Source organism: Streptomyces sp. NPDC002092 (assembly GCF_053593775.1).
On the sequence record NZ_JBSFDG010000027.1, the window covers coordinates 1 to 57171 of the forward strand.

Genomic DNA, 57171 nt, shown 5'->3' on the forward strand with positions numbered 1-57171 from the left:
ACCTCGCGGGCGCCACCGTCTTCCTCGCCTCGGACGCCGCCGCCTACATCCACGGCACCGTCCTTCCCGTCGACGGCGGATGGCTGGGCCGATGAGCGCCGACCTGGCCTCGGTACTGGCCGGAGCCCGTCTCCTGCCGGTGCTGACCGTGCCGTCCGCCGCGACCGCCGGCCCGCTGGCCGAGGCACTCGCGGCGGGCGGCGCCCGCTGCGCGGAGGTCACCTTCCGCACCCCGGACGCGGAGCAGGTCGTGAAGGCGATGGCCGCCCACGGTGGCCTCACCGTCGGCGCCGGTACGGTACTCACCCCCGAACAGGCGGAGCGGGCCGTGGCGGCCGGGGCCCGCTTCGTCGTCTCGCCCGGCTTCGACGACGAGGTCGTCGCCCGGTGCCGTGAGCTGGGCGTGCCCGTGATCCCCGGTGTCGCCACCGCCACCGAGGTGATGCGCGCCCTGAAGGCGGGCCTCGACACCGTCAAGCTCTTCCCCGCCGAACCGCTCGGCGGCCTGCGGACGCTGCGGGCGCTGGCGGCGCCCTTTCCCGGGGTGCGGTTCATGCCGACGGGCGGGATCGACGCGTACCGCATGGCCGCCTACCTGGCCGATCCGGCGGTGCTCGCCGTCGGCGGCAGCTGGATGGCCACCCCCGCCCTCCTCAAGAGCGGCGACTACGCGGAGATCCGCCGGCTGACCGCCGACGCGGTCGAAAGGAGCAGGACGTGACCGACGTGATCGCCCTCGGCGAGGTCATGCTGCGCTTCGACCCCGGAGAGGGCCGGATCAGCACGGCCCGCAGCTTCCAGGTATGGGAGGGCGGCGGCGAGTACAACGTCGTCCGCGGTCTGCGCCGCTGCTTCGGCCTGCGCACTGCCGTCGTGACCGCGCTCGCCGACAACGCGGTGGGCCGGCTGGTCGAGGACCTGATCCTGCAGGGCGGCGTCGACACCTCGCTGATCCGCTGGGTGCCCGACGACGGCATCGGCCGCACCGCCCGCAACGGCCTCAACTTCGTCGAACGCGGCTACGGCATCCGCGGCGCAATGGGCGTCAGCGACCGCGCCCACACCGCCGTCTCCCAGCTGCGCAAGGGCGACGTGGACTGGGACACCGTGTTCTCGGCCGGGGCGCGCTGGTTCCACACCGGCGGCATCTTCGCGGGCCTGTCGGACACCACCGTCGACGTGGCCGACGAGGCGATGGCGGCCGCACGCCGCCACGGCGTCACCGTTTCCTACGACCCCAACTACCGCCCCAGCCTCTGGGCCGGCCGTGGCGGAGCCGAACGGGCCCGGGACATCGATCTGCGGCTCGCCCGGCACGCCGATGTGGTCGTGGGCGCACTGGGCCTGGCGGGCGAGCATCCGGGCGCCGTGCGTTTCCGGGCGCACGAGGTGCCGGACGCGCTCGCCGCCGTGGCCGATCTGCTGCCCGCGGTGAACGTACTGGCGACGACCCTGCGCGAGGTGCCCTCGGCCGGCGTCAACGACTGGTCCTCGGCCGCCTGGTCCGCCGAAACGGGCTTCGTCACCGGCCCGCTGATGCCCGGCCTGCACGTCCTGGACCGCATCGGCTCCGGCGACGCCTTCGCCGCCGGACTGATCCACGGACTGCTCACCGGTGCAGGCCTGGAACGCGCCCTGGCCTACGGCACGGCCCACGGCGCACTCACCATGACCACCCCCGGAGACGTCTCCATGGCCTCGCTCGCCGAGGTCGAGGCGCTCGTCGCGGGCGCATCGGCCCACGTCAGACGCTGACCGGCGTCCCCACCCGTCACTCCAGGAGCACGTCTTGCACCAGCGGATGATCCAGCACACGTCCGTCGCCCTCACCGGCCTCGGCTTCGGGGCCTCCGTGATCGGCAACCTGTACCGCGTCACCCCGGTGGACGAGGCGACAGCCGCCGTGGACGCCGCCTGGGACGCGGGCATCCGCTACTTCGACACCGCACCGCACTACGGCCTCGGCCTCTCCGAACGCCGGCTCGGCGCCGCCCTGCGCGACCGGCCGCGCGAGGAGTACGTCATCTCCTCCAAGGTGGGCCGCCTCCTCGTCCCCAACGAACGGCCGCGGGGCGTCGACGACCAGGGCTTCGTCGTACGCGACGACCTGCGCCGGCAATGGGACTTCAGCCGTGACGGCGTGCTGCGCTCCATCGAGGACACGCTGGAGCGCACCGGCCTGGACCGCCTCGACATCGTCTACCTCCACGACCCCGACGACCACTGGCGCCAGGCCGCCGACGAGGCCATGCCCACCCTCGCGGAACTCCGCGACCAAGGGGTGATCGCAGCGATCGGCGCCGGCATGAACCAGTCCGCCATGCTCGCCCGCTTCCTGCGCGAGACCGCCGCCGACGTGGTGATGCTCGCCGGACGCTACACACTCCTCGACCAGTCCGCACTGGACGACGTCCTGCCCGCCGCACAGGCCCACGGCAAGAGCGTCGTCGCGGTCGGTGTCTTCAACTCCGGCCTGCTCTCCCGCGACCACCCCGCCGAGGGCATGAAGTACGACTACCAGGACGCCCCACCTGCTCTGGTCGCCCGCGCCCGGGCGATCGCCGACGTCTGCGAGGCGCACGGGACCACCCTGCCAGCGGCCGCGATCGCCTTCCCCGACACGCATCCCAGTATCATCAACGTCACCCTCGGCATGCGGACTGCGGAACAGGTCGGACGAAACGTGCAACTCCATGATCAGCGCGTCCCGGACGCCCTCTGGGACGAACTCCGCACTCAGGGGCTGATCAGGTCGGACGTGCTCGCGGGGCGCGATGGCGGGAGGGATGCGCGGTGTCTCTGACGGACAAGGCCATCGAGCAGATCCGGGAACTGATCCGCACCGGCGCGCTGCCGCCGGGCTCGAAGCTCCCGCCGGAGCCGGACCTGGCCGCGCAGTTGGGGCTGTCCCGCAACCTCGCCCGTGAAGCGGTCAAGGCACTGGCCGTCGCCCGCGTCCTGGAGGTCCGGCGCGGCGACGGCACATATGTGACCAGCCTGCAGCCGAGCCTGCTCCTGGAGGGGCTCGGCGGCGCGGTGGAACTGCTGCAGGGCGACTCGGTCGCCCTGCAGGACCTCATGGAGGTACGGCGGCTCCTCGAACCGCTCGCCACGGCCCTTGCCGCAACCCGGATCTCCGACGACCAACTCGCCGAGGTCAAGCGGCACTTGGACGCGATGCGGGATGCGCGCGATGACGTCGAACAGCTCAACGCCCACGACGCAGCCTTCCACCGCGCCGTCGTCTCGGCCACGGGCAACGAGACGCTCCTCACTCTCCTGGAGGGGATCTCCGGCCGCACCCTGCGCGCCCGCATCTGGCGCGGTCTGGTCGACGACAAGGCCGCGGGCCGCACCCTCGCCGAGCACGAGGCGATCTTCAACGCCCTGTCCACTCGCGACGCCGCCCTCAGCCAGGCCGCCGCACTGCTGCACGTGAGCAACACCGAGCAGTGGCTTCGGGAACATCTACGCTCGGGCGAGCCCCTCCGAAAGATCCCCTAGACCCTCTCGACCTTCAGATGAGTGCCACTCATTCAGGGGTCGGCCCCGTCGCACTGTCCATGCCCCGAAGCGGTAACTGAAATTAGTCGCCTTATCGGGTTCAACGTCCAGGGTATGTGCAGCTTTTCTTGTGTCAAAGGGTGGCTTGCGCGCAGTGATCGAGGGTGGTCGCATGCCATTGGTCAGGTTTTGGCAGCTTCTGCGGTAGGTGCAGTTCGGTGGTTCGGTATTGCGCTGCGAAAATGAGTACGACTCATATTGGGCTGCGGTATGATGCCGCTGGCTCGCAGCGACCCGTCGCTGTCTCGGCAGTCACCTTGGAGGCAGAACCGATGAACGACACGCCCGCGACCGAAGCGGCATTGCCGGAGCAGGCCGCTCCCGCCGCTGCCGCCGCGCAACCGGCGGCGAACGGTGCGGGCGAACAGCGCGACTACCGCCCCGGTTACGAGATCGTGGCGGAGCGGATCCTCGAGTTCATCGCCGAAGCGCGCCTGGAGGCGGGCGATCGGCTTCCCACCGAGAACGACCTGGCCCAGACGCTGAACACCAGCCGGGCGGTGGTGCGGGAGGCCGTGAAGATCCTCTCCGCGCTGGGTCGGGTGCGGGCCCACAAGGGGCGCGGGCTTTTCGTCGCGGACGACGAGGGGATGCTCATCACCAGCCGGTGGGGAGGGTTCTTCCGTCCCGTCGACCTTGACCATGTCCTCATGCTGTTCGAGTTCCGCAGGGTCCAGGAGATGTCCGCGAGCAGTCTGGCGGCCACCCGTGCCACGCCGGCCGAACTGCGCACCATCGAGATCGCCATGCAGCAGTGCCGCCACGGGTTCGAGCACGATCAGGTGGACGTCTTCAACCAGGCGGACGAGGACTTCCACGGGGCCGTCGCGGCTGCCTCGCACAATACGTTCCTGGTCAGTGCCGTGCGTGACGCGCGGCGTCTGCAGCGGCAGTCCAGCGCCATCGGTATTCACGACACCTTCGGCACCGGCACCCGGCTGGCGGTCGAGGAGCACGAGGCGATCTACCGGGCCATTCGCGACGGCCGCCCCGACGAGGCGGCCGAGGCCACGGCGGTCCACCTCGACAGAACGCTGGAGGACTACCGGCGGGAGATCCAGCGGCGCCTGTTCGGGTAACCGGCGCGCAGCCTCTGCCGACTCCCGGCCTGCGTACGGCACGCGGCGCCACGGTGGAGGGCCTTGGTTTCGACGACGGCGTCGCGCGGGCGCGGCCGGCCGGGCCCGCGCGAGGGCCGGACGCCCGCAGATGCCCGCGGCTGACGTCGATGCGATGCTCCTGGGGGTGCACCTGCGTGCCGTAACGCCCACCGAGGATGGATCGGCGCCGATTTCACCGGTCGCCCGTTCATCTTCTGGCGAGGCTCCGCGGCCACCGCGTGGCGGGGTCGGTCAGGCGGGGTCGGGCAGGGGGCGCCGGGCGACCTCGTGGGCGTCTTCCTGCGATACGCCCAGCATGCGCAGGACCATCTCGGCCAGGTTCGCCGCCGCCTCGTCGCCGTCCACGTCGGGGCGGGCGAATCGCAGCTCCACCAGGGACAGCAGGGTGCCGCCCACTGCCGTCAGGGCGACCGCCGGGTCCGTGTCGGTGAAGCGGCCGGAGGCCATGCCGACCTGGAGGTCGCGCAGTGCCCGCCGGGTCAGGCCGTTGTCCGTGTGGATGTGGCCGAGGCCGCGGCGGCGCAGGACCTGCAGCAGTTCCGGGTGGGAGTCGGCCATACGGGCGCTGAGCCTGAAGCCCGCCGCGACGAGTTCCGCCGGGTCGTCGATCCCTGCCAGGCGCTCGTCGAAGCTCTGGCCGAACTCCTCCAGGGCGTCCACCACGGCCGCGTCGAACAGCTCGGTCTTCGACTGGAAGTGGTTGTAGAAGGAGCCGAAGCCGACGTCGGCGCGCTCGGCGATCGCCTGGATGCTGGCGCTGGTGTCCCCGGTCTCGGCGAGGATCTGCCGGGCGGCGTGGATGAGCGCGCGCCGGGTCTCGGCGCGGCGCCGCTCGAACCGGTTGCTGGCTGGGGCTGACGTAGGCATGCGCAGAGTCTAACTGCGCGGGCGATGACGATCGCAGCTCTGATGAATCCATCATTTCTCCCTGTGGGCACCTTGACGACGAGTCTGTCAGACCTGATGATTTCCTCACTATGGCGATGTTGCTCGGAGGGCACCATGTCTGAAAGCCGCGTCCACGGGCCTGATGTCAAGACGGCCCACCAGGATCTGCACAGCGAACAGGGAGCCCTGCGCGGCGAACATCCCGGTCGCTCCCGCAATCCTGTGATCAAGGTCGCCGACCTGGCCTGGCTGGAGTTCGAGAAGCCGGACCTGATGCGGGCCGAGGTCTTCGCCCGGGACTTCGGCTTCCAGGTCGCCGCACGTACGGAACGGGAGCTGTGGCTGCGCGGCACCTTCGCCGGTACACCATGCATGGTGATCCGGCGCGGTCGTACGTCCCGGTTCATCGGGCCGGCCTTCCGCGCGGCCGATCGGGCCGACCTGGACCGGCTGGCACGCGCCACCGGGTCCGACGTGCGAGACCTCGAAAAAGCCGCCCTGCCGGGCGGCGGCAAGGTGGTCGACCTGCTCGACCCCTCGGGCTTCCCGGTGCGGATCGTGCACTGCGGCGAGCAGTTGCCGGCCCTGCCCGAGCAGCGGCCGCTGCTGCTCAACTTCGGCACCGCTCACCGTCGTACGAACACCCCGCAGCGCCCGCCGCGCGAGCCGTCCCGTATCCAGCGGCTGGGACATCTGGTCCTGGAGACCAGGGTGTTCGCACGGGCGCTGGACTGGTATCTGGACACCCTGGGCATGATCGTGTCCGACTTCCTGTTCCTGGACGGACAGCGCGAGCGCGGCCCGACCATGGCGTTCATGCGCTGCGATCTCGGCAGCGTGCCGGCCGATCACCACACCCTGGCGATGCACCTCGGGCCCGGCACCGGCTATGTCCACTCCGCCTACCAGGTCACCGACCTGGACTCGATCGCTGTCGGCGGCGAGTACCTCAAGGAGCGTGGCTACCAGCGCAGTTGGGGCATCGGGCGGCACATCCAGGGCAGCCAGCTCTTCGACTACTGGCGCGACCCCGACCGCCTCATGCTGGAGCACTTCGCCGACGGAGACCTGTTCTCCTGCGACGTCGAGCCCGGCTGGGCGCCCTTTTCGGCCGGCGGGCTGGCCCAGTGGGGCCCGCCGGCCACCCGTGACTTCCTCGGCGCGAGCCCGTCTCCGCAACGGGTCCGGGGCGTCATCCAGGCCCTGCGCGGCGACAACGAGATGGACCCGGCCCGCCTCATCGGCCTGCTCAAGGCCGCCAACTCCTGACCCGACCGACCCCTGATGAAGGCACTGACATGAGTACGAACGTCCTGCGCACCGCCGACGGGTGGTGGGTCGTCCGTGGCGACCGGGCCGTCCCCGTCGACACCAAGGCCGTCACCACGGCCGAACTGATCGCCGACCGTGACGCCGTACGAGAGGCCGCAGCTTCGGGCGAGGCGGGCACGCCCGTCGCCGGCCTGGTCGCCCTCTCCCCGGTCACCACCCCCTGCCGGGTGGTCGCCCAGATGGTCAACTACCGCAGCCACGCCCGCGATTCGGGCTTCACCGGCGACATCCCGCCCGCCTTCTTCCGCAAGGCGTCCGGCTCGGTCAGCGGCCCCGGTGACACCGTCGTACGGCCCTCCCACGTGCGGTTCCTCGACTACGAGGTCGAACTCGGCCTGGTCATGGGGGCGCCGCTGCCCGTCGGTACCGTGGTCGAGGAACGGGACCTGCCGTCGTACGTCGCCGGGCTGGTGATCACCAACGACGTCAGCGCGCGTGACGTTCAGCTGACGAAGACGCAGTTCTACGAGAGCAAGTCGTACCCGACCTTCACGCCGACCGGCCCGTACCTCGCGCTGCTGGAGCCGGAGGACTTCGTCCATCTCCTCGACCTGCGGCTGAAGCTGTCCGTCAACGGCGAGCTGCGTCAGGACCGCACCCTCGCCGACATGATCGTCCGCCCGGCCCAGGCCCTGACCCTGCTCGCCCGCTTCCAGGCCCTCGACCCCGGCGACCTGCTGCTGACCGGCACCCCCGGCGGCACCGCTCTCAAGGCTCCGCCGAAGCCGGTCGAGAAGATCGGCGCGCTGCTGCCGCCCGCCGTGAAGTGGAAGACGTTCTTCAAGTCGCAGGCGAAGAACCCGCACTACCTGCATGCCGGCGACGTGATCACGGCGACGATCGCGACCCCGGACGGCCGGATCGACCTCGGCGAGCAGCGCAACCCCGTCACGGACGCGAAACAACACCCGAAGTGAGCCGCACATGACCGTCCAACGCAACGGGGCAGACGCGCCCGTGGTGATCATCGGCGCCGGACCGGTGGGCGTGACCGCCGCCCTCCTTCTGGCCCGGCGCGGAGTTCGCACCCTCGTCCTGGAACGCCACCAGGACGTCTACCCTCTCCCGCGCGCCGCCGCCACCGACGACGAGGTCTGCAGGATCCTCCAGGCCGCGGGCGTGGGGGAGGAGTTCGCCGCCATCACCCGCCCGGCGAACGGGCTGCGGCTGCTGGACGCCCGGCACCGGGTGATGGCCGAGTTCCGCCGGACCGAGCACGGCCACCACGGCTACCCGCAGACCAGCATGTTCGACGACCAGCCCGAGCTGGAACGGCTGCTGCGCGACGCTCTCGCCCGGCGCCCGGAGTGCGAACTGCGCTGCGGCGTGGAGGTCACCGGCGTCAACCCGGACACCGGCGGCGCCGTCCGCGTGACCTACCGCGACGACGACGGCGAGCATCAGCTGTGGGCCGCGGCCGTCCTGGGCTGCGACGGCGCGAACAGCCTCACCCGCGAGGCCATCGGCGCGGTCTGGGAGGACCTGCGCTTCGAGGAGTCCTGGACCGTCATCGACGTCCGCACGACGGCCGACGTCCGCTGCTGGGAGGGCGTCGACCAGGTCTGCGACCCGCACCGCCCGTCGACCTTCATGCGCATCGGCGAGGACCGCTACCGCTGGGAGTTCCGCCTCGGGGGCGCCGAGATACCGGTGCGCGAGCTGATCGCCCCGTGGCTGCCGTCGTCCTACGACGGGGAGTTCGAGGTCGTCCGCGAGGCGCAGTACACCTTCCGGGCGCGGATCGCCGACCGATGGCGCAAAGGCCGGGTCTTCCTCCTCGGTGACGCCGCGCACCTCACCCCGCCGTTCATCGGGCAGGGATTGTGTTCGGGTCTGCGCGATGCCTACAACCTCACCTGGAAGCTCGCCCGCGTCCTCCAACAAGGCGGCGACGAGCGGCTGTTGGACACGTACGAGAGCGAACGCAAGCCGCATGCCCGGCATGTGATCAAGCTCGCCGTCGCCATGGGGTGGGCCATGACCGGCGGCCAGGACGGCGCCGCCGCACTGCGCCGCGGACTCCTCGCCGCGGCCTGCCGTGTCCCCGGCCTGACCGCGATGGCCGGCCGCGACCTCAGCCCGCCCCTGACCGCCGGGCCCCTCATCCGGCGCCGTTCCCGCCGGGGCCTCGCGGGCACCCACTGCCCGCAACCATGGGTACGCGCCGACGACCGGCGCACCCGTCTCGACGAGCTGCTCGGTGACTCCTTCGCCATCCTGACCACCGCGGAGCCCTGGCCCTCGCTGAACGCCCTCGCCCACGGGCTCGGCATCCGAGCGATCCCGGTGACCGACCTCGGCGACGACGGCACCCTCGCTGCCTGGCTGCGCGCCGGCCGGGCCGACGCCGTCCTGCTGCGCCCCGACCGCGTGGTCATGGACGTCGTCCCGGCCCGGGGCCGCGACTTCACCGACACCGCCGGATGGGCGCCCCTCCTGCACACCGCGCGCCGCCCCCACCCACCCCGCCCCATCGTCGACAACGGCCTGCTGAGGAGCGCCACACGATGACCGTGCCCCGACCGTTCACGACGCCCGACCCGCAGGTCGTCGCGGACAGCAACATCATGGATTTCGCCCGCCATGCCGGGATGGCCGGCGCCGAGTACGCCGCCCTGCACCGCTGGTCGGTCACCGACCTGGAGGGCTTCTGGGGCGCGGTGTGGGAGTACTTCGACATCGACGCGGACACCCCGTACGAACAGGTCCTCGCGGAGGAGCGGATGCCCGGCGCCCGCTGGTTCACCGGCGCCACGCTCAACTACGCCCACCACGCCCTGCGCAACCTCGCCGACGACGCCGTGGCGGTCGTCGCCCTCGACGAGACCGGCTCCTGCTACGAGGTGACCGCAGGCCGCCTGCGCGCGCAGGTCGCCTCCGTCGCCGCCACTCTGCGCGACCTGGGCGTCGGCCGGGGCGACCGGGTCGTGGGCTACCTGCCCAACACCCCCCATGCAATCGTCGGGTTCCTGGCCGCCGCGAGTCTGGGCGCCGTGTGGTCGGTGTGCGGCCAGGACTACGCCCCCAAGGCCGCAGCCGACCGCTTCGCCCAGCTCGAACCGACCGTCCTGATCGCCGCGGACGGCTACCTCTTCAACGGCACCGCCCACGACCGCCGGGACGCCACCCTCGAACTCGCCTGTGCGCTACCGGAGTTGAAGGCCACGGTGCTGGTGGACCACCTGGGCCTGCCGTCGCCGCAGCGGGCGTACCCGTGCCCGGTGGTGCCATGGGAGGACGCCGCCACCCGCACCGAGGAACTCACCTGCACGCCGGTGCCGTTCGATCATCCCCTATGGGTGGTGTTCTCCTCCGGCACCACCGGCCTGCCCAAGGGCATCGTCCACGGCCACGGCGGCGTCCTCCTGGAGCACCTCAAGACCCTCGGCCTGCACTCCGACCTCGGCCCCGGCGACCGCCTCCTGTGGTACACCACCACCCACTGGATGATGTGGAACCTGGTCGCCTCGGCCTTGCTGACAGGCGCCGCGACCTGCACGTACGACGGCAGCCCGGCGCCCCTCGCCCGGCCCGACATCCTGTGGAAGCTGGCCGCCCGCCATCAGGTGACCGTCTTCGGCACCAGCCCCCAGTACCTGCTGGGCATGGCCAAGTTCGGTATCGACCCCGCAATCCACGACCTGTCGTCGATCCGCGTGGTCGGCTGCACCGGCTCCGCCCTGCCGGCCTCCGCCTACCCCTGGGTCCGCGACCACGTCGGCGACCGCGTGCTGCTGGCGTCCATCAGCGGCGGCACGGACGTCGTGTCCGGCTTCGCCGGCAGCGCGCCCAACACCCCGGTCTGGGCGGGGGAGCTGTCCGCACCCAACCTGGGCGTGGCGCTGGCGGCGTACGACGCCGAGGGCTTTCCGGTCATCGACCAGGTCGGCGAACTGGTCATCACCCGCCCGATGCCGTCCATGCCGCTGTACTTCTGGAACGACCCCGACGGCAGCCGCTTTCGCGGCGCCTACTTCTCCTCCTATCCCGGGGTGTGGCGGCACGGCGACTGGATCACGGTCACCTCGCACGGCTCGGTGATCGTCCACGGCCGCTCCGACTCCACGCTGAACCGCAACGGCGTACGCCTGGGCAGCGCCGACATCCACGACGTCGTCGAACGCCTCCCCGAGATCACCGAGGCCCTCGTCATCGGCGCGGAGGAGCCCGACGGCGGCTACTGGATGCCGCTGTTCGTGGTCCTCGCGGCCGGAGTCGCACTGGACGACACTCTCCGTGACCGCATCCGTGAGGCCATCCGCGCGGGCGCATCACCCCGCCACGTACCCGACGAGATCCTCGAAGTGCCGGGCATCCCGCACACCCGTACTGGCAAGAAGCTCGAAGTCCCTGTGAAACGCCTCCTGCAGGGCGCCCCCGTCGAACAGGTCGTCAATCCCGGGAGTATGGACGCCCCGGACCTCATCGCCCACTTCGCCCGCCTGGGCGCCGAACGCCGGGACCGATCAGCATGACCACTGCACACACCGTCCTCGCCGTAGCGTTGTCCCTGGTCTTCCTCCCTCTCGGACTGGCCAAGATCACCGCCGTGCCGTTCATGCGCCAGGCAGCCGCGCACCTCGGCATGTCACCCGGCCTCTACCGCGTCATCGGCACGCTGGAGTTCGCCGGTGCCGCCGGGCTGCTGCTCGGCCTGGCTTCGGCCCCGCTGGGTGCCGCCGCCGCGATCGGGTTGGCGCTGCTCATGGCGGGTGCCACGGTGGTCCACCTGCGCCACGGCGACCCTCCGGTACGGGCTCTCCCAGCCGCCGTGCTGGCCCTGACGGCGGTGGCGTACGCCGGGTTGGCGATCGGCACCGGCTGACGGCCCCCGGCGTGGGTGTCTCGGGTGCGGGGCCTTCGACGCCTGAAGGCCTCACAGGTTTCCTGCCCGGCGTACCGCCGACAGTGGTGTGGAGTACTCTGCCGCCCGGCCCGCCGCTGGGCCTGGGCGGCCTGCCGTTCGAGGCGGCGGAGGTCGATCGGTCCGAAGGCAGCCTGCTCGCCCTGCACAACGACGGTCTGATCGAAGCCCGAGACCGCGACATCGAGACAGGTCTCACCCGCCGACGTCACGCCCTCGCCCGGCCGTCCGCTTCCCTGGAGGCAGCCTGCGTCAGCGCGCTCCGAGCCCTGCTGCCAACAGGCCGGCCCGACGATGACGTGGCCCTGCTGCTGGCCCGCACCCGCGCCCTCGGGGAGCATCAGGTCGCCGCCTGGGACGTGGACGCCGACCCGTCAGCCGTCGCGCGGGCCCGTTCGAGTGCGGCCCGGCAGCTGACGGCCTGGGGTCACCTGCGCCGGGCCCGCGCCTTCGACGAGGGCGGACGCAGCCACCTCCTTGTCGCCCAGCTCGCCGAGCGCTGGGACACGGCACGCCGGGTCCACGGAGTCGGCCTCTCTCTGTGGGCGCCGTAACCCTTGACGGTGCATTCCATCAAGGTTGATTATTTCCTCACTATGGTACCGGCGGCGAAGGGATGCCGTCATCACCCACCCACGGGCTCTGCCCTCCTCGCGCGCCCCCCCGCCTCCGCTCTCTCACGGCTCCTTCAGGAGGGCTCCTCATGTCCACGCATACGAAGTTCCCCGTCTACCACCCCGATCTGTACTCGGCCTCGGCCATCCGCGACACGCATCCGCACTACGCCGCGCTGCGTGAGCTCGGCCCCGTGGTCTGGCTGAGCAAGCACAAGGTCTACGCGCTGCCGCGCTACGCCGAGTGCAAGCAGGTGCTGCTGGACGACGAGACCTTCGTCTCCTCGGACGGCGTGGCCTTGAACCCCGTAGCCAACCGCGTGGGCCAGGGCACCACCCTGTTCAGTGACGGCGACGACCACGCCCGCCGCCGCTCCCTCCTCGCGCACCGCCTCACACCCAGGGCGCTGCGCACGATGAAGGACACCGTCGACCAACAGGCCGCCGCCGTGGCCGAGGCCGCCGTCGCCCGGCGGACGGTCGACGCGGTGGAGGTCGCCATGGCCCTGCCGCTGTCCGTCGTCCCCGACCTGGTCGGATGGCCCCAGCAGGGCCGTGAGCACCTTCTGCGCTGGGCCGGCGCCGCCTTCGACGCCATGGGCCCGCTCAACCGCCAGACGGTGCGCACACTCCCCGCGTCCCTCGGCATGCTGCGCTACGCGCGGGCGGTCGTGCGCGACCGGTCCGTCCTGGACGGCAGCATGGGCCACGACCTGCTGCGTGCCGCCGACGACGGTCGGATCATGCCGGCCGAGTGCGCCACGATGATGATCGACTACCTGGCGCCGTCCCTGGACACCACGATCAGCGCCATATCCAGCGCCCTGCACCTGTTCGCCGCCCACCCCGACCAGTGGCGCCTGCTCAAGGCGGACCCCGGCCTCATCCCGAAAGCGGTCAACGAGGTCGTCCGCTACGAATCCCCGATCCGGGCCTTCTCCCGGACCGCCGCCCACGACACGGAACTCGCCGGCGTCCCCCTGCCCAAGGGCTCCCGGGTGCTGGTCCTCTACGGCTCCGCCAACCGCGACCCGCTGGAGTGGGACGACCCGGACACCTTCGACATCCGCCGCGACGCCGCCCGCCAACTCGGCTTCGGGCAGGGCACCCACGGCTGCGCGGGCCAGGGCCTGGCCCGGCTGGAGACCTCCGCGCTACTGAGCGCTCTGGTCGAACGCGTCGACCGCATCGAGGTGGCCGGCCCGCCCGAGTGGGCGCTGAACAACGTCATCCACCGCCTTGAGCGTCTGCCGCTCGAACTGATCCCCGCCTGAACCCGCTGCTCCCCTTGTGAGGATCGCACGATGAAGATCTCCGTCGACAACGCACGCTGCGAAGGCCACGGTCTGTGCGCCGACCAGGCTCCCGGCGTCTTCAGCCTGGACGACGACGCCGAACTCACCTACCACTTCGAGGGCGTTGAGGTCCCCGACCAGCATCAGGCCGCAGCCCGCGCCGCCGTCGACGCCTGCCCCGTCGCCGCCCTGCGAGCCCTGTCGTGAGCGCACCGCGCTCGGTGCTGGTCGTCGGCGAGTCACTCGCCGGCACCACCGCCGCCCGCCACCTGCGCACCCTCGGCCACACCGGGCCGGTCACGGTCATCGGCGCCGAGGAGCACGGCGCCTACTCCCGGCCGCCCCTGTCCAAAGCGGTCCTGAAGGACCCGGCCGCCGACGACGCTCTGGGGCCGACCCTCGACGGGCTCGACGTTGACGTCATCCGCTGGGCCGCCGTCGCGGCCGACACCCGGCGCCGCATCGTGACCACCGCCGGCGGCCGGGAGGTCGACTACGACGTGCTGATCGTCGCCACCGGCGCGGACGCCCGCCGCATTGCCGCCCCCGGCCAGCGGGGCGAACTCGTCCTGCGCACCCTGGACGACGCCCGCCTGCTCCGCGACCGACTGGCGCACGCCGGCTCGGCGATAGTGGTCGGCGCCGGATTCCTGGGCATGGAGGTCGCCAGCGCCTGCGCTGCCCGAGGCATCCCGGTCACCGTCGTGGACGCCGACCGGCCGCTGGAACGCGTCCTCGGCGGCTACCTGTCCGCCGCGCTCATCACACACGCCTCGGCGCACGGCATCCGCTTCGTGCAGGCCACCGGCTTCGCCACCCTGACCGGCGACCCCGTCAACGGAGTGCTGCTCCCCGACGGCTGCGAACTCACCGCGGACCTGGTGGTGACCTGCGCGGGAGAGGTGCCCTGCACCGACTGGCTGGCAGGGACGGGCCTCGCCGACCGCCTGGGCGTCGGGGTCGACCATGCCTGCGCCACCACCGTCCCCGGCGTGTTCGCCGCCGGCGACGTCACCTACCTCCGAAGCGACGGCACCCGGCCCGACCGGCGTAGGCCCTTCTGGTCCAACGCCGTCGCCCAGGGCAGAACTGCGGCGGCCTCCGCCCTCGGTCTCCCTCCTTCCGGACCGTCGCATGATGATTACTTCTGGACCGAGGTGGCCGGTCTCGCCGTCAAGATCGTCGGCCGTCTGCCGCTCATCGGCGAACCCGCCATGGTGCAGGGCAGCGTGGCAGACGGACGCGCGCTGCTGACCTGGAGCCATGCCGACGGAACGGCGACGGCGGTCGCGTACGGACTACGCAAACCGGTAGTCGCGCTGAGGAACTTGGCCGCCACGTCTTCGCCGCCGTCGCCGTGACGGCGGGCGATGAACGACACCAGTGAGGGAGCCACGGGGCGCGGGCGGAGTGCGTTGTCGCGGTGCGCCGCCGGCCGACCCGGCTCCCGCCGCGAACCCCGAGCTGATCAGCTCCGCTCGGAAGCTCCGTGCTCGGCGGCACGGATGTTCTGCCACGTCTACGGCCGCGCGAAGACGGCCTCGCAGTTCATTCCGGGCTGGCCCCACTCCTTTGTCGCAGTGCTGAAGCCGGGGGCGACGTCCTGGACGGCGATCCTGGACGCCGTGCGGCTCGGACCGGTGGACGACGCGACCGCCGTCACTGCCGTCCAGTTGCGGGGTGTCGTGGAGTGGCTCATCGCCGCAGGCCAGTGGCAGGCCGAGGACCGCATATCGTGATCGTCAGCGACGCCGGCTATGACGTCAGCCGCCTGGCGTGGGTCCTTCGCGACCTACCCGTCGAGATGGTCGGCCGGGTCCGTTCCGACCACGTGATGCGTCTGCCGAAGCCGCCGAGGATGCACGGCGTCAATGGCCGGCCGCCCAAGCACGGCCCGGAGTTCCGCTTCACCCAGCCGGAGACCTGGCATCACCGTCGGGGTGGGGGCTGGCCCAGGGTCTCGGCCGCGGCTTCGGCGAAGTCGTGGATGAGGGGGGAGCGGCGGGAAGCCACCCAGGCGAGGGCCACCTCGTCGGGGCCGATGTCTTCGACGGGCAGCGGAACCACGTCCGGCCGGGTGTAGAAGTTCGCGGTGGACAGCGGGATCACACAGATGCCGGCTCCGGAGGCCACCAGCTCCAGCTTCTCCTCCACCTGATGGATCGCCGGAACCTCGGGGCGCTGCCTGCCGCGCAACTCCAGTGCCACGTCCCGCCACTCGGGAACGGCGTCCGGGTCCTGCAGCAGGTGCTCGGAGGCGAGGTCGATGACGGTCACTGACGGTCGGTCGGCCAAGCGGTGCCCCAGAGGCAGCACGACGACCCGGGGCTCCTGGAACAGCGGTCGTACTTCCAGGCCGTGCTGGTCGATGGGCAGCCGTACGACACTCACGTCCGCCCGGCCGTCCAGCAGCACCTTGACCTGGTCGTCCCAGCTCGTGCGCAACAGGCGTACGTTCACGTCGGGCTGACGTGCGGTGAAGGCCGCGGTGGCCGGGGTGAGCATGATGCCGGGCATGAAGCCGATGGTCAGTGTCGGTGTGCCCTGCGCCTCACCGAGCTGGTCGGCATGCCGCCCGGGGCCTTCCGGCGCCAGGCGGCGGATGTGGCGGCCGACCATGCTGATGCTGCGGGAACGGCGCGCGATGCAGGGTCGGCGATCACAGTGGAGGGGATGCCGGCGTGCGTGGCGAAGCAGGTCTCAAGACCGGTCAGGAATCGAGAAGCCCCGGCCGCCCAGCAGCCTCTAGCGTGATGGCCATGGCAACCACCGCTTCCACCGCATCCCCCACGTCCCTCGCGTCCGTCACCCTTGAGGTGGCCGACCCCGAGGCCGCCCGCCGCTTCTACAGCGCCTTCGGTGTGGAAACGTACATACGCCTGCGGGCGTCCGAGGCGCACTCCACCGGATTCCGCGGCTTCACTCTGGCGCTCACGGTTTCCGGGCCGGCCACCGTCGACAGCTTCGTCGGCGCCGCCGTGGACGCCGGCGCCACGGTGCTGAAGCCCGCCGCGAAGTCGCTGTGGGGCTACGGCGGCGTCGTCCAGGCTCCGGACGGGACGATCTGGAAGGTCGCGACCTCGGCGAAGAAGGACACCGGTCCGGCCGCCCGCGAGATCGACGAGGTCGTCCTGCTGCTGGGCGTCGAGGACGTGAAGGCCAGCAAGCAGTTCTACGTCGGCCGGGGCCTGACAGTGGCCAGGAGCTTCGGCGGCAAGTACGCCGAGTTCACCTCCGACGAGTCCAGCCCCGTCAAACTGGCGCTGTACAAGCACCGCGGCCTGGCCAAGGACCTCGGCGTCCCCGCCGACGGCACCGGCTCGCACCGCATCGTCCTCGGCAGCACCGCCGACACCTTCGCCGACCCCGACGGATTCGCCTGGGAGGCAGCCGCGTAGCTCGCCCCCCGCCCTCCACGGCGCTGCCCTGTCCTGACTCCCGCCCCGCCTGACCCTGTACGAGAGGAAAACTTGCCATGCCGTCCACGAAGTCGCCCGCCGAGGACTCCGGCACGACCACCGAGCAGTACAGCGGATTCACCGCCGAGGAGCGGGCCGCGATGAAGGAGCATGCACGCGAGGAGAAGAAGGCGGCGGCGCGGCGCGGTTCATCCCGGGCGGAGAAGGAGGCGGCGGCGGAGCGGGACGTGCTCGCGAAGATCGCCCAGATGCCGGAGGCGGACCGCGTCCTCGCGGAGCGGATCCACGAGATCATCAAGGCCGCCGCTCCGGACCTCGCGCCCAAGCTCTGGTACGGGATGCCCGCGTACACCAGAGACGGTAAGGTCGTCTGCCACTTCCAGAGCGCGGAGAAGTTCAAGTCGAGGTACGCCACGCTCGGCTTCAGCGACCAGGCGGCACTCGACGACGGCGCCATGTGGTCGACCGCCTACGCCGTGCGGGAGCTGACCGCGGCCGACGAAGAGCGCATCAGCGCGCTCGTCAAGAAGGCGGTGGGCTGAGGGCAGCCCGGGCAGAACCGGTGGCGAAGGGACCGAGCGGTGGAAGTCGTTCACTGGCTTGGCACAACGCGTCGCCACGGCCAGACGCCCCGGCAGCGTACGACCTCGTCCTTGAGGGCCTGGAGGCCGGTGGGCTCGTCCAGCTTGGGCACGCCGATCCACGGTGGCGCAGTTCCGTGCTCAGCTGGAGGAGTTGGCGGCTGTACTGGCCGCCCTTGTAGGTGTACAGACGGAAGAGGTTGACGGCCTGTCGGAGGGCAGGAGCCGGGCGAGCCAGTCGGTGCGGGTTCGCCGGGGTGTGGCGGAGATGGTTGCCTGCGGATACAGGGCGTCGAACCCGTGGAAGCCGCCCGCCCAGACGTGGAGTTCGGCTTGGCCGCCGGCCGCCCAGATGCGGGTGGCGTAGTCGGTGTCCTCGTCTCGGAAGACCTCGGTGGAGCCGGTGTCGATATAGGTGGTAGGCAGGCCCGAGAGGTCCTCGGCCAACGCCGGCGAGACGTACTCAGACACCTCGTCGTCAGTGAGGTCGCCGAGGACGGCGCGCCATGCGAACTCGTTCATCTCGCCCGTCCAGACGCCGGGCCCGCCGGAGTACCGGCGACTGGAGGCGCTGGTGTTGCGGTGGTCGAGCATGGGGCAGATCAGCATCTGCGCGGCGATCGCCGGGGTGCCGAGGTCGCGCAAAGAGGGTGACACCAGCGGCGAGGCCGCCGCCCGCGCTGGCGCCGGCGACGACGATCCGGGCGGGGTCGATGCCCAGTTCTCCTGGCAGTTCTCGTCGGGCGGACGTCGCGTGCCCGGCCGGTCCGAGCGGTGGATGCTGCACAGGGAACAGGCCGGCAATTACGCGGACGCAGCTGCATATGGCACACCGTGGGCGCGGGCACGAAAGTACGTCGTGACCCGTACAGAACTCGCCTCCAAGCTGGCCAAGCGGCCCTACGATCTCCGGCACGCCGGGGAGTGCGCTCGTCGCGCGGGCCAGAGCATTGAGGTCCTCTTCCGCCACTACGCCAAGTTCCTGGACGGCGTCCGAGAGCAGGCCAACCGGCTCATCGAGCAGTCCTTGCAGGAGTGGGACCGAGTCAGCCAGGGCGCGAAGTCTGAAGGGTGAGTCGGAGTTTGGTCCGTGAGTGATCCGGACGTACTGGTCAGGAGCGGGACAGCGGTGGGAGGAACTCGGAGGTATGGCGCAAGTCGGTCCTTGCTCTGGGCCGGCCGAGGGGAAGGCGCCTGGCGGGCAAAAGGCCAGGCCAGGCCAGGCGCCTTTTTCGTGCCTCTAGAAGAAGCCCAGCTTCTTCGGCGAGTACGACACCAGCAGGTTCTTCGTCTGCTGGTGGTACAGCATCCGTACGGCCTTGACCAGCGTAAATGAGAGGGTTGGAGAAAGGTTGGCAGGCGCTGGCCCGTATGTGGTCCGGATCTTGGGCGAGGGCTTGGGCGGTGGGGCTTGGCTACGGCAATCACGGAGCTTGCTGGTCCTGGGGCCTTGCCCTATGCGTGCACCTGCCCCCTGGGTGGTTGCCTGCTGGCCCGTCCGTGAGGCCGCGGCCATGAGCACCTGCGGCGCCTTGTACGCCCACACCGCCCTGCGCGTCGGCTACTACCCGGCGTACAGCCCGACTCGTCTGCCGCTCTTTATTTCGCAGTTCAGAGGCCATGTTTTCCCACTGAACAAACTGCCCGGGGCGAATCCGGGTCGCATTCGGGCCTGTGCGGATCGCGGCACGTGCGAACCGGATGCCCCGTGCCGTCAGCGCCAGACCGGGGACTTCCGCGACGCCGCAGCGCCACGGGGCGAACGGCCCGAGCGTGGGAAGCATGGCCCCTTGATCGCACCGTCCGTGACCGATGATGCCGAGGAGCTCGTCGCCCATCCATCCGAAGTGGCGCAGCAGGCCGGCCCGGCGCAGCGCATCGTCGACCTTGGACAGAGCCGGGTCCCCAGTGGGAACGGATTCGACCACGACGACGGTCAGGGCGACGTGCTCGGAGAAGCCCAGCAACGTCGAGGCCTCGGCCACTGTGGAGGGATCGTGCTCGCCTTCCAGGACGAGGCGACTGAAGGCGCGGTTGCGCACCTCCGTGCGACGGCCGGCCAGGTCGCGCTCCGTGCGGCGATAGGCGTCGACGACCTCGACGCTGTTGGCTTCCGTCGCCTCCCAGACGCGAATCAACCCGTCGAGGAAGTCGGGATCGGCGCTGATGCCACGTGCCCGCCCCGCGGCCAGCACGGCCTCCCACAAGGTCCTGAGGTCCAGCTGGAAGGAGTGCATCAGAGCGGTCAGGGGAAACGCCTGCTCCGCTCGCTCGCGTCCCACGTCCTCGGTAGCGCGCGAGACCGTCCTGGGCACCGGACCGCCGGCCAGCCGGGTCAGGGCGAGTTCGAGGGTCCGTCGCATCCCCTCCCGTTTCTGGACCGGATCCCGGCCCGCCGACGCGTATGCGGCCTCCTCGGCTTCCAGCTGTTCGAGGGCGCGAGAGGTCAGTTCGTCGAGTCGTTCCTCGAGGAGCTGGTGCGCGATCGCCTGCACCACGTCGTGGCGGGCCTCACCCTGACGGCGTCCCGGGCCGCTCACGAGGACCGCCCGGCCCGACGACAGTCGTCAGCAGACGGATACGGGGCAGTCTCCGGGAAATGCCGCTGACATGCCGGTCGGACACCCTGACAGAAATTCAGGCGGAGGTGCCGGTGACCGCGGTGCCGGACCCGGTCAGTGTGTACGTCAGTCGCGTCCCGCTCCAGAAGTAGAAGGTGAGGGTCACGGCGGCGCCGTCGGTGACCTCGCCGAAGAACGCGGTCGGCAAGGTGATCGTGCCCGCGGTGTAGTCCGGCGTGAAGGCCACGTTGAACTGCTTGTACGTCGTCCAGGACTGCGGACCGGCGGGGCTGCCGTCGGCGTAGACGGCTTCCATGGTCGCCAGCTTGTCGCCGTTGAACGCGGTGGGTATCACCAGCGAGGCCGTCGTACCCGTCGCGCTCGTCAGCACCGGCTTGTCATAGGTGATGACGTTGACGGCCCAGGGAGTTCCGTCCGAGAACCGGAGGGACAGGACGGCATTCGTGCCGTGCTCCTGCGACGCGGTCAGCCGGCCGAGCGTCGCCGCCGCGATCGTCAGCGTGCTGCCGCTGACGGTGTAGTCCACGCCTCGGACCAGGTGGCGGGCGCCGACGACATCGATCCTCGTGAGCCGTGTGCCGTTGAGATTCAGCGTGATCGTCGCGTCCGCCGGGGTCCTGCCCCTGGGCACGAAGAGCTGATCGGTGGAGGCGGTGCCGGAGCGCCCGGTCCAGCTCGAACGGATCTGCGCATAGAGGCTCGGGTCGTTCCATTGCAGGGTGCGGCGGTTGAAGCGACTGCCGTTGTCCCACAGCATCGTGGTCAAGCCCCGGTATCGCGCGTAGTGGCCGAGATACTCGAGGTACTTGAGCGTCTCTCCCTCTTCGACCGTGCCGGGGCCGGAGTCCCAGCCGAGCAGCCCGTACTCACCGACGACGGCCGGGATCCCGTTGGCCACGAAGGCCTTGTGGACCAGGTCGAACGTGTCGGTCAGGTCCTGCTGGGTGGCCGCGTTGAAGGTCGTGTAGCCGGCGAGGTTCACGCTGAAGGGCCAGAAACTGTAGTAGTGGACCGAGGCCACGAGATTCGGGTCGTCGAGCGCGGCGAAGGTGTCGACCAGGCCGTCGATCTTGGCCTGATCCGGAGTGTCCCCCAGGGTCGGCATGACGAGCAGCCGGTCGGCATTGCCTCCGCCGGTCGCGCGCACGACGGAGTGGAAGGTCGTGTTGAGCTCGTTCATCAGTACGGCGTTCTGCTCGTCGCCTGAACTGCCCGTGAAGAAGGGCTCGTTGACGCTCTCGAAAAGCAGTCGGCGCGGCTCGTCCCGGAAGGTGGCCGCGATCTGCTGCCAGGTCGCCGTGTACTGGGCCAGGACCGCGTCATGCCGGGCCGGCATGTTCAGCACCCACTGCCACGCGTCGCCGTGCATGTTGATCAGAACGTGGAAACCATCGGCCAGGGCCCAGTCGACCACCTCCTTGATCCTGGCCAGGAACACCGGGTCGAGGGTGTAGGCCGGAGCCGGGCCCTCGTGCTGGCCCCAGGTCACCGGGATCCGGATGCTCCTGAAGCCCTGCGCCTTCAGCCTGCGGAAGAACGCCCGGGTCACCCGCGGGTTGCCCCACGCCGTCTCGTCGGCGCCGATGGCCTCGAAGGTGTTGCCCAGATTCCAGCCCGGCTGCATGTCCGCGACCACGTCCAGCGCGGACGCCGACGCGGCGGAACCAGCGGACCGGGCGGCGGATCGGGCGGCGGCCTGGGCGGCCGATGGGGTGGACAACGCCGCGACGGCGAGGGCCGCGGAGGTCGTCATGGCCTGGCGGCGAGTGAAACCGGCTGAACTCGGCATAGAGCTCTCCATTGAGTCGAAAGGCCTGCCCTCATGTCGGCGGCGTCAACTCAACGTCGAAGCGCTTCGACACGATGCGGGAGCCTAGCGCAGCCTGGCGACGGAGAGAATGGTCTGATCCGCATGGAAACTGCATCGAGGCCGAAAGACCTTGCGTCGAAGCGCTTCCCTGCAATAGGCGTCAGGCGCGGTGTCGCGCAGGCTCGTCGGGGTTCCCTGCCCATTTGCCGCCGACGCCGACGGGATCGGCGGTCGCCCGGCATCAACGCGGGGAAGCAGCCGGTGACCGAGCGGCGCGGAGCCTCCTGCTTCCACCACGCCGACTCGTTCGCCATGATGCGCGGAGGGCACCGGGACATCTGAGTGCTCGGGGCGTTCCAGATATCCGAACACGGCGACCTGGCCAACTGGCACACCGGCGCCTGGTCGTCGGTGAATCCCGCTGTCGTGGCGACATCGGTGAATGCACTGGCGCTGAGAGACGGGATCACCCGGGGCCGGCTCGGGACTCGCGGAGCACGTTCAGTCGGTGAGGGCGGAATGACCCTTCGGCTCCTGTCCTTCGCGTCGCAGTCTGGAAGGTGACGTGTCGAACCACCGACGTACCGCACGAGTGAGGCTGGACTGTTCCTGCATCCCCAGGCTGGCCGCGATCTGCGAGAAGGACAGGTCGGTCGTCGTGATCAAGTGCAGGGCCTGACTCCGGCGTACACGATCGACGACGCCGGAGAAGGTCGTGCCCTCCTTGGACAGGGACCGCTGCACTGAACGCGGGTGGAGACTCAGCAGGCGCGCGACTTTCGACAGGTCCGGACCGCTGGATCCGAGCTGTTCGCTGAGAATCGCTGCGACCAGGTCCGACATCGGCACGTGCTGGTGGCCGAAGTGCGTTTCGAGATGGTCCATCGCGATGTCGTGAAGCAGGTCGTCGCCGCCCCTGACCGGTGTCGAGAACAGGTGGCTCGGGACACGCAGGGCCGCGCTCGGACAGTCGAATCTGACCTCGGCCCCGAAGTACGCCCGGTAGGAGCTTTCCGGTGCCAGGCGGGGGTGTGGCAGCAGGACCGAACGCAGTCCGTAGGGTGCGGTGCCGTGGAGCAGCGTCAGGACTCGGTGGACGATCCCGATGCCGTAGTCGATCGCCTGTGGTGAGGCGTTGACGCCCGTGGTCGTGTAGCGGAGGCCGACCACACCGGGGCTTCCCAGCGGATCGTCGGTTTCCTCGAGTGAGAGGGCCGGGCTGTAGACGAACAGGTACCGGCTCGCGCACTCGACGGCCTCGCCGATCGTGCGTGAGTTCTCCATGGCGATCGCCAGCGGTCCCAGCACATGCAGATCCTGCTGCGCCGCCATCCTCAACCCGAGGTCCGGAATCGCGAATCGGCGGGCCGTTTCCTCGAGAACGCGCTCGACCAGCCGGAGACTGGCGAACGAGTTGCCCTCGGCGATCCTCGCCTCGTCGAAGCCGTATGCCGCGAGGAGTTCCGGGCCCGAGCCGCCGATCTCGGTGACGAGCGCGGAGAGCCCCCGCAGGGCAGAGCACCGGACAGGAAGATCGGTGTCACGCAAGGACAAATCCTTGTCGCCTCAGGGCAAGTACCAGAATGTTTCAACGAAGCAAACTACACGTCACGACCGAGAGGACAGCTTCTACCGAGCTGGAGCCGAAGTGACTGTCGCCCCACCCATGCTAAGCCCCGCCGACCTGCTGACATCCGAAGAGTTGGACGTCCGCTGGAGGCTCGCCGTCCGCGACCGCCTTGCCTCCATGGACCTGCGGCTCACAGGGCCGGCCAAGCGCCTCGGATCTGCTGAGGAACTGGACCTCGGAGACCTTCTCATCACCGACTGGGTGTGCGCGCAGGTCGAAGGGACCCGAGGCAGAAACGCAGTGCGTCAGGACGACGACGCGCTGCTGCTCCTCGCTGCCAGCGCCGGCCGGCAGATCATCGAGACCGCTGACGAGGCCGTCGTTCTGCGACCAGGAACGGTTCTCATCATGAGCACCCGCACCACCGGGCGGTTCGTCATCCCGGATCACCTGGCCAAACGAACGGTCCGGGTGCCCATGAGCGCGCTGTCCTCGTTCGACGCGGGGGGCGGTGCACCCGGTTGCCTGCTCCTGGACACGGCTCAGAGCCCTTTGGCCAACCTCCTCCACGGCTTCCTCATGAGCCTGGACCGTCACATCGGGCGGATGTCCGCGGCGGAGGTCGAGGGAGCGCGCAACGCCCTCCTTGTCCTCATCGCCGGCATGATCCGTGCGGGTCGACCCCACATCGGCGACGACGAGTTCCTGCAGTTGTTCCGACGGCGGCTGGAAGACTGGATCATCGACCATCTCGCCGGTGGACCGATCAGAGTCGCCGACCTCGCCGCCGCCCACAGCGTTTCTCCGAGGACGGTCCACCGGGCCTTCGCGTCGACCGGGGACACCGTCGGGACGGTCATCCGCATGCACCGCCTGGCGGCGGCCAGAGGCGACCTGGTGAACACGAACCTCTGCATCGCCGCGATCGCGCACCGGTGGGGCTTCTGCGATGCCAGCCACTTCGGACGGGAGTTCCGTCGAGAGTTCTCGCTGTCGCCCGGCGACTACCGGGAAGCCCACGGATGCGCCTGACCGTCTCCTCGTAGGCCGTGGCACACCCGTACCAGCCCGCGGCGCGATCCTTCTATGAGCCCTCACATGCATTCGTGGATTCTGGGCCCGGCACCACTACTCGCGAGTGTCGGATCACTCCGAGTGAACCTCCACACGACCGACGGACCATCGCAAGCGAATCGGAAGATCCCATGAATCGAGAAGACATCGAGTTCCAGGGCGAGGGCGGCGTCACCCTCCGGGGCTGGTTCTATCCGGCCAGGAACACCATCACGCCGGCACCGGTCGTGGTCCTGGCGCACGGGCTGTCATGCGTCAAGGAGATGCACCTCGACGACTATGCCGTGGTCTTCTCAGAAGCCGGCCTCAACGTGCTCGCCTACGATCACCGGAACTTCGGCGACAGTGAGGGAACTCCCCGCCAGGAGGTCGACCCGGTCCTGCAGTACCGGGATTTCCGGAACGCGATCACCTACGCCACCACCCGCCCCGAGGTGGACGCGTCGAAGATCGGCATCTGGGGCTCCAGCTTCTCCGGTGGACACGTCCTCATGGTCGCGGCGATCGACAAGAGGGTGAAGGCCGTCGTCTCCCAGGTGCCGTTCATCACGGGTCCGCGCACCCTGAGCCGTGCGATCCGGCCGGACTTCATCCCGGTCTTCCGTGCGATCCAGGAGGGCGACCGCCTCAACCGGTTCACCGGCGGAGAGCCCGCCATGGTCCCGGTCGTCGCGGCCGACCCCACGGCGCAGGCCGTGATGCCCGCGGCCGACGCCTACGAGTGGTTCAGCAAGACGTCGGCGGACCGGGCGCCCAACTGGAAGAACGAGCTGACGGCTCGAAGCATGGAAATGGTGACCGAGTACGCCCCGGGTACCTTCATCAGCCGTATCGCGCCGACCCCGCTCCTGATGATCGTGGCCGACAACGACAGGGTGGCACCGTTCGAGTTGGCCCTCGACGCCTACGAAGAGGCCCGGGAGCCGAAGCAGATCATCGTCAAGCAGGGCGGCCACTTCGACTTCTACAGCGGCCCCGGCTTCGACGAGCTCTCCGCAGCCGCACGGGACCACTTCGTCAAGCACCTCCGGGGCTGAGCCCCCTCCTGAGCAGCGTCACGAGCCGCACCTCCCGCCACCGATCCATCCATCAAGGAGCCGCAATGCCGTACTGGGAGATCTTCACCCCCGAGAGCGCCTTCACCCCGCAGGACAAGGAACAGCTGTCCCAGAGGATCACCTCGCTCTACACGGACTACGCCTATGACCTGCCGAAGTTCTACGTCGTCGTCCTGTTCAAGGACATGCCGGCGGACACCATGTACGTCGGTGGCAAGGCGAACAACAACTTCATACGGATCCGCACGGACCACATCGCCCGGCAGATGGACGACCCCGAGATGCGGTTCCTGTGCATGGAGGTCATCGAGGAGAAGCTGGCGCCGTTCGTGAAGGACCGCGGCTACGACTGGGAGGTCCACATCGACGAGACCCCCATGGATCTGTGGCGAGTCCAGGGCCTCGTTCCGCCTCCGCCGGAGTCCGACATCGAGAAGCTCTGGGCCAGGGAGAACCGGCCCGTCCCCTACGAGCAGCTGGCCGGCTGACCCCCTGACCGAGGTCCCGAGGCACCGTGGGGGTCCTGTCCACCGTGCGGGCCCCGGGGCCTCATCCATCTCCGGATCCCGGAGGGAGACCTGGGAGCCGGGGACAGCATTCCCCATATCGACCTGCCGAACGGCGCGTCGCGCCGACCGTCGCGATCACTCCGGCACTCTGCGCTGCCGCGGTGGTGCTTCAGAGCGACGTGGCGCTCGCTTACCAGCGCTCGGCGCACTCGTTCTATCAGCCACCGAGCGTGCGTTCATAACGTGACTTCGCCGCCGACGTGCGCAAGGCCGCGTCGGCCGACAACACCGCAACCGGAGATGCCTCGTGACCACTGACACCTACTCCTCGCCGGCCGCACCCATTCGGGCCACGGTCTTCGTCGGTCGCTGGCCGAATGTCCCGGCCGAGGAGTTTCCCGGCGTACCGAACGGCACCTTCTCGCCCACCACGGCCACGCTCGTGAGCGGCGCCACCGAGGTGGTCCTGATCGACGCGCTCTACCTCAAGGACGACGTCCGCGACCTCGGTGACCTGATCGAGCGCACCGGCAAGAAGCTCACGACGATCTACATCACCCATGATCACGCCGATCACTACCTGGGCTTCGGACCGCTCCTGGAGCGGTTCCCGGAGGCGAAGGCCGTGGCGCTGCCCCACGTGGTCGAGTCCATGAAGCAGACCATGCAGCTTCAGATCGAGCAGTGGGGCATGCTGTTCGGCGACTCCTGCATCATGGCGGGGCCGCTTCCGGAGCCGCTCGAAGGCGACACGCTGTACGTCGACGGATCTCCCCTGCACATCATCGAGGTGAAGCAGGCCGACATCCATCCCACGAGCATCGTGCACATCCCCGAGATCGACGTCGTCGTGGCCGGTGACTCCATCTACAACGAGATCCACCCGATGCTCGGCCTGTCGACGCCCGACGAGTGGCAGGACTGGCTCGACACGGTCGACACCGTGGAGAGCCTCCGCCCGCGCATGATCGTGTCCGGACACCGCAGGCCCGACGGCGACGACTACGCGGTCGAGACGATGATCGCCCAGACCCGCGCCTACATCCAGGACTTCGCGGCTGCCTCCGAGCTCGCGAAGGACGCCGAAGAGCTGATGGCCACCATGGTGGACAAGTACCCGCACCACGGCAACGTCTGGACGCTCCAGTTCTCCGCCGGCGAGGCGATAGCGAAGCGCGACGCCGCTGAGTGACCGAGTCTGTCACCCGAAGTCCGCACTGTTGCCTTCGCGTTGAAACGCGCCACACCACGATAGGTGACCTCACCATGAATTTCGCCTCTCTGCCCGACCGTCGCGCCGCATCCACTCCGGACGGGCCCGCGGTCGCCGACGGGCGTCAGTCGCTCAACAACGCCCAGTTCCTGACCCGTGTCCGGGCTGCTGCTCGTCACCTTGAGGACCTTGGGATCGGTACTGGCGATGTCGTGGCGCTCAAGCTGAGGAACCGCGTCGAGTTCGTGCTTCTGCTGTTCGCGGTCTGGCGGCTCGGGGCGACCGTCACCCCGGTCAATCCGAGCCTGACCCAGGGCGAGGTCGCACGGCAGCTCCACGACTCGGGCGCACGCGTGCTGGTGGTCGAGGACGGCACGACCGCTGCGGGCGTCACCACGCTGCCCGTCGACGACCTGTACGGGGAGGCGGTGGGGCCGGGTCCGACGCCGCAGCCGAACTCGACCGCGCCCGCACTCCTGATCTACACCAGCGGAACGACGGGCGTACCGAAGGGCGTGATGCTCGACCACTCCAACATCGACGCGATGGCGGCGATGGGGTGCCAGGCGGTCGAGACCGGGCCGACCGACCGCTGCTTGCTGATCCTGCCGCTCTTCCACGTCAACGCCATTGTGATCAGCGTCCTCATGCCGCTGGTCGCAGGCGGCAGTGTGTTCATCACCGACCGGTTCGACCCCAACACCTTCTTCGATCTCGTCGAGCGGGAGCGGCCCACCTACTTCAGTGCCGTACCCACGGTCTACAACATCCTCGAGGCGCTGCCGGCCGACGTTCGACCCGACACGTCCTCGCTGCGATACGGCACGTGCGGTGCGGCACCCGCCTCCGCCGAGTTGCCGGTCCGTTTCGAGGCCCGGTACGGCTTCCCCATCATCGAGGGTTACGGGCTGTCCGAAGGAACCTGCTTCTCCACCGTCAACCCCGTCGCGGGTCCGCGCCGCGCGGGCACCGTGGGGGTTGTCGTGCCGGGGCAGGAGCTCCGGATCGTCGACGAGCGGGGTGACGAGCTGGCGACCGGTATGGACGGTGAGGTCATCGTGCGTGGCCCCAACGTCATGCGTGGCTATCTCGGCCGGCCGCAAGACACGGCCAAGACGATCGTGGACGGCTGGCTGTACACGGGCGACGTGGGCCACCTGGACGCGGACGGCTACCTGACCCTGGTCGGGCGGTCGAAAGACATGATCATCCGCGGTGGCGAGAACATCTACCCCAAGGAGATAGAGGACGTCCTCACGGCTGACCCGTGTGTTCTCGAGGCCGCTGTCATCGGTGTGCCTGACGACAAGTGGGGAGAGGTGGTGGTCGCCTACGTCCAGCCGCGATCTGGTAAGACTGTCGACCCCGCGGCTCTGGAAGCGCTGACCGCGCGACACCTCAGCGGCTACAAGCGGCCGACGTCGTTCCTCGTGGTCGACGCCCTCCCCAAGAACGCTGTCGGCAAGATAGACAAGCCCTCGTTGCGGGCCGCTCACGCCGCAGCCCTGTCATCCCACTGACCGCCGGCAGTTCCTGGTCATTGAGGGCTCGCCCTCCTCGAAGGTCGGGTGGCCCGAGGGGCTAGATTCCCTCCCGCCACCCGACCGGGCGAGCGTTTGGCGAACGGCTTCATGCCCCGCGCCACGTCCGGCCGCCGCAACCCACCACGGCCCGCGCGACCGACGACCCTGTCTGCATCTCGGCAGCGCACCTCGGCCATCGCGACGCACACAACGGGACGGCGCAGGCGGTCGGGACCCGGCTCACTTTCGGCCAGCGTCGACGCCCGGTCGGACTGATGGCGCAGCGGAGTCCCGAGCGTCGCCCGGACGCGTGGGTGCGAACTGCCGGAGCGAGGCAGAGGCGCCCAGTGAGGTCCGGCAGGCCGACCATCCCCAACTCGGCATCGGGGTGCTCGACTACGCCGGGAAACCGGGGCGCCCGTGGCTGACCGGGCAAGACATGGCCGTGCTCGGAGAGAGCCGACGTCGTTCGTCAGCCTGCGGTCGCGGACCGGTGGTCGGTGCCCAGCATGGCCAGCACCAGCGTCGCGTAGCGGCGGCCGAGGCTGACGGGAGTGTGGTGGCCGCCGGGGGAGTACCAGCGGCTGACGTCGATGCCGAGGGAGAGTACCGCCAGCGCGACACCGCCGGGGTCCTCGGTGCGGAACGCCCCGGACGCGATGCCGGCCGCGATTTCGTCGAGCACCACTTCCTCGGTGCGGCGGCGGAGCCGGAGGATCTCGTCACGGTGGTCCGGAGTGAGTGCGCCGAGCTCGTACTGGACGACGCGGGCCAGCTGGTGGTGGCGGGCGTGCCAGGCGGTGTAGTCGTGAACCAGCGCCCGTAGCCGGCCGACCGCCGTCACCTCCTCCGCCAGGGCGCGTTCCACTGCGGCCAGTGCGCTGCGGTGGCCGGCGAGGCTGATCGCGTGGAGGAGGTCTTCTTTCGTGCGGTGGTGTGCGTAGACGGCCGACGGGCTCATCCCGGCGGCGGCGGCGATGTCGCGGGTGGAGGCGCCGTGGTAGCCGCGGGCGGCGAAGGCCGTGAGCGCCGCCTCGAGGATGCGCCGGGAGCCGGGGCCGGCTTCGCCCCACAGGTCGTCGGTTGCGCTGGTTGTCACGCGCCCATTCTTGCGGATCACGTCTGTCGGTCCGCTCAGCTGATGGTGAGGCCGCCGTCGACGGTGAGGGTGGTGCCGGTGACGTAGCTGGAGGCGTCGGAGGCGAGGAAGACCACGGCGGCGGCGAGTTCCTCGGGTTCGCCGGTGCGGGGAAGCGGGGTGCGGCGGACGATGTCGTCGATGTTGTCGGGGTCCTGACGGGCGGTCATTTCGGAGGCGAAGTAGCCGGGGGCGATGGCGTTGACACGGATGTTCTTGCGGTGGCTCCACTGGGCGGCCAGGTCGCGGGTGAGACCGAGCAGGCCCGCCTTGGAGGAGGAGTAGCCGGCCTGCGGCAGGCCGGTGTTGACCAGGCCGAGGACGCTGGCGATGTTCACGATGGAGCCGCCGCCGGTCATCACTCGGGCCGCAGCCCGGGCCATCCAGTAGGCACCCATGAGGTTGATGTCGATGATGTGCCGGAAGTGTTCCGGTGTCTCCCGGCTGGCCGGGACCGCAGCGGCCACACCGGCGTTGTTGACCAGGACGCCGACGTGGCCGAAGTCCGCGGCGGCCGCCGCGACCGCGTGACAGTCGTCGGGCGAGGCGACGTCGGCCTTGACGCACAGGGCGCGGCGGCCCGCGGCCTCGACCAGGCGGGCGGTTTCGGCGAGTCGGTCGGTGCGTCGGGCGGCCAGGACGACGTCGGCCCCGGCTTCGGCGAGGGCCTGGGCGAAGGCGACGCCGAGACCGGAGGAAGCGCCGGTGACGATGGCGACGCGGTCGTCGAGACGGAAACGGTCGAGGATGTTCACAGGGGCTCCAGAGAGGTCAGATGGACAGGCCGCCGTCGACGGGCAGCATGGCACCGGTGATGTAGCCGGCCTCCTCGGAGGCGAGGAAGGCGACAGCCGCGCACATCTCGCTCGGGTCGCCGAAGCGGCCCATCGGGATGCCGGCCGTCAGCTCGGCGCGCTTCTCGGCGGGGACGGAAGAGACCATGCGGGTCTCCGCGTTGGGGGAGATGGCGTTCACGGTGACGCCGAAGCGGGCGAGCTCTTTGGCGGCGGTGCGGGTGAAGCCGATGATCCCGGCTTTGGCGGTGGCGTAGTTGGCCTGGCCGATGTTGCCGTGCAGACCGGAGTAGGAGGTGACGTTGACGACCCGGCCGTACCTCTGCGCGCGGAAGTGGGGGACGCACGCCCGGGTGAACCGGAAGGCGCCGCCCGCGTGAACGGCCAGTACGGCGTCCCAGTCGTCGTCGGTGAGCTTCCACAGGACGCCGTCGCGCAGGATCCCGGCGTTGTTGACCAGGACGTCGACGCGGCCGGTCTCTGCCAGCGCGGTGGCGACGACACGCTCCGCGTCGGAGCTGGAGGTGACGTCCGCAGCCACCCACAGAGTGTCCAGCTCCTCCGCCGCCACGCGGAGTTCGTCCTCGTCTCGGTCGACCAGGACCACGTCCGCGCCTGAAGTGCGCAGGTGGCGACCGAGTACGAGGCCGATGCCGCGGGCCGCGCCGGTGATGATCACGGTGTGGCCGGTGAAGTCGAAGCTGAGGTTGCCCATCGGGCGCTCCAATCCGGAAGGCGAGGGGCCCAAGGGCCTTACAGGCCGAGGTCGCGGCCGATGAGTTCCTTCATGATTTCGTTCGAGCCGGCCCAGATCTTGGTGACGCGGGCGTCCTGCCAGGCTCGGGCGACCCGGTACTCGTTCATGTAGCCGTACCCGCCGTGCAGTTGGACGCAGGCGTCGAGGACCTCGTTCTGCACCTGGGCGGTCCACCACTTGGCCTTGGCCGCGTCCACCGCCGAGAGCCGGCCCGTGACGTGGGCGGCGACGCACTGGTCGACGAAGGCCTGGGTCACCTCGATCTGGGTGACCATCTCGGCCAGCCGGAACTTGTTGTACTGGAAGGAGCCGACGGACTGACCGAAGGCCTTGCGCTCCTTCACATACTCCAGCGTCTCGTCCAGGATCTGCGCGGCGTGGGCCAGGTTGAGCACGGCGGCACCGATCCGCTCCTGCGGGAGCCGCTCCATCATGTGGATGAAGCCGCGGTCGACTTCGCCGATGACGTTGGCGTCCGGGACGCGCACGTCGTGGAAGAACAGCTCGGCGGTGTCGGCTTCGTGCTGGCCGACCTTGTCCAGCTTGCGCCCGCGCTCGAATCCGGGCATGTCCGTCTCCACGGCGAACAGCGTGATGCCCTTCGCGCCCTTCTCCGGGCTGGTGCGAGCGGCGACGACCACGAGGTCTGCGCCGAAGCCGTTGGTGATGAAGGTCTTGGAGCCGTTGAGGGTCCAGTTCTCCCCGTCGCGCACGGCAGTGGTCCGCAGGGCCGCGAGATCGGAACCTGCCGAGGGCTCGGTCATACCGATCGCGGTGACCAGCTCGCCCGCGCAGAACCGCGGCAGCCAGCGCTCACGCTGCTCCTCGGTGGTCAGCTCGACCAGGTAGGGGGCGACGACCTCGCAGTGGATGGTGAACGAGGAGGCGAACGCCACCGACAGCCTGGCGAATTCCTCGTGCAGAACCGCGGTGAAGCGATAGTCGCCCGCCTCGCTGCCGCCGTACTGCTCCGGTATCAGCAGCCCGAGCAGTCCTTGCCGCCCAGCGGCCTTCCACGCGGCGCGGTCGATCGCCCGCTGCTGGATGAACTTCTCCTGGCGCGGCCGCAGCTCACGCTCCACGAACGCCCGGACGGAGGTCCGGAAGGCTTCATGGTCGGCATCGAAGACAGTACGGCGCACGGGAGCTCCTCGTCGCTCGACGGAAAGAGGAAGTAAGAAGCAGGAAGCAGGAAGTAAGCGAGTGCATAGTAACTATGCGAGTGCTTAGTTTTCTTAGGCGGGTCGATTCCGTCAACCCCGTCTGCGAGGTAGGTGGACATGACGTACGCCACGGGAGTCCTCCACCGCGCGCAGTGGAGTCCGCACGGTCACCGAAGGCGTGCGGGAGGACGGCGGGCCGGGGCGAGGCGCTCACCGAGGTACCCGAACCAAGACGGAAACGGGCAGGGGCCGTCTGGCGCGGACGTACCACGGCGAGGCGCGATCGTCCTATGGGGCACCTGTTTCGGGTGGCTACCTTGCTGACGTCATCCCTGTTCTGCCGGAGCTTGAGAGCTGCTCGCCCGGACAGAACCCACCACCTGATCTCCGAGAAGAGCACTCAGATGCCCGAAGCCGTGATTGTGTCCTACGCCCGCTCGCCGATCGGTCGGGCCTTCAAGGGGTCGCTGAAGGAGATGCGCAGCGACGATCTCGCCACGCAGGTGATCGCTGCGGCGCTCGCCAAGGTCCCGGGACTCGACCCCGGCGAGATCGGAGACCTGATCCTCGGCTGCGGTCTCCCCGGTGGCGAACAAGGCTTCAACCTGGCGCGCAACGTGGCGGTCCAACTGGGCTACGACAACCTGCCGGGCACCACGGTGACCCGCTACTGCTCATCGTCGTTGCAGACGACGCGGATGGCCTTCCACGCGATCAAGGCAGGCGAAGGCTCGGCCTACATCTCGGCGGGCACAGAGGCCGTGTCCCGGTATCTCAACGGCAACTCGGACTCCTGGCCGGACACGCAGAACCCCGCGTTCGGCGTCGCTCAGGCACGCTCGGCCGCCAGGCAGGCGAGCCACGAGGCCTGGACCGACCCTCGCGAGTCGGGACTGGTGCCCGACGTGTACATCAGCATGGGTGAAACCGCGGAGAACGTCGCCTCCCTCACGGGCATCAGTCGCGAAGAGCAGGACCGGTGGGCGGTTCGTTCGCAGCACCGAGCCGAGGAGGCCATCGCGCGCGGCCACTTCCGCAAGGAGATCACTCCGATCACCCTGCCCGACGGGTCGATCGTGGCCGAGGACGACTGCCCGCGGCCCGGCACGACGCTCGACGCGGTCTCCGCGCTCGAGCCGGTCTTCCGTAAGAAGGGCTCCGTCACCGCCGGCAACTCATGCCCGCTCAACGACGGAGCGGCGGCCCTCGTCATCATGTCCGATGTCAGGGCGTGTGAACTCGGCCTGCAGCCGCTGGCCCGCATCATCTCCACCGGCGTGACCGCTCTCTCGCCGGAGATCATGGGCCTCGGCCCCATCGAGGCCACCCGTCAGGCGCTCGACCACGCGGGCCTGACCATGAGCGACGTCGATCTCGTCGAGATCAACGAAGCATTCGCCGTGCAGGTGCTCGGCTCTGCACAGGCGCTGCAGATCGACGAGGGCAAACTCAACGTCTCGGGCGGGGCCATCGCGTTGGGCCACCCCTATGGGATGACCGGAGCGCGGATCACCGGATCGCTCATCAACAACCTTCAGGCCCATGACAAACAGATCGGCCTGGAGACGATGTGCGTCGGCGGCGGGCAGGGCATGGCCATGCTGATAGAGCGGCTCGCCTAGGGCGTAGCCCGTCGGTCCCGGCATGCGCAGAGATCCATACAGTCGCGCGATGCGGCTGGATCGACCGCGGCCACCGCAGGCCGAACCTTCGCCGAAGCGGGCCGGCACAGCCTCTACGCGCCTTCGACCTCGTCATCAGCAGTGCCTTCGGCGTCTGATCCAATCTGGTTCCCAAGGAGATCGGCCCTCTGCGGCCCCGCGCCCACACCGGTGCGACAGGGGGTCATGACGCCGGCGGAGGGCTGCTCTTCAGCGGGGTCTCCCCGCTGATCGACAGCATGCACCGCCATGAGCTACAGGACGATCTACTGACGGGCCGTACACCAGCTTTGGTCCCCAGTCACGAAGTCTTGGGCGGACGCAATTGCCGTGCGAGGTCCCGCCCGCTTTCGCGTTCGATCTGTTGCGGCTGTCCGGGACGGACACGACCTCTCGGCCGTATCGGCGGGCAAGGCCGCGCGGGAGTCCGTGTACGCCGCCCGTCGGCTGTCGGCGCCGTGGGTGTTGTGTCCGTCGACCACTGAGGTCGATGTCGTGCGCGAGTGGCTGACGTAGGCGTCGGTCGGGATGGAGGGGGGTGGTCTTCAAGAGGCTGGACGACGCCTACCGCGCTGCTGCTCTGCAGGTACGACACCGAAGGCCGCTTTCAGGACCGGCCTGCTCGCTGCGGGGCGGCGCGGTCATGGACCTGCCGTCGACGTGCCGGTGTGGCGGTGGGAGTTCAGCTGACCTCGTTGCGGACGGCGGTGTCGAGGTCGGTGGCGGTCAGGCCGAAGGTCTCGGCGGTCTCCGTCGCGTCCATGTGGAACGGCGCGTACCACTGGTAGTCCATCTCGGCCATCTCGCGGGCGATCGGCACGATCAGCCCGGCCGTACGCGTCACAGAGCGCGGTATCTGGATCAGTTTGATCGGCGGCCGGCCTGCCGCGACGGCGTAGCGCCGCACCAGCTCGCGAATGGTGACGGCCGGCGCAGACGGCACGTGCCAGGGTCGGCCCCATGCGTGTTCTTCCGAGGCCAGCGTGATGAGGGCCTGTGCCATGTCGCCGTTGAAGGTGAAGGTGTGCGGCATGTCCAGGTGGCCGGTGATCCAGGCCGCTTTTCCCTTCTGCAGGGCCGACTTGATGAGCAGGGAGTAGATGCCGTTGGCGTCCTTGCCGATGTAGTCGGAGCCGCGGACCTCGACGGTGCGGATCCCCCCGGCGAGGGCCTGTTCCCACATGCGTCTGCGCAGGCGGCCCTTGTGCCCGGTGGCGGCCATGGGGGTGTGTTCGTTCATCCGGCCACCGGGCTGCGGACCGTAGGCGTAAAGGCTGCCGGTCAGCGCGAGGACCGCGTCGTTCGCCTTGGCGGCGGTGATAGCCGCCGTCTGCAGGGGCGGCAACAGGCGCTCCCACACCGTGTATGAGGGTGGATTGGCACAGTGGTAGATCACTTCCGCGCCGCGGGACAGCTCGGTCAGGCGGGACGGGTCGGACGCGTCCGCGGCGACCCGGTCGACCAGCTGGTGCTCGGGGCCGGAGCCGCTGCGGGTGACGATCCGGACGCTCTCGCCGCGCTCGGCGAGCAGGCGAGCGACGTTGGTACCGATGGAACCGGCACCGATGATGACGTGCTTGGCCATGACGGTTTCTCCTTCTCCGGGGTATCGGTCAGTCGTCCACGCCGGAGCCGGTATAGGTGGGCACGTCTGCGAGCATGCCGGCGATCTGCGGGTTGAGCTCGTTGCGGCGCCGGTGCAGTTCCTGGATCTTGGCATTCAGGTCAGGGTCGTCGTCACTGACGTCGAAGATCTCCAGCCGTTCGACCAGGTGCAGCCCGAGGTGGTCGGTCTGGTAGGTGGTCGGACGCGTCAGGTAGGCGAAGAGCCCGTCAAGATGTTCGACGACGAACACCGCGCCGTACGTGTAGTCGCCGCCGTGGTCACGGCCGACGACGAAGGACTTGATGGCGGGGTTCGACCGGCCCTGATTGCGCCAGCTCTCCAGCACCCCCTCGATCTGCTCAGGCGTCGCAGTGGCCTTCATCGTGACTCTGTTGATGTGGTAAATCATGACTTATTACCTGCTTCTAACGCTGTTAAATTTCCTAACGCCGTTAACTATGACGCGCGTCGTCGGCGCGGTCAAGGCGGTGACTAGTGTTCGAGGACACCATCGAAGCGAAGTGACGGACCATGTCGACCAGTACGAGACGGGCCCGCGAACGGGCGAACACCCGGGAGCGGATCATCGAGGCCGCGCTGCACGTTCTCGAGACCGAGGGCGTCGCGGCCCTGACGATCCGGCGCATCGCCACCGACGTCGAATATTCCGCGCCCGTCGTCTACCAGCACTTCGCCAACAAGGACGCGCTCGTACTGGAGCTGGTCGCGCACGGTCACCGCCTGATGCTGAGCGAGTTCCGCCAAGCCGCGCAGGAGCCCGATACGGACCGGCGCATGACGCGCATTGCGTCGCAGTACGTCCGGTTCGCCGGCGAGCACCCCCACCTCTTCCAGGTCATGAACGACCCGATGGTCGACGCGGACGAACGCCGGCGCGTCGCGGAACCGGTCATCGACGTCCTCAAGGAGCTGCTCACCTCCTGGTCGGCTGCACACGACGTGGTCCTGGCCGATTTCGACCAGGCTTGCGAAATCCTCTGGGGCACGCTGTACGGCATCGCGTCGCTCAGTTACATCGGCAGCGTCGGCAACGATCGCGCCCGCTACCTCGCCGAACAGGCGCTTCGCACGATCCTCCTCGGCTGGCGAACCGAGACGCCGGCGAACGGTCGATCGGCGAGCAGCTAGGTGCTCTGACCGCTGTGGTTCGCCGGGTTTAGAGGGAGGACCGGAGTGTTCGTCGAGATCGTCTTCGTGGGGCTGCCGATCGATCGTGCTGGAGACGGCGTTCGAGCTCGACGGCGAGGTCACCGGCGCGGGCAGCGGCATGGGTCGTTGCCATCTTGACCTTGAAACCGCGGAGAGCCGGACACGACCGCGGCCCTGGAGCGACTCCGGGCGGTGCTGTCCGAACTGGAGTCGAGGACTGCGCGACGTTGACCGTCAGCGAATGATCAAGCCGCCGTCCTCGCTCGTCCGCCCCATCGGATGCCCTTCTCACTGCGGCTGCGGGCGCGCTCTCGACGCTGGGCGGCAAGGACGTCGGGGTGGCGGGCGTTGGCGTTGCGCCAGCGGAGACAGGCGTGGAGGGCCCGGGTCTGTGTGGTGTGGTTGCGGTGGTTGGAGTTGGCGATGGTGAACTGTCGCAACGGCCCGAAGTGGGCCTCGATCGGGTTGGCCCAGGACGCGTAGGTCGGCGTGAAGCACAGCTCGACCCTGTTCTTTTTCGCCCAGCGGCGGATGGTGTCGCCCTTGTGGGCGGACAGGTTGTCCAGGATGACGTAGATCGGGGCGCCGTCCGGGCGAGCGGCCCGGTCGGCCTGAGCGCGGCCAGGGTGTTCGCGGCGCCCTTCTTGCGACGGTTGACGCCCCACAGGGTGTCGTCGCCGATCGAGTAGCAGCCGTGGAAGTACCTCACTCCGTGAGTGCGGTGGTACGTCGCGGGATGGCGCTCGGGGTGACCAGCAGCAGCCCAGCACGCGCCGGCGGCGGGCCGGATACCAAGCGGGCCGAACTCGTCGAACGCGAACACCCGGTCAGGGAAGCGTTCCAGCACGTGCTCTATGCAGTCGAGCTTGGCGTCGCGCTCGGGGTCCGGTGACTCCTTCCAGGTCTTGGTACGCTGGAAGGTGATGCCGCGGCGGGCGAGCAGGCACCGTAACGCCTCGCGGCCGGTCTGGATCACGCGGCCGTGCACTTTCCGCAGGTACGTGGCGAGTTTGCGGATGGACCAGCGGGTGAAGGGCTGGCCGAGCTTGGTGGGGCGGGTGGTGGCCGTCTGGATGACGAAGTCCTCGTCGTCAGGACTGAGCAGGCGGGGACGGCCTCCCGCCCACTGAGGGGCCAGGCAGGCCAGGCCGATCTCGTTGAACCGGTGGATCACGTCCCGGACGGTGTCCTCGTCGGCCTGCACCAGCTTCGCGATCACCGGCACCCGGTTCCCGCCGGCCGAGGCCAGCAGCATCATCGCCCGCCGGAACCGCACCGAACTGGTGCTGCCCCGGCGCACGATCTGCTGCAGTTTCTGCCCCTCCTGATCGGTCAACCTGCGCACACGGACAGGCTCTGCCACCACACCCCCAGCGGTCGGGACGGACGTCAGTGCACATCCAACCGCCACGACCACCACCCCGGCGAACTTACGCGGTCAGAGCACTGGCTTCGGTGTCTACGCCGCCTCCAAGTGGGCGGTGGAGGGGCTGTCCGAGGCCCTGGCCGCCGAGGTCGCCGGGCAGAACATCAAGGTCACCCTGGTCGAGCCCGGCCCTTATCCCACCGACTGGCCCGGCGCCTCCGCGGTCAACTCCGAGCCCGACCCGCTCTACGACGGAGTCCGCCAGGCCCTGGCCGATGGCCTGGACCTGTCCGACATGGGCGATCCGAAGGCCGTCGGTCCCGCCCTGCTGGCGATCGTGGATACCGAGAACCCGCCGCTGCGGGTGTTCTTCGGCAGGCCGCCGATCCAGCCGGCCAAGGACCACTACCGGACTCGGCGAAGGGGGCAGTTCGATGGCCGTGGTGACCTTGGTGAGGGAGCCGTTCCTGCCGATGCGGAAGCCGTCGACGGTGCCGGGGGTCCCGCTCTGTACGTACAGGAACTTCTCGTCCTGCGTCACCGCCAGGTCGATGACCCCTTGGGACATCGCCGACGGCGGTGTGGCGATGCCGATCTCGTTGGTGAGCGCGAGCCTGCCGTGCCGGTTGGTGCGGTGACCGGTGACGGTCTAGAAGAACCCAAGTTTCTTCGGGCTGTATGAAACCAAAACGTTCTTCGTCTGCTGGTGGTACAGGCGTCACACGTCGCTGACCTGCGTAAAACGTGGCTACATGTGGCTCGTTGGAGCCGTCGGCCCGGGAATGGTCCGGATCTTGTTCTCTGTGAGACGGGCCTGGTTATCTGTCGACACCGCATCCCTCGGCTCGTGGACTGCTTCAATCGGATGTGTCGGCCCGTCGAGTGCTCGCTGGGGGCGAGGGCACGGAGGGCGGACCCCAGAAGCCGGTGGTGCGGCTGGTGCAGAGGAGGGTGCGGACTCCTCCCGAGGCCCTGCCAGGGCGCCGGCCGTTGTCGATGTCGCCCTGGCGCAACCACTTCGACAACGTGACCGGATGGATGCCGAGGTCAACGGCGGTCTGCTGCTGTTCTTTTCCTGCCCGCACCAACGCGATGGCGCGGGCGCGGAACTCAGCGGGGTAGGCGCGGGGCCTGTCCGGCAGCCTTTCGTGAAGGCCGTCAGTTAGCCAGCAGAACTGGAACCTGAGAGGTGGGGCAGGTCAAACCTGTCACCCAAAGCTGCACCAGACCCCCCTCGTCCTGCTCGCGCGAGCACGACCGCACCATCTGAACGATCACGCAACGGCGTGGATCCATTACTGGCAAAGACTTGAGATATTCCTTGAACTATCAAGCTGTCATGACATACTCACCTCCTGCATGCGATCACCCCGGCTGGTTTGCGAGAGTGAATGTTTGTGAATGTGAGAAGCCGAGTGCGGGAGCGGCCGTGAGCAGCCGACAGCGGGGACGCCCCGAGCGGCTGCTCGATCCCGACGCGGGGCCGGTGCAGCGCTTCGCCCACGAGCTGCGGTCACTGCGCGCGCGGGCCGGCTCCCCGTCGTACCGGACGATGTCCGAACAGGCCCGCGTCTCGGTGGCCGCCCTGTCGCGGGCGGCCTCGGGCGAGCGGCTGCCGTCGGTGGCGGTCGTGCGCGCGTACGCACGGGCCTGCGGAGCCGATCCGGACGAGTGGGAGAGCCGGCTGGCAGCGGTCGACGACGTCGCGGCCCGCGAAACCGAGGGCGGCGAGTCACCGTACAAAGGACTCGCCCAGTTCGAACCGGCCGACCAGGAGCTGTTCTTCGGCCGGGACGAGCTCGCAGAGGACACGGTGAGGCTGATGAAGGAGCACCTGTTCGCGGTGCTCGTCGGCGCATCCGGCAGCGGCAAGTCCTCCCTGCTGCGGGCCGGCGTGCTGCCCCGCCTGGAGAAGGTCGTCCAGGCGGCAGGCTGCGCGGCGGAGCTCTGGCTGATCACACCCGGCGCGCGGCCGGCCGCCACGCACAGCCGGCTGCTGGCGCCGGGGCCGGACGAGCCGCACCGCATCGTCGTGGTCGACCAGTTCGAGGAGATCTTCACGCTCTGCCGCGACCGGGCCGAACGCTGGCTGTTCGTCGAGCAGTTGCTCGCCGCCAAGGACTCGGGCGGCCGGCTGCGCGTGGTCGTGGCGGTGGGCGCCGGCTACCACGGCCGGTGCGCCGAACACCCAGGCCTCGCCGAGGCACTGCGGCACACGAGCCTGACGGTCGGCCCGATGACCCGGGAAGAACTGAGGGACGCCATCGTCAAGCCCGCCACGGCGGCCGGCTTGCGGGTCGAGCGGGAGCTCACCGCCCGCATCGTCGAGGAGGTGTACGACCAGCCCGGCGCGCTGCCGCTGCTCTCGCACGCCCTGCGCGAGACCTGGCGCCGCAGACGCAGCGGAGTGCTGACGCTCGCTGCCTACGAGCAGGCGGGCGGCGTCCACGGAGCGATCGCCGCGGCGGCCGAGGAGGTCTACGGCGGCCTGTCGCCCGACCAGACCGGCACCGCCCGCCGGCTCCTGCTCGCCCTCATCGCCCCCGGCGACGGCACACCCGACAGCCGCCGCCCGGTCAGACGGGCCGACCTGCGCGAATGGCCCGACCCCGAGGTGCCCTTCGTCCTCGAACGGCTCTCCCGGGCCCGGCTCGTCACCGTGGACGAGAAGAACGTCGAACTCGCCCACGAGGCCCTCATCACCGGCTGGCCCCGGCTGCAGTGCTGGCTCGAGGAGAACCGCGAGCGGCTGCGCATGCACCGCCACCTCACCGAGGCCGCCCGCAACTGGCACGAGCACGGCCGCGACCCCGGCACCCTGTACCGGGGGATCAACCTCGCCGTGGCCGACGTGCTGTTCACCCGCGAACGGCAGGACGACGACCTCGCCGCACGGGAGCGCGCCTTCCTCAGCGCCTCTCGGGTGGCCCACCGCATGGAGCGCTGGACAACCGCCCAGGTGCAGCGCCGCATGCGAAGACTCGTCGTGGCGCTCATCTGCGTCGTGTGCGGGGTCCTGGTCGCCGGGCAGATCGCCTGGCACGAGAGCGACATGGCGAAGAGGGAGCGCAGCCTGGCCGGAGCCCGCCGGGCCGCCGGCCTCGTCGGCGGGGAACGGGTGACCGATCCCCGCACCAGGGCCCTGCTCAGCATCGCCGCCTGGCGGCTCGCCCCGCTGCCCGAGAGCCGCGCCGCCCTCTTCGACGCCCTCGCCGAACCCGAACGCGACGCCTTCACCGACCCCGACCAGAACGACGAGACCCGCGACTTCCTCGCCGACTCCGGGCGCACCCTGCTCGGCGTCGGCGGCAGCCGGTGGTCGGCCTGGGACGTGGCCACACATCGCCGTACCGGATCGGGACGCCTGCCGGACCGTGCGGTGACCGCGGTCAGCCTCGACGGGCGGACCCTCGCCCTGGCCGGTACTGACGGTGACAGCGCCTCCCGGCTGTGGCGGCTGCCGGCGGGGACGGAGGACCCCGTCGGGTATCACGCGGCGGCCGACTCGGAGCTCGGCGTCGGTGCGTACGTCGTGAACGGCCCCGATCCGATGGCGCAGTTGAGCGCGTTCACGGACGACCCGGTGGTGCTGGAGCGTTCCGCCGCAGGTGCCGCCGGTGCCATGGATGTCGTCGTGCCGAGCGCGGACGGGCGCCTGGCGGCCGTGTGCGCGCAGGACCAGCCGCTCATGCTGCGGGACATCGTCCGCCACCGCACGGTCATCGGCGCCTGGCAGGACTCGTCGGCGGTGGACTGCTCGTCCGCCGCCCCCGTCTTCGACCATGCCGGGACGCGCTTCGCGGCGGTCTCCGGCGCTGCGATACGCGTCTGGGACACGGCCTCGGGCCGGCAGCTCGCGGACATCGCCCAACCCGGAGTGTCCCATCTCGCGTTCACCCCGGACGGGCGGTTCCTCGCGGTGGCCGGCCCGGACGGGACGACGGCCTGGCGCATATCGGCGGCGGAAGCACCGGTGTTCCGCCACGCCCCCTCCGACGGGCCCATCACCGCCCTCGCCTGGGATCCGGACGGCCCGACCCTGCGCTACCTGACCGGCGGCACCGTGCACTCCCTCGACCTCTCGGTGCCCCTCACCTCTCCGTGGCTCGAACGGCCGCTGGCCCGCGAGACGTTCAGCCCGGACGGCCGTCTGCTGGCCGCCGCCGAACGGCACGGCGACCACTACCTCTTCAGCCTGCGCGACACCCGGACGGGGCGTGTCCTCGCCCGGCTGCCCTCACTCGCGGCAACCGACGGCCGGAGTGGGGCCGGGGGCGCCGGGCCGCTGATGACCTTCAGTCCGGACGAGCGGGACTTCGCCTACGGCCTGGGTGAGCCGGAAGCGTCCGGCGCGCGGTTCGTCGTATGGAATGTGACAGATCACCGAGTGCGGGCGGTCCTTCAGCCTGGCGGATCGTCCCCGGTCCGCTCCATCGCGCTCACCCCGGGCGGCGGGAAACTGCTCCTCTCCCGGGCGACGGCCACCGGCTCGCCCACCGGCGAGGTGTGGAACACCGCCCGCGGAACGCGGACCGACCGGCCCGAAGCCCTGACCGCAACCCTGAAGTCCGCCCTGGCCTCCGGTTTCACCGGCCCCGCCTCCGCGCTGCCGTTCGGCCTGGACACCGACGTGCCGCCCGGCCCGGACGGCGACGCGGAGGTTCTCGCTCTCAGCCCCGACGGCGTCCACCTCGCCACCGGTGGCGGCTTCGGCAGCGTCACGGTCTGGCACGGCCGTACCGAACGCCACCGGGAGGCCGTCATCCCTCCCGTCGCCGGAGTGGCCGGCGACGGAGCGATCGGCGCCCGGGTCACCGCGCTCGCCTTCAGCTCCGACGGCCGCACCCTCGCGGTGGGTTACGCCTCCGGCGCGCTCCGGCTGTGGGACACCGCCACCCGGCAGCCTCTCGGTGGCAGCCTCACCACGCCCGGCGAGGCGATCCGCTCGCTCGCCTTCGACGGGCACGGGGACTCCGTCCACGCCAGCAGCGCCCACGTCCCTGTCCAGCGGTACGCGGTCGGACCCTCGCAGGTCGTCACCCAGCTCTGTGCGCGCGCCGGCCGCAACCTGACCGCCGACGAATGGCGGACCTACCTCTCCGATGTGCCCTACCGGCGCCTGTGCGCCGTGTCCGGTACCGCCGACCCGGTCGCGGAAGCCGGCCCCGACCCAGTAGCGGAAGTCGGCCCCGCCCCAGCCGCTTCGCCGAAGCCGACCGGGACTCCGGCGCCGGCGCGCACCACCTCGTCGCCGCCCGTCGCTCGGCGGCACGTGTCCCGGAAGCCCGGCGCGTCCGCGCACGGCATCGTGACGCCCGAGGCCGTGCCGCCTCCCGGAGCACGGCGCGAAGCCGCGCCTCCCCCGGCCGACAAGGCACATCCGCGCTCCAGGCCACGGAAGACCGCACACCGGCCGCTCGTAGGAAAGGCCCCCGGTTAATGGAGCGTGAACGGGTTGCAACGTGTCCCGTTTCCGTCCCCCGAAGGGTTGTTTACGCCTCTGAACTGCATTGATAGACAAATCCGAGGCGCCAAGAGTGGGGCTCACCCGGTTCGCTGCACCCCCCGGTCAGTGAAACCGGCGGGCAGCCGACGGCGACCCCGTCGGCTGCCCGGAAGCAGACCGCCCGCTTCATCCCCCGCTCACTGGAGTCAACGATGGCATTCGCCCGCCGCAAGACCTCCTCCTCGTCCCCCAGGCGCACCCTCCGCACCGCCGGAGCCGTCGCGGCCCTCGCCCTCGGCGCCTCGCTGATGGCCGCTCCGCAGGCCTCCGCCGCCGACAGCCCCACCACGAAGCAGCTGCTGGACGCGTGTGGCCACAGCACGGACCTCTGCGAGTTCCACGCCACCGCCTACTGGACCTACACCGGTCCCAAGCACCTGGTCGGCCACACCGCCTACAACTGCGGGAGCCTGACCAACACGGTGTCCGTCGGCGGGTCGGACACGACCGGCTCGACCAACACCTTCGGCATCTCGATCAGCGCCGAGTACAAGTGGTTCGAGACGTTCTCCACCGAGATCACGGCCAGCTACAGCCACAGCTGGGTGGCCTCGCACACCGACATCGTGACCGACACCGTCAACATCAAGCCCGGCTGGAAGGGCTGGATAGAGCGCGGCACCTCCAAGCAGCAGGCCAAGGGCTGGTACGAGCTGCACTTCGGCAAGCGCTACTACGGCCACTACATCTGGTACATCAACAACTACCAGTCGGCCGGCTTCAACAACGACCAGCCCAATAAGGGCTATGTCAACTTCAGGGACGCGCAGATGACCTCGGGCGAGCGCGGCGCCCACTGCCAGTGAGTTAGGACGGACAACAGCATGTGGCGCTCCGCGACCTCCGCGACCTCCGCGACCCGCTCCCGGCTCCGGCTCGCTGCCGCCACCGTATGCTCGCTGGTCCTCCTGACCGGCTGTGCGGCGGGGGCGACGAGCAAGCCCGACACCGCATACGCGGACGCTGTCGGACCGACGGTGATCGGCACCGACACCTCGGCGGAGAGCCGGGTGGTGGCGGCCATGTACGGCGAACTCCTCACCGGGGCCGGGCAGAAGGTGCGGATGGTGACGACGAGCTACGCCTCGCCCTCCGCCACCGCCAAGGCCGTGGTGGCGGGCAGGATCGGGCTGGCTCCGGCGTACGAGAGCACCCTGCTGCGCACATTCCCGGGCGGGGACACCCTGCCCGGGAACGTGTCGACGACGCTGAGCATGGCGCTGCCGGTGGGCATCACCGCCCTGCCCCCGGCCGCGGCCGACCGAGGTGTCGTCCTCGCGGTCACCAAGGCCACCGCCCGGGCCCATGACCTGCACAGCCTCGCCGACCTCCCCAAGGCCGGCAGCCGCCTCACCCTCGGCGGCGCCGCCTCGAAGGACCCCGACGCCCCGACACCCTCGTCACTGAAGAAGGCGTACGGCGTCACTCTCACCACCGCCGGCACCTCGGCCACCGCCGACGTACTGGCCCTGCGCAGCACGGACCCGTCCCTCACCAAGGGCAAGCTGGAGGTGCTGACCGATCCCGAAGCCGTCATCCCGCCCGAGCACGTCTTCCCTCTCATCCAGGCCCCGTACGCGGGCCTGGCCGCGAGAAAAGCCCTGGCCCGAGTCAACTCGGCGCTGACGACAGAGCAGTTGGCCGCGCTCGCCTCCTCCGTAGACGCGGGCGAATCCCCCGCGAAGGCGGCGCGGACCTGGCTGCGCTCCAAAGGGCTGCTCAGCTGATCCCTCTTCACCCGAACAGAACGGTGACAGTGAAATGCGTGACGTCAGAAGGAAGTTCGCCGTAGCCGCGCTCACGGCGGCCGCCGTCCTCGGCGGCCTGGCCCTCCCCACAACGGCCAGCGCCGACGGGGTCCCCGCCGTGCAGATCACGGTTTGCAACGACTCGAACTCGAACCTGCGGTTCTGGGTCAAGGGCTACAACCAGTTCAACGAGTGGGACGACTCCCCGGTCTGGGACGCCTACGCCCACACCTGCGCCACCATGTGGGACTACTGGTGGAAGAAGAACTCCTCGGTCGAACTCCACTACCAGTTCGGCAGCGGCGCCTGGAACTGGAAACAGCAGTACGTCCCCAAGACGAAGGCCAGGACGACGACGTTCCACATGTCGTAGACCGCATGGGCGGGACTCGAAAGGGTCCCGCCCCCCTGCTCGTCGAGACGGCATGGGCGGAAACCCGTACGGAGATGAGCACCGCACGCATGCCCGAGCGCGCCTCCCGGTCCACCGCGGAGAACACCCCTCACGGACCGATCCGCAGGGACCCGCCATGTCGAACGCCTCCCGCGCTTCCCTCTCCGACGGCTGCGCCGACTACTCGCGCTATTTTGAGGGACTCTGTCGGGAATCTTGAGGATGGGCAGTTGGCGATCGTGACGTTGCGTCAGGCTCGTTGACCGTTCTGCCGATGCTCCCCAGGAGCCTGATATGTCCCTCCAGTCTCGCCCCGGAGCCGAGATCCCGCCGCTGACCGTGCGGGTCGCCCGGGCCAGCAACCCCCACGGCACCACCTCGATGTGGATCCGCGACCGCCTTGACGGCCTGTGGAACGATGAGGACTTCACCGCCTGGTACCCGCGCGACGGTCGCCCCGGGCTCTCGCCCGCGCAGTTGGTCACCGTCTGCGTTCTGCAGTACGTGATGAACTTGTCGGACCGCCAGGCCGGGCCATGTGGGCCCTCGTTGGCGAGGAGGCGCCGGCGCAGCTTCACCGCGAGCGACGGCTATCCGGATGCGAGCACCTCATGGACGACCACGAAGGTCAACGGTCCCACCGTGCTCAACGCCGGGACCGACGCCCCCTGGATCAGCAGCAACTCCACGGCGCTGTACGGTCTCGCGGCCATCCAGGACCTCGCCCTGGTCGGTGACGCACTGAGTTGAGCCCAGGCCCGCGCCTGAGCGGTGCGGGCCTGCGATGCGCTTCCGGGGATCAGACGCCATCGCGCATAGGCATCCGGACGCCCCGCTCGTCGGCGACCGTCTCCGCGATGTCGTAGCCGGCGTCGACGTGGCGGATGACGCCCATGCCGGGGTCGTTGGTCAGCACGCGGCGCAGCTTCTCGCCGGCGAGTGCGGTGCCGTCGGCGACGGAGACCTGGCCGGCGTGGATGGAGCGCCCCATGCCGACGCCGCCGCCGTGGTGGATGGAGACCCAGGACGCGCCGGAGGCCACGTTGACCATGGCGTTGAGCAGCGGCCAGTCGGCGATCGCGTCGGACCCGTCGAGCATGGCTTCGGTCTCGCGGTACGGGGAGGCGACGGAGCCCGAGTCGAGGTGGTCGCGGCCGATGGCGAGCGGGGCGGCCAGCTCTCCGCTCGCCACCATGTCGTTGAAGCGCTCACCGGCCTTGTCTCGCTCGCCGTAGCCGAGCCAGCAGATCCGGGCGGGCAGGCCCTGGAAGTGGACGCGCTCGCCGGCCATCTTGATCCAGCGCGCGAGGGACTCGTTCTCCGGGAAGAGCTCCAGGATCGCCTTGTCGGTCTTGTGGATGTCGGAGGCCTCACCCGACAGCGCGGCCCAGCGGAAGGGCCCCTTGCCCTCGCTGAACAGCGGCCGGATATAGGCAGGCACGAAGCCGGGGAAGGCGAACGCCCGGTCGTACCCGGCGAGCTGGGCCTCGCCCCGGATCGAGTTGCCGTAGTCGAAGACCTCGGCGCCGGCGTCCATGAAGCCGACCATGGCCTCGACGTGGCGGGCCATCGACTCACGGGCGCGGGTGGTGAAGCCCGCCGGGTCCTTGGCTGCGGCGTCGGCCATGTCGTCGAAGTCGACGCCGATGGGGAGGTAGGCGAGGGGGTCGTGGGCCGAGGTCTGGTCGGTCACGATGTCGATGGGGGCGCCCTCGGCGAGCATCTGCGGGAGCAGTTCGGCCGCGGTGCCGAGCAGGCCGATCGACAGAGGCCGGCGGGCGTCCCGGGCCTCCACCGCCAGCTGCAGGGCGTGCTGCAGCGAGTCCGCGCGCACGTCGAGGTAGCGGTGCTCGATACGGCGCTCGATGGCGCGCGGGTCGACGTCGATACAGATCGCGACGCCGTCGTTCATCGTCACGGCGAGCGGCTGGGCGCCGCCCATCCCGCCGAGGCCGGCGGTGAGGGTGATCGTCCCGGTGAGCGCGAGCCTGCCGTGCCGGTTGGTGCGGTAGCCGGTGACGGTCTAGAAGAACCCAAGCTTCTTCGGACTGTATGAAACAAGAAGGTTCTTGGTCTGCTGGTAGTGCTCCAGCATCATCTTGTGCGTCTCGCGCCCGATCCCGGACTGCTTGTAGCCTCCGAACGCCGCGTGCGCCGGGTAGGCGTGGTAGCAGTTCGTCCAGACGCGGCCCGCCTGGATCGCCCGGCCCGCCCGGTACGCGGTGTTGATGTCCCGCGTCCATACGCCCGCACCGAGGCCGTACAGCGTGTCGTTGGCGATCTTGATGGCGTCGTCGAAGTCGTCGAAGGACGTCACGGAGACCACCGGGCCGAAGATCTCCTCCTGGAAGATCCGCATGCGGTTGTCACCTTCGAAGATGGTGGGCTGGACGTAGTAGCCGCCCTTCAACTCGCCGTCGTATTCGAGGCGTTCACCGCCGGTGAGGACCCGGGCGCCTTCCTGGCGGCCGATGTCGAGGTAGGAGAGGATCTTCTCCAGCTGGTCGTTGGAGGCCTGGGCGCCGATCATCGTGTCGGTGTCGAGGGGGTGCCCGGGCTTGATCAGCTCGGTGCGGGCGACCGCCGCCTCGATGAACTCGGCGTAGTTGCCGCGCTGCACGAGCGCCCGGGACGGGCAGGTGCACACCTCGCCCTGGTTGAGCGCGAACATGGTGAAGCCCTCGAGGGCCTTGTCGCGGAAGTCGTCGTCGTGCGCCCAGACGTCGTCGAAGAAGATGTTGGGCGACTTGCCGCCGAGCTCCAGGGTGACCGGCTTGATGTTCTCCGAGGCGTACTGCATGATCAGCTGGCCTGTCGTGGTCTCACCGGTGAACGCCACCTTCGCCACCCGCGGGCTGGACGCGAGCGGCTTGCCCGCCTCCACGCCGAAGCCGTTGACGATGTTCACCACGCCCGGCGGCAGCAGGTCCGCGATCAGACTCATCCAGTAGTGGATGGACGCCGGGGTCTGCTCGGCGGGCTTGATGACGACCGCATTGCCCGCGGCGAGGGCCGGGGCGAGCTTCCACACCGCCATCAGGATCGGGAAGTTCCACGGGATGATCTGCGCGACGACGCCGAGCGGCTCGTGGAAGTGGTACGCCACGGTGTCGTCGTCGACCTCGCCGAGCGAGCCCTCCTGGGCGCGGATCGCGCCGGCGAAGTAGCGGAAGTGGTCGATGGCGAGAGGGATGTCGGCGGCCAGCGTCTCACGCACCGGCTTGCCGTTCTCCCAGCTCTCGGCGACCGCCAGCTTCTCGAGGTTCGCCTCCATCCGGTCGGCGATCTTCAGCAGGATGGCGGAGCGCTCGGTCACCGAGGTGCGGCCCCACCCGGGGGCGGCCGCGTGCGCCGCGTCCAGCGCCCGCTCCACGTCCTCCGCCGTGCCGCGCGCGATCTCCGTGAACGGCTGCCCGTTCACCGGCGACGGGTTCTCGAAGTACTGTCCGCCGGCCGGCGGCACGTACTCGCCCCCGATGAAGTGGTCGTAGCGCGCCTGGTAGGAGACGATCGCGCCCTCAGTGCCGGGCGCCGCGTAACGGGTCATGCTGCTCTGCCTCCCTCGAAGCGCTGCCCGCCGTTGGGCAGCTCCCGTCGGGAGGCTAGGGACGGCGACGTTGCAACTACGTTGCCGCGAGCGCCCCGGGGATCCGAGCGTGGCGTACGCCGGTGCGGCTCCCCGGCGGTCGACGGTTGAGCTGCCGGGGCGCGGGGCGCGGTCAGTGCCGTGCGGCGGCAGCGCTACGTCGGCGTGGTTCCTCGGCGGCCGGCGGTTGCGGGCCAGGTGGCCGGTGCGGTCAACTCGCCCTCCAGCGCGGCCAGTCGGGCCCGCACCGTCGCCGTCGGCCGGAGCACGGCGAGTGCCCGCCACACGTCGAGGTCGTCCTCGCCCCACGGCGCATGCGCCCAGTCGGCCAGCAGGTCGGGGTCGCAGCGGGTGATCAATGCCGTACGCAGGGCGTCGGCGAGTCGGTGTCTGAGCCGCACCACCGCCGGGGCCTGGGAGCCGGGCAGTAGCGGACCCGTGTACGCCGCGGCGGCCGCCGTGACCGCTCCGGACTCCAGCCGCCGCTCGACGACGGCCACGTCGCACTCGACGGGCACGGTCAGCCGGTACGGTCGCGAGGCCAGCAGCCCCGGGCCCAGCACCCTGCGCAGCCGGGCCAGTTCGGCGCGCAGCGTCACCGGCGTCACCGACTCGTCCTCGTACAGCGCGCACAGCAGCTCGTCACCGGTCAGCCCCTCCGGATGACGGGCCAGCAGGACGAGGATCTCGCTGTGCCGACGGCTGAGCCTGATCCTGCGCCCGCCGGTGAGAAGGTACGCCTCGTCCCGGCCCAGCGCCGTCAACTCGGACGTGTCGGCGGCGGGCCGCTCCGGCGTGAGCAGCGCCAGCTGTGACTCGGCGGCGCGCGCGACCGCCTGCACGAAGCCCAGGCTGTGCGGATGCGCGAGACCATCACCGCCGGTGATGTCCACGGCGCCGAGCACCCGCCCGGTGCGCGGATCGTGTACCGGAGCGGCCGCGCACGTCCAGGGCTGCACCTGCCGGATGAAGTGCTCGGCCGCGAAGACCTGCACCGGCCGGTCGACGGCGACCGCGGTCCCCGGCGCGTTGGTGCCCATCGCCGTCTCCGCCCACCGGGCACCCGGCACGAAGTTCATCCGCCCCGCACTGCGCCGGGTGGCCGGATGCCCCTCGACCCACAGCAGCCTGCCGCCCGCGTCGCACACCGCGAGCAGATGCTCCCCGTCGGCCGCGAACGTCCCCATCAGCTCACGGAACAGCGGCATCACCCGCGCCAGCGGATGCTCGGCCCGGTAGGCGCCGAGGTCTCCGTCCACCAGCTCCACGCTCGCCGTGCCGTCGGGCCCCACGCCGGCCCGGGCGGAGCGCCGCCACGACTCGGCCACCACCGAACGCACCGGACGCGCCACCGTGCCCGCCTCGGTGAACGTCTCGTGCGCGCGACGCAGCATCCGCGCGTGCTCGGCAGGGTCGGCCCCCGGCTCCAGGGCCACCCACGGATCGGTCAACTCGGCCTCCCCGAGAGGTGATGCGGCTGAGGACATCGTCACTCCCGGTGCGCGCGCCGACAACCGTTTCGACCAGGTCACCCGAATGGCGGCCCGTCCACCGGGTCTACGGCATTCCCACCGGGCCCAACCGCCTCCGCCGCGGTCAGCCGACGGCGACGAGCTTCATGTAGCGCCTCCAGTCCCAGTGGCGTCCGGGGTCGGTGTGGTCGGTCCCCGGCACCTCGTAGTGCCCGATGATGTGGTCCCGGTCCTTGGGGATGCCGTACTTGGTGCAGATCGCCGCGGTGAGTTTGGCCGACTGTTCGTACAGGGCGTCGGTGAAGTACGCGGGCCGGTCCACCCAGCCCTCGTGTTCGATGCCGATGCTGCGCGTGTTGTAGTCCCAGTCGCCCGAGTGCCAGGCGATGTCGGCCTCCCGCACGCACTGCGCCACATGCCCGTCCGCCGAGCGCACCAGGTAGTGCGCGGTCACCTTCTTCTCCGGGTTCTGGAAGATGGAGAGCGTCTTGGCGTACGTCTCCTGAGTGACATGGATGATCACGCAGTCGAGGGGATAGGACGCGGGACGGTCCGATGCCGTGTAGTTGGACCTGCTCGCAGGCTGCCAATCCGCGCCCGGGTAGTCGACGGCTTGGTCCTGCGCCCCGGCCCGCGCGTCGGGAAGTAACGCGTAAGGGACGGCGGCCAGGGCGGCGCCTTTGAGGAACCACCTTCTGGATGTGCTCGGTCCTGCCCGTTCCATGAAGCCGTGCCTTTCGAGGTGGGGGAGGCTCAGCCCCGCACAGTCGTCGCGATCTCGCGCAGCTGCGCGTGCACGCCGCGATGAGTCTCGCGCGCGGGCAGCCACTGTTTGCGGATCTTGGCCACGCAGGTGTAGTTGGTGTCGCACACATTGGCCAGCGGTGACTCGACCGCCTGGGTCGCGAACTGATAGGCGTCCAGCTCGCTGAAGCCGTAGTCGCGCACCAGCCACTGCACCAGGTCGAGCTGCGATATCCGGAACGCGTCCTCCAGCGGGCGGGCCGAGCCCGTCGAGATGATGTGCGTGTCCGACTCGATGCGCGGCCACGGCGTGGCGAGCCCCTTGAGCAGTTCCACGATCACCACGGTGTTCATCGCACACTCGACGGCGACCCCGCAGGTCTCGCCCTCGCCCTGGCGAGCATGCCCGTCGCCGAGGCTGAGCAGCGCGCCCTCCACATTCACCCCGAGGTAGCAGGTGACGCCGGCCCTCATCTCGGGCGTGTCCATGTTGCCGCCGTGCGCGTCGGGCACCAGGGCCGAGCGGACCTCGAGGTTGGCGGGGGCCACGCCCACGGTGCCGTGCATCGGGTCCATGGGCAGCTCGGCCTCGATGTCACTGTCGTGCGCCCGGAACAGCGCAGTGCGGCGGGCGCGGTCGAGTTGCCAGATCCACACCGTCTCCGGCAGCGCCGGCTGGAGTGTCGCCGTGGTGTGCGTGGAGGTGAGCGCGCCGAACAGCGGGACCGTGGTGGACGCGGCCCAGTCGCGGGCCGGTTCGACGGACACGAAGTGCACGGCGATGGTGTCGCCCGGTTGAGCGCCCTCGACGTAGAACGGCCCGGTCTGCGGATTGAGGAAGGGGAACTCGCACACCTCGGACACCAGATCCTTCTCGGACCGCACCCGCCCGGCGAAGCAGTCCTCGGTGTACAGGTCGAGGACGGTGCCGGGCGCGATGCGCGCCACGGGCGGTGCGCCGCCGAACGTCCAGGCGTACTCGCCCGGCTCGGGCCGGACGGTCAGGATGCGGGGGTCGCTCATCGGCGTACTGCTCCGTTCTGCGCAGGATCGGTGGGGGAGGGGTCGTCCAGGTGGACACGGGCGGTCTCGGACATCCGCTCGGGATGGCGCCGCATCAGCACCAGCAGCACCACGACGCCGGCAGCCATCCACACGGCGACGATCGGTCCGGCGTACGACACCGGTGCGGTCAGCTCAGTGACGAAGTCGAAGGCGGGCAGGCCCGCCGCCGTCAGCAGCGCGGGCACGAACGCGACGATGCCGAGCAACGGCAGCAAAAGATGCCGTACCGGTTTGAGCAACTCCCGTCTGCGGCGCAGGAAATAGCCGGCGCAGGCGAGGTCGACGACGATGTAGACGCCGATCACGACGGTGACGATCACCGTGGCGAGCAGCAGGAAGGCCGTCACCGGGTCGTAGCCGAAGCCGAGCCCCAGCACGGCACCGACCGCCACCACGCTCTGCACGGCGATTCCGACGACGGGGGAGCGGTATCTGGGGTGGAGCGCGGCGAGAACGCCGGGCAGGACGCGGATGCGGGCCAGGGCGTAGGCGGTCCGGGTGGAGACGTTGGCGCACGCGTTGGCGTTGGCGATCGTCGAGTTCACCACGGCCAGGAACACCAGCACCCAGAACAGGCCGAACGACGCCCGTGCCACGCCCTCCCAGGACGCGGCGCCGGAGGCCCCGAACTTCGCGAACCGGTCCGGTCCGAAGTACACCGTCATGGCGTAGGTCGTGACCACGTAGAGGAGGCCGATCCCGAGCGCCGAACCGAGCACTGCCCGGTGCATGGTGCGGCGCGGGTTGCGGGTCTCCTCGGCGAGCGGCGCCGCGGCCTCGAACCCGGCGAAGGCCAGCACCGTGTACACCGACCCGGCAAAAACCCCGCTGACCCCTTGGTAGCCCTCGGCCGTGTGCGAAGTGCCGAACACCGAAAGGGTGTTGTGCGCTCCCGCCCTGCCGATCAGCCAGACGGCGAACACCAGGAAGACCAGAACCTCGAAGATGCCCAGGACGGTGCCGAAGCGGGCCGAGGCACGCACCCCGAAGTACCCGGCGGCCGCGATGATCGCCGCACCAGCGAGCGCCCAGGGCCACCACAGGTCTGCCGGATACGAGGACCACTCCTGGTGCAGTGTGCCCGCCGTGGTGAAGCCGAGCTGAAGAAGCAGCAGCGGCGGCACCAGTGCCTCCACGAACACATAGCCCCAGCCGACGAGGAAGCCGACCGCCGGATGCAGGCCCTGCGCCGCATACGTCGACACCGAGCCCGCCGCGGGGAGCTCACGCGCCAGCTCGGCCACGCAGGACGCGGTGAACAGACAGGCCACCAGCGCGATCAGAACGGCCAGGGGCAGACTCCCGCCGGCGAAGGCCGCACCCGACGGGATGGACGCAGCGACGGCGGCGGCCGGCGCCATCGCCGTGATGCTCTGGAACAGCACCTCGCGCAGCCCGATCGCGTCACGCCGGAGACCTGCGTCCGCCGCCACATCCCCCGACATGTGAATCCCCCTCAACCCACGCCGACTTGCCCGACACCTCCCGACCCGGCGGGAGTGCTTCGCGTGAATCACGGTACGGCGCTTGCGTGTTGGGCAGAAGGGCGCAGCGTGCTTCGGTGGACGACGGCGCGAATGTGGAAAACCCGGCCACCCGTAGGGGTGAAGCCGACGGTTGAAGCGATCTACTGCGTACGCCCCAGGCTTGCCGAAAGATGGTGCTGCAACGGCCGGCCGACCGCCGCGAGGTCGAAGGCGAAGGTGAGGGTGGCGTCGTCGGCGAGGGTGTAGCGGCGTCGGGTGGCGGTGACCTCCTTCGCGGTGGGGGTGAGTGCCACGTTGTGGGTGGAGAGGTCCACCGTGCCCTTGCCCGCCTGACCGACGGCGATCTCCGCAATCCCCGTGGGCTGGGTGATCAGCGCCTCCACCCGGCCGTCGGGCTGAAGCCGCCACCAGCCGCTCTCCCGGGCCGCCGGACGCAGCGGCGCGTCCTCGGCATCGAGGAGCCAGGCCCGGGCCTCATAGCGGAGGAAGGGGCGCCCGTCATGGCTGAAGACGACCTCCTGACCGTACGCGAAGTCCCCGTCGAGCGTCGGGTAGCCGCCCTCGCCCCGGCCCCGCCATGTGCCCAGGAGACCGAGCACTGGCGCGAGCAGCGGATGCGGTGCGGGCGGTGCGTCCGGCCGCTGGCTGTCGGGGTACGGGTGTTCAGCTGCGGGGTCGAACATCGCTGCGCTCCTCGGGTCGTGCCGGTGCCGGGGAAAGCCTAGGGCGGGTGCGGGGTGCTGATCCGCAACAACGGCGCGGGTGCGGGGGTCAGGCTCGTTGAGCGTCGCTGTGGGCGCGGGGAGCAGCCTCGTTCGGCCACCGCTGTGGCTGCCGGGATCAGGCTCGTTCAGCCGCCGCTGCGGTTGCCGGGATCAGGCCCGTTCAGCCACCGCTGCGGTTGCCGCGATCACCCCGTTCAGCCACCGCTGCCGGTGCCGCCATCAGGTCCGTTCGGCCACCGCCGCGGGGTCGTCCAGCACAGCTCGGACCACCGAGTGCGCCGCCCCCAGAAGCGGCCCCTCCGGGCCCAGCCGGGACACGGACACCGGACAGGCCGGGCCCGCGGTACGTCGGTCCAACTCGGCCTCCAGCGACGGCAGCAGCCACGGCGCGAGCCCGGCCAGGGCGCCGCCCAGCACCACGCTCTCGGGGTCCAGCAGATTGACCGCCCCGGTCAGCGCGATGCCGAGCGCCCTGCCCGCGTCGCGCAGCGCACCCCGTACGGCCTCGTCGCCCACGGCGGCCCGGCCCGCCAGCAGCCCGACACGGTCCTCGCCCGGCTCCAGGCCCGCCGCACGCAGCACCGCCTCCTCACCGGCGTACTGCTCCAGACAGCCGCGCCCGCCGCACGCGCACACGGGCCCCTCCGGCTGCACCGGCACATGCCCCAACTCGCCCGCGAAACCACGCGTTCCCCGCAGCAGTCCGCCGGACACGACGACCGCCGCGCCGATACCGATCTCCGCCGACACATGCAGGAAGTCGTGTGGGGTGCGCTCGCCGAGCCAGAGTTCGGCGAGCGCACCGAAGTTCGCCTCGTTGTCGACGGTCAGCGGGATGTCGGTGGGCAGCAGCGCCCCGATGTCGGTGTCGTGCCAGTCCAGGTTCGGGGCGCGCACGACGGTGCGGGCGTCGCGCGCCACCAGACCCGGCACGGCCACCGCGAGGCCCGCGGGCCACAGCCCCTCGCGCTCCGCCTCGGCGACCACCCGGCGTACCAGCGCGGTGAGTTCCTCGGTCACCGGCTCGGGCAAGCGGCCGCGGTTGGCGCCGTGTCGCACGGCACGCGCGCGTACCTGTCCGCGCAGGTCGACCGCGCAGACCGCGAGGTGGTCCACACCGATCTCGGCGCCGATGCCGGCGGGGCCGTGCCCGCTGACGGCGAGCGCCGAACCGGGACGGCCCACGCGTCCGGGCCGCTCGGGGCCCAGCTCCTCGAGCAGTCCGGTGCGTATGAGCTCGTCGACGAGGGTCGACACCGCTGCCCGGGTCAGCCCGATGCGAGAGGCCACGGCGGCACGGGAGAGCGGACCCTCGGCGCTGACGGTGTGCATCACCCGGGCCAGGTTGCGGCGGCGCATGCCCTGCTGGGTGTCGGGCAGCACCCGCCCAGGGCCGGCCGGGTGGACCTCGTGCAGCGGTGCTGTCATGCCCCCGTCCTCAGCTGTCGGTGCTCCGCTCCAGCAGCGGGGCCGCGTCGGAGAGTACCCCGGCGATCCTCGCCAGCGTCGCCTCGTCCCGCTCCACGGCCTCAAGCACCGGGCCCGCGGCGGTGTTCCAGCGCCGGGCGACCGCGGCCGGATCCTCCCCGGTGAGCAGGCCGGCCGCCTGCGCCGCGGCGCCCAGCGCGACCAGCTCCTTGGCCTGGGGCACCTGGACCGGACGGCCCGACAGGCGGCGTACGGTCTGCTGCCAGGCCGTGCCCCGGGCGCCGCCCCCGATCAGCAGCAGCGGGACCGAGCGGTCCGCGTCCTCGTCGAGGACCAGGTCGAGT

The 57171-nt window shown here is 70.0% G+C and carries 50 protein-coding genes and 6 pseudogenes (1 of these 56 only partly in view); 33 read left to right on the top strand and 23 right to left on the bottom strand.

Going from position 1 to position 57171, the window contains the following annotated elements:
* The 6 genes from ACWCRD_RS40245 to ACWCRD_RS40270 form a co-directional block, all read left to right on the top strand.
* On the top strand, nt 1-95 hold a 95-nt coding region (locus ACWCRD_RS40245), incomplete at its 5' end, for an SDR family oxidoreductase (RefSeq protein ID WP_450970712.1).
* Nucleotides 92-721 (top strand): bifunctional 4-hydroxy-2-oxoglutarate aldolase/2-dehydro-3-deoxy-phosphogluconate aldolase, encoded by a 630-nt coding sequence (locus ACWCRD_RS40250; RefSeq protein WP_450970635.1) that lies wholly within the window; start codon nt 92-94, stop codon nt 719-721. The genes ACWCRD_RS40245 and ACWCRD_RS40250, both read left to right, overlap by 4 nt.
* Nucleotides 718-1755: a PfkB family carbohydrate kinase gene (locus ACWCRD_RS40255; RefSeq protein WP_450970636.1), complete on the top strand. Its 1038-nt coding sequence runs from the start codon at nt 718-720 to the stop codon at nt 1753-1755. The genes ACWCRD_RS40250 and ACWCRD_RS40255 overlap by 4 nt, the downstream gene beginning before the upstream one ends.
* A 46-nt stretch (nt 1756-1801) precedes the next feature.
* Nucleotides 1802-2803 (top strand): aldo/keto reductase, encoded by a 1002-nt coding sequence (locus tag ACWCRD_RS40260; RefSeq protein ID WP_450970713.1) that lies wholly within the window; start codon nt 1802-1804, stop codon nt 2801-2803.
* Nucleotides 2794-3504, top strand: coding sequence for a FadR/GntR family transcriptional regulator (locus ACWCRD_RS40265; RefSeq protein WP_450970637.1), 711 nt, complete (start codon nt 2794-2796; stop codon nt 3502-3504). Before ACWCRD_RS40260 ends, ACWCRD_RS40265 begins: the two co-directional genes overlap by 10 nt.
* A gap of 332 nt (nt 3505-3836) precedes the next feature.
* Nucleotides 3837-4643: a FadR/GntR family transcriptional regulator gene (locus ACWCRD_RS40270; RefSeq protein WP_450970638.1), complete on the top strand. Its 807-nt coding sequence runs from the start codon at nt 3837-3839 to the stop codon at nt 4641-4643.
* Nucleotides 4644-4916: 273 nt separating this feature from the next.
* Here the strand turns inward: ACWCRD_RS40270 and ACWCRD_RS40275 are convergent, their stop codons facing one another.
* On the bottom strand, nt 4917-5552 hold the full coding sequence (locus tag ACWCRD_RS40275; RefSeq protein ID WP_450970639.1) for a TetR/AcrR family transcriptional regulator: 636 nt from the start codon (nt 5550-5552) through the stop codon (nt 4917-4919).
* Nucleotides 5553-5687: 135 nt separating this feature from the next.
* On the opposite strand from ACWCRD_RS40275, the gene ACWCRD_RS40280 reads away from it, so the two are divergent.
* The 10 genes and pseudogenes from ACWCRD_RS40280 to ACWCRD_RS40325 all read left to right on the top strand — a co-directional run.
* Nucleotides 5688-6842, top strand: coding sequence for a VOC family protein (locus tag ACWCRD_RS40280; RefSeq protein WP_450970640.1), 1155 nt, complete (start codon nt 5688-5690; stop codon nt 6840-6842).
* Between the two features lie 29 nt (nt 6843-6871).
* Complete coding sequence (locus ACWCRD_RS40285) at nt 6872-7822, top strand: fumarylacetoacetate hydrolase family protein (RefSeq protein ID WP_450970641.1); 951 nt, start codon at nt 6872-6874, stop codon at nt 7820-7822.
* Nucleotides 7823-7829: 7 nt separating this feature from the next.
* Nucleotides 7830-9416, top strand: coding sequence for a bifunctional 3-(3-hydroxy-phenyl)propionate/3-hydroxycinnamic acid hydroxylase MhpA (gene mhpA / locus ACWCRD_RS40290; RefSeq protein WP_450970642.1), 1587 nt, complete (start codon nt 7830-7832; stop codon nt 9414-9416).
* Nucleotides 9413-11380 carry an acetoacetate--CoA ligase gene (locus tag ACWCRD_RS40295; RefSeq protein ID WP_450970643.1) on the top strand — a complete coding sequence of 656 codons (1968 nt, stop codon included), beginning with the start codon at nt 9413-9415 and terminating at the stop codon, nt 11378-11380. Before mhpA ends, ACWCRD_RS40295 begins: the two co-directional genes overlap by 4 nt.
* Nucleotides 11377-11730 (top strand): DoxX family protein, encoded by a 354-nt coding sequence (locus tag ACWCRD_RS40300; RefSeq protein ID WP_450970644.1) that lies wholly within the window; start codon nt 11377-11379, stop codon nt 11728-11730. Before ACWCRD_RS40295 ends, ACWCRD_RS40300 begins: the two co-directional genes overlap by 4 nt.
* An 86-nt stretch (nt 11731-11816) precedes the next feature.
* Nucleotides 11817-12323: a SpoIIE family protein phosphatase gene (locus tag ACWCRD_RS40305; RefSeq protein ID WP_450970645.1), complete on the top strand. Its 507-nt coding sequence runs from the start codon at nt 11817-11819 to the stop codon at nt 12321-12323.
* Between the two features lie 149 nt (nt 12324-12472).
* A complete protein-coding gene (locus ACWCRD_RS40310) occupies nt 12473-13657 on the top strand; it encodes a cytochrome P450 (RefSeq protein ID WP_450970646.1) in 1185 nt (394 codons plus the stop codon).
* A gap of 30 nt (nt 13658-13687) precedes the next feature.
* Nucleotides 13688-13885, top strand: a complete 198-nt coding sequence (locus ACWCRD_RS40315; RefSeq protein WP_450970647.1) for a ferredoxin — start codon at nt 13688-13690, stop codon at nt 13883-13885.
* The gene (locus ACWCRD_RS40320) at nt 13882-15039 is read left to right on the top strand and encodes an NAD(P)/FAD-dependent oxidoreductase (protein WP_450970648.1); all 1158 of its coding nucleotides are present in this window, start codon (nt 13882-13884) and stop codon (nt 15037-15039) included. Before ACWCRD_RS40315 ends, ACWCRD_RS40320 begins: the two co-directional genes overlap by 4 nt.
* Nucleotides 15040-15150: 111 nt before the next feature.
* A pseudogene (locus ACWCRD_RS40325) lies at nt 15151-15605 on the top strand (transposase); the annotation flags it as partial.
* A gap of 2 nt (nt 15606-15607) precedes the next feature.
* Here the strand turns inward: ACWCRD_RS40325 and ACWCRD_RS40330 are convergent.
* Entirely contained in the window at nt 15608-16297 is a 690-nt protein-coding gene (locus ACWCRD_RS40330; RefSeq protein ID WP_450970649.1) for a LysR family substrate-binding domain-containing protein, read from the bottom strand.
* On the opposite strand from ACWCRD_RS40330, the pseudogene ACWCRD_RS40335 reads away from it, so the two are divergent.
* The 3 genes and pseudogenes from ACWCRD_RS40335 to ACWCRD_RS40345 all read left to right on the top strand — a co-directional run.
* Nucleotides 16226-16432 (top strand): annotated as a pseudogene (locus tag ACWCRD_RS40335) (AraC family transcriptional regulator); the annotation flags it as partial. The gene ACWCRD_RS40330 and the pseudogene ACWCRD_RS40335 overlap by 72 nt on opposite strands.
* Complete coding sequence (locus ACWCRD_RS40340) at nt 16432-17076, top strand: glyoxalase (protein ID WP_450970650.1); 645 nt, start codon at nt 16432-16434, stop codon at nt 17074-17076. The pseudogene ACWCRD_RS40335 and the gene ACWCRD_RS40340, both read left to right, overlap by 1 nt.
* A 77-nt stretch (nt 17077-17153) precedes the next feature.
* Nucleotides 17154-17639 (top strand): iron chaperone, encoded by a 486-nt coding sequence (locus ACWCRD_RS40345; protein ID WP_450970651.1) that lies wholly within the window; start codon nt 17154-17156, stop codon nt 17637-17639.
* Between the two features lie 180 nt (nt 17640-17819).
* On the opposite strand, the pseudogene ACWCRD_RS40350 reads toward ACWCRD_RS40345, so the two are convergent.
* A pseudogene (locus ACWCRD_RS40350) lies at nt 17820-18378 on the bottom strand (alpha/beta hydrolase fold domain-containing protein).
* Here ACWCRD_RS40350 and ACWCRD_RS40355 point away from each other — a divergent pair.
* Nucleotides 18271-18753: a hypothetical protein gene (locus tag ACWCRD_RS40355; protein ID WP_450970717.1), complete on the top strand. Its 483-nt coding sequence runs from the start codon at nt 18271-18273 to the stop codon at nt 18751-18753. The pseudogene ACWCRD_RS40350 and the gene ACWCRD_RS40355 sit on opposite strands and share 108 nt — an antisense overlap.
* Before the next feature lie 349 nt (nt 18754-19102).
* Here ACWCRD_RS40355 and ACWCRD_RS40360 read toward each other — a convergent pair whose 3' ends face one another.
* The 3 genes from ACWCRD_RS40360 to ACWCRD_RS40370 form a co-directional block, all read right to left on the bottom strand.
* On the bottom strand, nt 19103-20176 hold the full coding sequence (locus ACWCRD_RS40360) for a hypothetical protein (RefSeq protein WP_450970652.1): 1074 nt from the start codon (nt 20174-20176) through the stop codon (nt 19103-19105).
* A gap of 139 nt (nt 20177-20315) precedes the next feature.
* The gene (locus ACWCRD_RS40365) at nt 20316-22049 is read right to left on the bottom strand and encodes a cellulase family glycosylhydrolase (RefSeq protein ID WP_450970653.1); all 1734 of its coding nucleotides are present in this window, start codon (nt 22047-22049) and stop codon (nt 20316-20318) included.
* A gap of 522 nt (nt 22050-22571) precedes the next feature.
* Nucleotides 22572-23618, bottom strand: coding sequence for an AraC family transcriptional regulator (locus tag ACWCRD_RS40370; RefSeq protein WP_450970654.1), 1047 nt, complete (start codon nt 23616-23618; stop codon nt 22572-22574).
* Here ACWCRD_RS40370 and ACWCRD_RS40375 point away from each other — a divergent pair.
* From ACWCRD_RS40375 to ACWCRD_RS40395, 5 genes are all read left to right on the top strand, one after another.
* Entirely contained in the window at nt 23608-24672 is a 1065-nt protein-coding gene (locus ACWCRD_RS40375) for an AraC family transcriptional regulator (RefSeq protein WP_450970655.1), read from the top strand. The genes ACWCRD_RS40370 and ACWCRD_RS40375 overlap by 11 nt on opposite strands.
* 173 nt (nt 24673-24845) lie before the next feature.
* Nucleotides 24846-25751 carry an alpha/beta hydrolase gene (locus tag ACWCRD_RS40380; RefSeq protein WP_284432432.1) on the top strand — a complete coding sequence of 302 codons (906 nt, stop codon included), beginning with the start codon at nt 24846-24848 and terminating at the stop codon, nt 25749-25751.
* A gap of 65 nt (nt 25752-25816) precedes the next feature.
* Nucleotides 25817-26260 carry a tautomerase family protein gene (locus tag ACWCRD_RS40385; protein WP_232649884.1) on the top strand — a complete coding sequence of 148 codons (444 nt, stop codon included), beginning with the start codon at nt 25817-25819 and terminating at the stop codon, nt 26258-26260.
* 328 nt (nt 26261-26588) lie between these two features.
* Complete coding sequence (locus ACWCRD_RS40390) at nt 26589-27473, top strand: MBL fold metallo-hydrolase (RefSeq protein ID WP_450970656.1); 885 nt, start codon at nt 26589-26591, stop codon at nt 27471-27473.
* A 74-nt stretch (nt 27474-27547) separates the two neighbouring features.
* Nucleotides 27548-29014 (top strand): class I adenylate-forming enzyme family protein, encoded by a 1467-nt coding sequence (locus tag ACWCRD_RS40395; RefSeq protein ID WP_450970657.1) that lies wholly within the window; start codon nt 27548-27550, stop codon nt 29012-29014.
* A gap of 475 nt (nt 29015-29489) precedes the next feature.
* Here the strand turns inward: ACWCRD_RS40395 and ACWCRD_RS40400 are convergent, their stop codons facing one another.
* Genes ACWCRD_RS40400 through ACWCRD_RS40415 form a run of 4 tightly spaced genes read right to left on the bottom strand, consistent with a single transcriptional unit; the run spans nt 29490 to nt 32848 of the window.
* Nucleotides 29490-30116, bottom strand: a complete 627-nt coding sequence (locus tag ACWCRD_RS40400; RefSeq protein WP_450970658.1) for a TetR family transcriptional regulator — start codon at nt 30114-30116, stop codon at nt 29490-29492.
* A 35-nt stretch (nt 30117-30151) separates the two neighbouring features.
* Nucleotides 30152-30910, bottom strand: a complete 759-nt coding sequence (locus ACWCRD_RS40405) for an SDR family NAD(P)-dependent oxidoreductase (RefSeq protein ID WP_450970659.1) — start codon at nt 30908-30910, stop codon at nt 30152-30154.
* A 16-nt stretch (nt 30911-30926) separates the two neighbouring features.
* Nucleotides 30927-31664 carry an SDR family oxidoreductase gene (locus ACWCRD_RS40410; protein WP_450970660.1) on the bottom strand — a complete coding sequence of 246 codons (738 nt, stop codon included), beginning with the start codon at nt 31662-31664 and terminating at the stop codon, nt 30927-30929.
* A gap of 38 nt (nt 31665-31702) precedes the next feature.
* Nucleotides 31703-32848 carry an acyl-CoA dehydrogenase family protein gene (locus tag ACWCRD_RS40415; protein WP_450970661.1) on the bottom strand — a complete coding sequence of 382 codons (1146 nt, stop codon included), beginning with the start codon at nt 32846-32848 and terminating at the stop codon, nt 31703-31705.
* A gap of 425 nt (nt 32849-33273) precedes the next feature.
* On the opposite strand from ACWCRD_RS40415, the gene ACWCRD_RS40420 reads away from it, so the two are divergent.
* On the top strand, nt 33274-34491 hold the full coding sequence (locus tag ACWCRD_RS40420) for an acetyl-CoA C-acetyltransferase (protein WP_450970714.1): 1218 nt from the start codon (nt 33274-33276) through the stop codon (nt 34489-34491).
* Between the two features lie 721 nt (nt 34492-35212).
* On the opposite strand, the gene ACWCRD_RS40425 is transcribed toward ACWCRD_RS40420, so the two are convergent.
* Nucleotides 35213-36115 carry an SDR family oxidoreductase gene (locus ACWCRD_RS40425; RefSeq protein ID WP_450970662.1) on the bottom strand — a complete coding sequence of 301 codons (903 nt, stop codon included), beginning with the start codon at nt 36113-36115 and terminating at the stop codon, nt 35213-35215.
* 28 nt (nt 36116-36143) lie between these two features.
* Nucleotides 36144-36545: a Dabb family protein gene (locus ACWCRD_RS40430; protein ID WP_450970663.1), complete on the bottom strand. Its 402-nt coding sequence runs from the start codon at nt 36543-36545 to the stop codon at nt 36144-36146.
* A gap of 122 nt (nt 36546-36667) precedes the next feature.
* Between ACWCRD_RS40430 and ACWCRD_RS40435 the strand changes: the two genes are divergently transcribed.
* Nucleotides 36668-37285, top strand: coding sequence for a TetR/AcrR family transcriptional regulator (locus ACWCRD_RS40435; protein ID WP_450970664.1), 618 nt, complete (start codon nt 36668-36670; stop codon nt 37283-37285).
* 266 nt (nt 37286-37551) lie between these two features.
* Here the strand turns inward: ACWCRD_RS40435 and ACWCRD_RS40440 are convergent.
* Nucleotides 37552-38669, bottom strand: a pseudogene (locus tag ACWCRD_RS40440) (IS630 family transposase).
* Here ACWCRD_RS40440 and ACWCRD_RS40445 point away from each other — a divergent pair.
* Complete coding sequence (locus ACWCRD_RS40445; RefSeq protein WP_450970715.1) at nt 38644-39354, top strand: SDR family NAD(P)-dependent oxidoreductase; 711 nt, start codon at nt 38644-38646, stop codon at nt 39352-39354. The pseudogene ACWCRD_RS40440 and the gene ACWCRD_RS40445 sit on opposite strands and share 26 nt — an antisense overlap.
* A 283-nt stretch (nt 39355-39637) precedes the next feature.
* Here the strand turns inward: ACWCRD_RS40445 and ACWCRD_RS40450 are convergent.
* Nucleotides 39638-39814: pseudogene (locus ACWCRD_RS40450) on the bottom strand (transposase); the annotation flags it as partial.
* Between the two features lie 287 nt (nt 39815-40101).
* Between ACWCRD_RS40450 and ACWCRD_RS40455 the strand changes: the two are divergent.
* The 5 genes from ACWCRD_RS40455 to ACWCRD_RS40475 all read left to right on the top strand — a co-directional run bounded on the left by ACWCRD_RS40455 (nt 40102) and on the right by ACWCRD_RS40475 (nt 47070).
* Complete coding sequence (locus ACWCRD_RS40455; RefSeq protein WP_450970665.1) at nt 40102-44112, top strand: nSTAND1 domain-containing NTPase; 4011 nt, start codon at nt 40102-40104, stop codon at nt 44110-44112.
* 218 nt (nt 44113-44330) lie between these two features.
* Nucleotides 44331-44984 carry a hypothetical protein gene (locus ACWCRD_RS40460; RefSeq protein ID WP_450970666.1) on the top strand — a complete coding sequence of 218 codons (654 nt, stop codon included), beginning with the start codon at nt 44331-44333 and terminating at the stop codon, nt 44982-44984.
* An 18-nt stretch (nt 44985-45002) separates the two neighbouring features.
* Nucleotides 45003-45905 (top strand): glycine betaine ABC transporter substrate-binding protein, encoded by a 903-nt coding sequence (locus ACWCRD_RS40465; RefSeq protein WP_450970667.1) that lies wholly within the window; start codon nt 45003-45005, stop codon nt 45903-45905.
* A gap of 34 nt (nt 45906-45939) precedes the next feature.
* The gene (locus ACWCRD_RS40470; RefSeq protein ID WP_450970668.1) at nt 45940-46299 is read left to right on the top strand and encodes a hypothetical protein; all 360 of its coding nucleotides are present in this window, start codon (nt 45940-45942) and stop codon (nt 46297-46299) included.
* A 315-nt stretch (nt 46300-46614) separates the two neighbouring features.
* Nucleotides 46615-47070, top strand: coding sequence for an exo-rhamnogalacturonan lyase family protein (locus ACWCRD_RS40475; RefSeq protein WP_450970669.1), 456 nt, complete (start codon nt 46615-46617; stop codon nt 47068-47070).
* A gap of 49 nt (nt 47071-47119) precedes the next feature.
* Here ACWCRD_RS40475 and hutU read toward each other — a convergent pair.
* From hutU to xylB, 9 genes and pseudogenes are all read right to left on the bottom strand, one after another.
* A pseudogene (hutU, locus tag ACWCRD_RS40480) lies at nt 47120-48316 on the bottom strand (urocanate hydratase); the annotation flags it as partial.
* Nucleotides 48317-48343: 27 nt separating this feature from the next.
* Nucleotides 48344-49867 (bottom strand): aldehyde dehydrogenase, encoded by a 1524-nt coding sequence (adh, locus tag ACWCRD_RS40485; RefSeq protein ID WP_450970670.1) that lies wholly within the window; start codon nt 49865-49867, stop codon nt 48344-48346.
* A gap of 194 nt (nt 49868-50061) precedes the next feature.
* On the bottom strand, nt 50062-51393 hold the full coding sequence (locus ACWCRD_RS40490; RefSeq protein ID WP_450970671.1) for a GAF domain-containing protein: 1332 nt from the start codon (nt 51391-51393) through the stop codon (nt 50062-50064).
* Between the two features lie 109 nt (nt 51394-51502).
* On the bottom strand, nt 51503-52102 hold the full coding sequence (locus tag ACWCRD_RS40495) for an N-acetylmuramoyl-L-alanine amidase (RefSeq protein WP_450970672.1): 600 nt from the start codon (nt 52100-52102) through the stop codon (nt 51503-51505).
* Between the two features lie 29 nt (nt 52103-52131).
* Nucleotides 52132-53145, bottom strand: coding sequence for an acetamidase/formamidase family protein (locus tag ACWCRD_RS40500; protein ID WP_450970673.1), 1014 nt, complete (start codon nt 53143-53145; stop codon nt 52132-52134).
* The gene (locus ACWCRD_RS40505; protein WP_450970674.1) at nt 53142-54632 is read right to left on the bottom strand and encodes an APC family permease; all 1491 of its coding nucleotides are present in this window, start codon (nt 54630-54632) and stop codon (nt 53142-53144) included. Before ACWCRD_RS40505 ends, ACWCRD_RS40500 begins: the two co-directional genes overlap by 4 nt.
* Before the next feature lie 182 nt (nt 54633-54814).
* Nucleotides 54815-55357: an FABP family protein gene (locus ACWCRD_RS40510; RefSeq protein WP_450970675.1), complete on the bottom strand. Its 543-nt coding sequence runs from the start codon at nt 55355-55357 to the stop codon at nt 54815-54817.
* Nucleotides 55358-55618: 261 nt separating this feature from the next.
* Entirely contained in the window at nt 55619-56827 is a 1209-nt protein-coding gene (locus tag ACWCRD_RS40515) for an ROK family protein (protein WP_450970676.1), read from the bottom strand.
* Between the two features lie 10 nt (nt 56828-56837).
* Nucleotides 56838-57171, bottom strand: the final stretch of a protein-coding gene (gene xylB, locus ACWCRD_RS40520; RefSeq protein WP_450970677.1) for a xylulokinase. Its footprint extends 1109 nt past the window's final position; 334 of the gene's 1443 nt are visible here — the last part of the coding sequence; its start codon lies beyond the right edge, outside the window; the stop codon is at nt 56838-56840.

Coding starts and splice junctions, on each gene's coding strand:
- ACWCRD_RS40380 (WP_284432432.1), top strand. CDS start 24,846: ATGAATCGAGAAGACATCGAGTTCCAGGGCGAGGGCGGCGTCACCCTC.
- ACWCRD_RS40425 (WP_450970662.1), bottom strand. CDS start 36,115: ATGGCCAAGCACGTCATCATCGGTGCCGGTTCCATCGGTACCAACGTC.
- ACWCRD_RS40310 (WP_450970646.1), top strand. CDS start 12,473: ATGTCCACGCATACGAAGTTCCCCGTCTACCACCCCGATCTGTACTCG.
- adh (WP_450970670.1), bottom strand. CDS start 49,867: ATGACCCGTTACGCGGCGCCCGGCACTGAGGGCGCGATCGTCTCCTAC.
- ACWCRD_RS40260 (WP_450970713.1), top strand. CDS start 1,802: ATGATCCAGCACACGTCCGTCGCCCTCACCGGCCTCGGCTTCGGGGCC.
- ACWCRD_RS40430 (WP_450970663.1), bottom strand. CDS start 36,545: ATGATTTACCACATCAACAGAGTCACGATGAAGGCCACTGCGACGCCT.
- ACWCRD_RS40510 (WP_450970675.1), bottom strand. CDS start 55,357: ATGTTCGACCCCGCAGCTGAACACCCGTACCCCGACAGCCAGCGGCCG.
- ACWCRD_RS40315 (WP_450970647.1), top strand. CDS start 13,688: ATGAAGATCTCCGTCGACAACGCACGCTGCGAAGGCCACGGTCTGTGC.
- ACWCRD_RS40300 (WP_450970644.1), top strand. CDS start 11,377: ATGACCACTGCACACACCGTCCTCGCCGTAGCGTTGTCCCTGGTCTTC.
- ACWCRD_RS40410 (WP_450970660.1), bottom strand. CDS start 31,664: ATGGGCAACCTCAGCTTCGACTTCACCGGCCACACCGTGATCATCACC.
- ACWCRD_RS40330 (WP_450970649.1), bottom strand. CDS start 16,297: ATGGTCGGCCGCCACATCCGCCGCCTGGCGCCGGAAGGCCCCGGGCGG.
- ACWCRD_RS40285 (WP_450970641.1), top strand. CDS start 6,872: ATGAGTACGAACGTCCTGCGCACCGCCGACGGGTGGTGGGTCGTCCGT.
- ACWCRD_RS40295 (WP_450970643.1), top strand. CDS start 9,413: ATGACCGTGCCCCGACCGTTCACGACGCCCGACCCGCAGGTCGTCGCG.
- ACWCRD_RS40340 (WP_450970650.1), top strand. CDS start 16,432: ATGGCCATGGCAACCACCGCTTCCACCGCATCCCCCACGTCCCTCGCG.
- ACWCRD_RS40470 (WP_450970668.1), top strand. CDS start 45,940: ATGCGTGACGTCAGAAGGAAGTTCGCCGTAGCCGCGCTCACGGCGGCC.
- ACWCRD_RS40365 (WP_450970653.1), bottom strand. CDS start 22,049: ATGCCGAGTTCAGCCGGTTTCACTCGCCGCCAGGCCATGACGACCTCC.
- ACWCRD_RS40495 (WP_450970672.1), bottom strand. CDS start 52,102: ATGGAACGGGCAGGACCGAGCACATCCAGAAGGTGGTTCCTCAAAGGC.
- ACWCRD_RS40435 (WP_450970664.1), top strand. CDS start 36,668: ATGTCGACCAGTACGAGACGGGCCCGCGAACGGGCGAACACCCGGGAG.
- ACWCRD_RS40280 (WP_450970640.1), top strand. CDS start 5,688: ATGTCTGAAAGCCGCGTCCACGGGCCTGATGTCAAGACGGCCCACCAG.
- ACWCRD_RS40250 (WP_450970635.1), top strand. CDS start 92: ATGAGCGCCGACCTGGCCTCGGTACTGGCCGGAGCCCGTCTCCTGCCG.
- ACWCRD_RS40490 (WP_450970671.1), bottom strand. CDS start 51,393: ATGTCCTCAGCCGCATCACCTCTCGGGGAGGCCGAGTTGACCGATCCG.
- ACWCRD_RS40355 (WP_450970717.1), top strand. CDS start 18,271: ATGGGGCAGATCAGCATCTGCGCGGCGATCGCCGGGGTGCCGAGGTCG.
- ACWCRD_RS40515 (WP_450970676.1), bottom strand. CDS start 56,827: ATGACAGCACCGCTGCACGAGGTCCACCCGGCCGGCCCTGGGCGGGTG.
- mhpA (WP_450970642.1), top strand. CDS start 7,830: ATGACCGTCCAACGCAACGGGGCAGACGCGCCCGTGGTGATCATCGGC.
- ACWCRD_RS40270 (WP_450970638.1), top strand. CDS start 3,837: ATGAACGACACGCCCGCGACCGAAGCGGCATTGCCGGAGCAGGCCGCT.
- ACWCRD_RS40465 (WP_450970667.1), top strand. CDS start 45,003: ATGTGGCGCTCCGCGACCTCCGCGACCTCCGCGACCCGCTCCCGGCTC.
- ACWCRD_RS40345 (WP_450970651.1), top strand. CDS start 17,154: ATGCCGTCCACGAAGTCGCCCGCCGAGGACTCCGGCACGACCACCGAG.
- ACWCRD_RS40275 (WP_450970639.1), bottom strand. CDS start 5,552: ATGCCTACGTCAGCCCCAGCCAGCAACCGGTTCGAGCGGCGCCGCGCC.
- ACWCRD_RS40460 (WP_450970666.1), top strand. CDS start 44,331: ATGGCATTCGCCCGCCGCAAGACCTCCTCCTCGTCCCCCAGGCGCACC.
- ACWCRD_RS40395 (WP_450970657.1), top strand. CDS start 27,548: ATGAATTTCGCCTCTCTGCCCGACCGTCGCGCCGCATCCACTCCGGAC.
- ACWCRD_RS40475 (WP_450970669.1), top strand. CDS start 46,615: ATGTCCCTCCAGTCTCGCCCCGGAGCCGAGATCCCGCCGCTGACCGTG.
- ACWCRD_RS40420 (WP_450970714.1), top strand. CDS start 33,274: ATGCCCGAAGCCGTGATTGTGTCCTACGCCCGCTCGCCGATCGGTCGG.
- ACWCRD_RS40500 (WP_450970673.1), bottom strand. CDS start 53,145: ATGAGCGACCCCCGCATCCTGACCGTCCGGCCCGAGCCGGGCGAGTAC.
- ACWCRD_RS40385 (WP_232649884.1), top strand. CDS start 25,817: ATGCCGTACTGGGAGATCTTCACCCCCGAGAGCGCCTTCACCCCGCAG.
- ACWCRD_RS40505 (WP_450970674.1), bottom strand. CDS start 54,632: ATGTCGGGGGATGTGGCGGCGGACGCAGGTCTCCGGCGTGACGCGATC.